The 56,082-nt window shown below is 72.0% G+C and carries 51 protein-coding genes (2 of these 51 running past the window's edge); 19 read left to right on the forward strand and 32 right to left on the reverse strand.

Annotated elements, in window-relative coordinates:
• The 3 genes in view from sdhA to sdhC are tightly spaced (each overlapping or abutting the next) and all read right to left on the reverse strand, a layout consistent with a single transcriptional unit that may run on beyond the window.
• Positions 1-502, reverse strand: partial view of a succinate dehydrogenase flavoprotein subunit gene (sdhA, locus tag K7957_RS08060; RefSeq protein WP_223011460.1) — the 5' portion only. It extends 1,301 nt beyond the left edge of the window; only the first 502 of its 1,803 coding nucleotides appear in the window; its start codon is at positions 500-502; its stop codon lies beyond the left edge, outside the window.
• Positions 502-879, reverse strand: a complete 378-nt coding sequence (gene sdhD / locus K7957_RS08065) for a succinate dehydrogenase, hydrophobic membrane anchor protein (RefSeq protein ID WP_223011461.1) — start codon at positions 877-879, stop codon at positions 502-504. The genes sdhA and sdhD overlap by 1 nt, the downstream gene beginning before the upstream one ends.
• Positions 880-1,308: a succinate dehydrogenase, cytochrome b556 subunit gene (sdhC, locus tag K7957_RS08070; protein WP_223011462.1), complete on the reverse strand. Its 429-nt coding sequence runs from the start codon at positions 1,306-1,308 to the stop codon at positions 880-882.
• A gap of 182 nt (positions 1,309-1,490) precedes the next feature.
• Here sdhC and K7957_RS08075 point away from each other — a divergent pair, with 182 nt between their 5' ends.
• From K7957_RS08075 to K7957_RS08090, 4 genes are all read left to right on the forward strand, one after another.
• Positions 1,491-2,846: a methyl-accepting chemotaxis protein gene (locus tag K7957_RS08075; protein ID WP_246616836.1), complete on the forward strand. Its 1,356-nt coding sequence runs from the start codon at positions 1,491-1,493 to the stop codon at positions 2,844-2,846.
• Positions 2,847-2,880: 34 nt separating this feature from the next.
• Entirely contained in the window at positions 2,881-4,224 is a 1,344-nt protein-coding gene (locus K7957_RS08080; RefSeq protein ID WP_246616837.1) for a methyl-accepting chemotaxis protein, read from the forward strand.
• A 251-nt stretch (positions 4,225-4,475) separates the two neighbouring features.
• Positions 4,476-5,171, forward strand: coding sequence for an SDR family NAD(P)-dependent oxidoreductase (locus tag K7957_RS08085; RefSeq protein ID WP_223011464.1), 696 nt, complete (start codon positions 4,476-4,478; stop codon positions 5,169-5,171).
• Positions 5,161-6,108 carry a 50S ribosomal protein L11 methyltransferase gene (locus K7957_RS08090; RefSeq protein WP_223011465.1) on the forward strand — a complete coding sequence of 316 codons (948 nt, stop codon included), beginning with the start codon at positions 5,161-5,163 and terminating at the stop codon, positions 6,106-6,108. The genes K7957_RS08085 and K7957_RS08090 overlap by 11 nt, the downstream gene beginning before the upstream one ends.
• 196 nt (positions 6,109-6,304) lie before the next feature.
• On the opposite strand, the gene K7957_RS08095 is transcribed toward K7957_RS08090, so the two are convergent.
• A complete protein-coding gene (locus K7957_RS08095) occupies positions 6,305-6,667 on the reverse strand; it encodes a response regulator (protein ID WP_183945882.1) in 363 nt (120 codons plus the stop codon).
• 32 nt (positions 6,668-6,699) lie between these two features.
• Between K7957_RS08095 and K7957_RS08100 the strand changes: the two genes are divergently transcribed.
• From K7957_RS08100 to K7957_RS08115, 4 genes are all read left to right on the forward strand, one after another.
• Positions 6,700-6,981 carry a DUF3572 family protein gene (locus K7957_RS08100; protein ID WP_223011466.1) on the forward strand — a complete coding sequence of 94 codons (282 nt, stop codon included), beginning with the start codon at positions 6,700-6,702 and terminating at the stop codon, positions 6,979-6,981.
• Entirely contained in the window at positions 6,978-7,628 is a 651-nt protein-coding gene (locus tag K7957_RS08105; protein WP_223011467.1) for an HAD family hydrolase, read from the forward strand. Before K7957_RS08100 ends, K7957_RS08105 begins: the two co-directional genes overlap by 4 nt.
• Positions 7,629-7,659: 31 nt before the next feature.
• Positions 7,660-8,130, forward strand: a complete 471-nt coding sequence (locus tag K7957_RS08110; RefSeq protein WP_223011468.1) for a RidA family protein — start codon at positions 7,660-7,662, stop codon at positions 8,128-8,130.
• 238 nt (positions 8,131-8,368) lie between these two features.
• Positions 8,369-9,499: a GNAT family N-acetyltransferase gene (locus K7957_RS08115; protein ID WP_223011469.1), complete on the forward strand. Its 1,131-nt coding sequence runs from the start codon at positions 8,369-8,371 to the stop codon at positions 9,497-9,499.
• Positions 9,500-9,636: 137 nt separating this feature from the next.
• On the opposite strand, the gene K7957_RS08120 is transcribed toward K7957_RS08115, so the two are convergent.
• The 5 genes from K7957_RS08120 to K7957_RS08140 form a co-directional block, all read right to left on the reverse strand.
• Positions 9,637-9,864 (reverse strand): BrnA antitoxin family protein, encoded by a 228-nt coding sequence (locus K7957_RS08120; protein WP_223011470.1) that lies wholly within the window; start codon positions 9,862-9,864, stop codon positions 9,637-9,639.
• On the reverse strand, positions 9,851-10,126 hold the full coding sequence (locus K7957_RS08125) for a BrnT family toxin (RefSeq protein WP_223011471.1): 276 nt from the start codon (positions 10,124-10,126) through the stop codon (positions 9,851-9,853). The genes K7957_RS08120 and K7957_RS08125 overlap by 14 nt, the downstream gene beginning before the upstream one ends.
• Positions 10,127-10,235: 109 nt before the next feature.
• Positions 10,236-11,954, reverse strand: a complete 1,719-nt coding sequence (locus K7957_RS08130) for a hypothetical protein (RefSeq protein WP_246616839.1) — start codon at positions 11,952-11,954, stop codon at positions 10,236-10,238.
• Positions 11,955-11,964: 10 nt separating this feature from the next.
• Positions 11,965-14,001, reverse strand: a complete 2,037-nt coding sequence (locus tag K7957_RS08135; protein WP_223011472.1) for a hypothetical protein — start codon at positions 13,999-14,001, stop codon at positions 11,965-11,967.
• A 4-nt stretch (positions 14,002-14,005) separates the two neighbouring features.
• Positions 14,006-15,550 carry an NAD(P)/FAD-dependent oxidoreductase gene (locus tag K7957_RS08140; protein WP_223011785.1) on the reverse strand — a complete coding sequence of 515 codons (1,545 nt, stop codon included), beginning with the start codon at positions 15,548-15,550 and terminating at the stop codon, positions 14,006-14,008.
• A gap of 182 nt (positions 15,551-15,732) precedes the next feature.
• On the opposite strand from K7957_RS08140, the gene K7957_RS08145 reads away from it, so the two are divergent.
• Positions 15,733-16,353 (forward strand): hypothetical protein, encoded by a 621-nt coding sequence (locus K7957_RS08145; protein WP_223011473.1) that lies wholly within the window; start codon positions 15,733-15,735, stop codon positions 16,351-16,353.
• Between the two features lie 106 nt (positions 16,354-16,459).
• On the opposite strand, the gene K7957_RS08150 is transcribed toward K7957_RS08145, so the two are convergent.
• Both K7957_RS08150 and K7957_RS08155 read right to left on the reverse strand, forming a co-directional pair.
• The gene (locus tag K7957_RS08150; protein ID WP_223011474.1) at positions 16,460-17,203 is read right to left on the reverse strand and encodes a hypothetical protein; all 744 of its coding nucleotides are present in this window, start codon (positions 17,201-17,203) and stop codon (positions 16,460-16,462) included.
• Between the two features lie 28 nt (positions 17,204-17,231).
• Positions 17,232-17,666: a hypothetical protein gene (locus K7957_RS08155; protein WP_223011475.1), complete on the reverse strand. Its 435-nt coding sequence runs from the start codon at positions 17,664-17,666 to the stop codon at positions 17,232-17,234.
• Between the two features lie 469 nt (positions 17,667-18,135).
• On the opposite strand from K7957_RS08155, the gene K7957_RS08160 reads away from it, so the two are divergent.
• On the forward strand, positions 18,136-20,547 hold the full coding sequence (locus tag K7957_RS08160; RefSeq protein WP_246616840.1) for a hypothetical protein: 2,412 nt from the start codon (positions 18,136-18,138) through the stop codon (positions 20,545-20,547).
• Positions 20,548-20,715: 168 nt separating this feature from the next.
• Here K7957_RS08160 and K7957_RS08165 read toward each other — a convergent pair whose 3' ends face one another.
• Entirely contained in the window at positions 20,716-21,828 is a 1,113-nt protein-coding gene (locus K7957_RS08165; RefSeq protein ID WP_223011476.1) for an acyltransferase family protein, read from the reverse strand.
• A 275-nt stretch (positions 21,829-22,103) separates the two neighbouring features.
• On the opposite strand from K7957_RS08165, the gene K7957_RS08170 reads away from it, so the two are divergent.
• Complete coding sequence (locus K7957_RS08170; RefSeq protein ID WP_223011477.1) at positions 22,104-22,925, forward strand: SGNH/GDSL hydrolase family protein; 822 nt, start codon at positions 22,104-22,106, stop codon at positions 22,923-22,925.
• Position 22,926: 1 nt separating this feature from the next.
• On the opposite strand, the gene K7957_RS08175 is transcribed toward K7957_RS08170, so the two are convergent.
• From K7957_RS08175 to K7957_RS08190, 4 genes are all read right to left on the reverse strand, one after another.
• Positions 22,927-24,219, reverse strand: coding sequence for an ABC transporter ATP-binding protein (locus K7957_RS08175; protein ID WP_223011478.1), 1,293 nt, complete (start codon positions 24,217-24,219; stop codon positions 22,927-22,929).
• An 11-nt stretch (positions 24,220-24,230) separates the two neighbouring features.
• On the reverse strand, positions 24,231-25,988 hold the full coding sequence (locus K7957_RS08180; RefSeq protein WP_223011479.1) for an ABC transporter permease: 1,758 nt from the start codon (positions 25,986-25,988) through the stop codon (positions 24,231-24,233).
• Positions 25,989-26,000: 12 nt separating this feature from the next.
• Entirely contained in the window at positions 26,001-26,303 is a 303-nt protein-coding gene (locus K7957_RS08185; protein WP_223011480.1) for a hypothetical protein, read from the reverse strand.
• 310 nt (positions 26,304-26,613) lie between these two features.
• A complete protein-coding gene (locus K7957_RS08190) occupies positions 26,614-29,082 on the reverse strand; it encodes a PAS domain S-box protein (protein ID WP_223011481.1) in 2,469 nt (822 codons plus the stop codon).
• Positions 29,083-29,282: 200 nt separating this feature from the next.
• Between K7957_RS08190 and K7957_RS08195 the strand changes: the two genes are divergently transcribed.
• The 3 genes from K7957_RS08195 (at position 29,283) to K7957_RS20535 (ending at position 31,956) form a co-directional block, all read left to right on the forward strand.
• Entirely contained in the window at positions 29,283-30,179 is an 897-nt protein-coding gene (locus K7957_RS08195; protein ID WP_223011482.1) for an NAD(P)-dependent oxidoreductase, read from the forward strand.
• A 445-nt stretch (positions 30,180-30,624) separates the two neighbouring features.
• Positions 30,625-31,779 carry a Na+/H+ antiporter NhaA gene (gene nhaA, locus K7957_RS08200; RefSeq protein WP_425517193.1) on the forward strand — a complete coding sequence of 385 codons (1,155 nt, stop codon included), beginning with the start codon at positions 30,625-30,627 and terminating at the stop codon, positions 31,777-31,779.
• 45 nt (positions 31,780-31,824) lie between these two features.
• A complete protein-coding gene (locus K7957_RS20535) occupies positions 31,825-31,956 on the forward strand; it encodes a hypothetical protein (protein ID WP_277980622.1) in 132 nt (43 codons plus the stop codon).
• A 220-nt stretch (positions 31,957-32,176) separates the two neighbouring features.
• Here K7957_RS20535 and K7957_RS08205 read toward each other — a convergent pair whose 3' ends face one another.
• Genes K7957_RS08205 through K7957_RS08225 form a run of 5 tightly spaced genes read right to left on the reverse strand, consistent with a single transcriptional unit; the run spans position 32,177 to position 36,315 of the window.
• Positions 32,177-32,995 carry a MetQ/NlpA family ABC transporter substrate-binding protein gene (locus K7957_RS08205; protein ID WP_223011484.1) on the reverse strand — a complete coding sequence of 273 codons (819 nt, stop codon included), beginning with the start codon at positions 32,993-32,995 and terminating at the stop codon, positions 32,177-32,179.
• A gap of 8 nt (positions 32,996-33,003) precedes the next feature.
• Positions 33,004-33,669 (reverse strand): methionine ABC transporter permease, encoded by a 666-nt coding sequence (locus K7957_RS08210; RefSeq protein ID WP_223011485.1) that lies wholly within the window; start codon positions 33,667-33,669, stop codon positions 33,004-33,006.
• Positions 33,666-34,394, reverse strand: a complete 729-nt coding sequence (locus K7957_RS08215) for a methionine ABC transporter ATP-binding protein (protein ID WP_223011486.1) — start codon at positions 34,392-34,394, stop codon at positions 33,666-33,668. Before K7957_RS08215 ends, K7957_RS08210 begins: the two co-directional genes overlap by 4 nt.
• On the reverse strand, positions 34,391-35,407 hold the full coding sequence (locus tag K7957_RS08220; RefSeq protein ID WP_223011487.1) for an LLM class flavin-dependent oxidoreductase: 1,017 nt from the start codon (positions 35,405-35,407) through the stop codon (positions 34,391-34,393). The genes K7957_RS08215 and K7957_RS08220 overlap by 4 nt, the downstream gene beginning before the upstream one ends.
• The gene (locus K7957_RS08225) at positions 35,404-36,315 is read right to left on the reverse strand and encodes an ATP-grasp domain-containing protein (RefSeq protein WP_223011488.1); all 912 of its coding nucleotides are present in this window, start codon (positions 36,313-36,315) and stop codon (positions 35,404-35,406) included. Before K7957_RS08225 ends, K7957_RS08220 begins: the two co-directional genes overlap by 4 nt.
• Positions 36,316-36,679: 364 nt before the next feature.
• Here K7957_RS08225 and K7957_RS08230 point away from each other — a divergent pair, with 364 nt between their 5' ends.
• A complete protein-coding gene (locus K7957_RS08230) occupies positions 36,680-37,294 on the forward strand; it encodes a hypothetical protein (RefSeq protein WP_223011489.1) in 615 nt (204 codons plus the stop codon).
• 159 nt (positions 37,295-37,453) lie between these two features.
• On the opposite strand, the gene K7957_RS08235 is transcribed toward K7957_RS08230, so the two are convergent.
• On the reverse strand, positions 37,454-39,064 hold the full coding sequence (locus K7957_RS08235) for an FAD-dependent oxidoreductase (RefSeq protein ID WP_223011490.1): 1,611 nt from the start codon (positions 39,062-39,064) through the stop codon (positions 37,454-37,456).
• 154 nt (positions 39,065-39,218) lie between these two features.
• Here K7957_RS08235 and K7957_RS08240 point away from each other — a divergent pair, with 154 nt between their 5' ends.
• On the forward strand, positions 39,219-39,452 hold the full coding sequence (locus K7957_RS08240; protein WP_223011491.1) for a hypothetical protein: 234 nt from the start codon (positions 39,219-39,221) through the stop codon (positions 39,450-39,452).
• 10 nt (positions 39,453-39,462) lie between these two features.
• Here K7957_RS08240 and K7957_RS08245 read toward each other — a convergent pair whose 3' ends face one another.
• The gene (locus tag K7957_RS08245) at positions 39,463-42,504 is read right to left on the reverse strand and encodes a TonB-dependent receptor domain-containing protein (protein ID WP_246616841.1); all 3,042 of its coding nucleotides are present in this window, start codon (positions 42,502-42,504) and stop codon (positions 39,463-39,465) included.
• A gap of 311 nt (positions 42,505-42,815) precedes the next feature.
• On the opposite strand from K7957_RS08245, the gene K7957_RS08250 reads away from it, so the two are divergent.
• The gene (locus K7957_RS08250; protein WP_223011492.1) at positions 42,816-43,202 is read left to right on the forward strand and encodes a hypothetical protein; all 387 of its coding nucleotides are present in this window, start codon (positions 42,816-42,818) and stop codon (positions 43,200-43,202) included.
• Positions 43,132-45,117, forward strand: coding sequence for a putative bifunctional diguanylate cyclase/phosphodiesterase (locus K7957_RS08255; protein ID WP_223011493.1), 1,986 nt, complete (start codon positions 43,132-43,134; stop codon positions 45,115-45,117). The genes K7957_RS08250 and K7957_RS08255 overlap by 71 nt, the downstream gene beginning before the upstream one ends.
• 155 nt (positions 45,118-45,272) lie before the next feature.
• Here K7957_RS08255 and K7957_RS08260 read toward each other — a convergent pair whose 3' ends face one another.
• Positions 45,273-46,685 (reverse strand): purple acid phosphatase family protein, encoded by a 1,413-nt coding sequence (locus K7957_RS08260; RefSeq protein ID WP_223011494.1) that lies wholly within the window; start codon positions 46,683-46,685, stop codon positions 45,273-45,275.
• Positions 46,685-49,501 carry a TonB-dependent receptor gene (locus K7957_RS08265; RefSeq protein ID WP_223011495.1) on the reverse strand — a complete coding sequence of 939 codons (2,817 nt, stop codon included), beginning with the start codon at positions 49,499-49,501 and terminating at the stop codon, positions 46,685-46,687. Before K7957_RS08265 ends, K7957_RS08260 begins: the two co-directional genes overlap by 1 nt.
• Positions 49,502-49,741: 240 nt before the next feature.
• Here K7957_RS08265 and K7957_RS08270 point away from each other — a divergent pair, with 240 nt between their 5' ends.
• On the forward strand, positions 49,742-50,011 hold the full coding sequence (locus K7957_RS08270; protein ID WP_223011496.1) for a hypothetical protein: 270 nt from the start codon (positions 49,742-49,744) through the stop codon (positions 50,009-50,011).
• Between the two features lie 244 nt (positions 50,012-50,255).
• Here K7957_RS08270 and K7957_RS08275 read toward each other — a convergent pair whose 3' ends face one another.
• The 7 genes from K7957_RS08275 to K7957_RS08305 form a co-directional block, all read right to left on the reverse strand.
• Positions 50,256-51,440, reverse strand: coding sequence for a glycosyltransferase (locus tag K7957_RS08275; RefSeq protein WP_223011497.1), 1,185 nt, complete (start codon positions 51,438-51,440; stop codon positions 50,256-50,258).
• Positions 51,441-51,452: 12 nt separating this feature from the next.
• Positions 51,453-51,986, reverse strand: coding sequence for a DUF2141 domain-containing protein (locus K7957_RS08280; protein ID WP_223011498.1), 534 nt, complete (start codon positions 51,984-51,986; stop codon positions 51,453-51,455).
• On the reverse strand, positions 51,962-52,939 hold the full coding sequence (locus K7957_RS08285; protein ID WP_246616842.1) for a hypothetical protein: 978 nt from the start codon (positions 52,937-52,939) through the stop codon (positions 51,962-51,964). The genes K7957_RS08280 and K7957_RS08285 overlap by 25 nt, the downstream gene beginning before the upstream one ends.
• A 121-nt stretch (positions 52,940-53,060) precedes the next feature.
• Positions 53,061-54,164, reverse strand: coding sequence for an AI-2E family transporter (locus K7957_RS08290; RefSeq protein WP_425517182.1), 1,104 nt, complete (start codon positions 54,162-54,164; stop codon positions 53,061-53,063).
• The gene (gene lepB, locus K7957_RS08295; RefSeq protein WP_223011499.1) at positions 54,161-55,099 is read right to left on the reverse strand and encodes a signal peptidase I; all 939 of its coding nucleotides are present in this window, start codon (positions 55,097-55,099) and stop codon (positions 54,161-54,163) included. The genes K7957_RS08290 and lepB overlap by 4 nt, the downstream gene beginning before the upstream one ends.
• Before the next feature lie 4 nt (positions 55,100-55,103).
• On the reverse strand, positions 55,104-55,523 hold the full coding sequence (gene acpS / locus K7957_RS08300; RefSeq protein WP_223011500.1) for a holo-ACP synthase: 420 nt from the start codon (positions 55,521-55,523) through the stop codon (positions 55,104-55,106).
• 13 nt (positions 55,524-55,536) lie between these two features.
• Positions 55,537-56,082, reverse strand: partial view of a pyridoxine 5'-phosphate synthase gene (locus K7957_RS08305; protein ID WP_223011501.1) — the 3' portion only. 195 nt of this gene lie beyond the right edge of the window; the window shows 546 of its 741 coding nt (coding positions 196-741); its start codon lies off the right edge, out of view — the gene reads right to left on this strand; the stop codon is at positions 55,537-55,539.

Raw genomic sequence — 56,082 nt, forward strand, 5'->3', positions numbered from 1 at the left:
CGACGTAGAAGTCGGCGTCATACTTCAGGCTCTGCTGGTAGAGCGCGTGGAGCATGGCGTGGCCGGTGCGGTCCGCCGCGGCGCAGGTGCGCTGCACCGGCGGGCCCTCGCCCATGTTCTGCATGTGACCGCCGAACGGGCGCTGGTAGATCGTGCCGTTGTCGTTGCGGCTGAACGGCACGCCGGCGTGCTCCAGCTCGTAGACCGCGGCGGGCGCCTCGCGGACCATATATTCGATCGCGTCCTGGTCGCCGAGCCAGTCGGAACCCTTGACGGTGTCGAACATGTGCCACGACCAATGGTCGGGCGAGTTGTTGCCGAGCGAGGCGGCGATGCCGCCCTGCGCCGCGACGGTGTGGCTGCGCGTCGGGAACACCTTGGTGATGCAGGCGGTCTTCAGCCCGCTCTCGGCGATCCCCATCGTCGCGCGCAGCCCCGAGCCGCCCGCGCCGACGACGACCGCGTCGTAGGTGTGGTCGATGATCTTATAGGCGTCGGACATCAGGCGGCGGCTCCGAAGGCGACCTTGAGGATCGAGAAGATGGCGGTGCCCGCGGTCGCGGCGGTGAACACGTTGAGCAGGATCGTCAGCACGAAGCGGTTCTCTTTGTGCGAGTAATCCTCGATCACCGTCTGCAGCCCGAGGCGGAAATGGTAGAAGACCGAGGCGATCAGGAGCGCCATCGGCACCGCCGCCCAGGCCGAGGAGAGCCACAGCCGCACCGTGGTGTGGTCATAGGACGGCAGCATCGCGATCGACGCCAGGAACCACACCAGCAGCAGGAAATTGGTGCCGGCGGTGAGCTTGTGGTGCCACCAGTGATGCGCGCCGGCGTGCGCGCTGCCCAGCCCGCGGACGCGGCCGATCTCGGTCGTCATTTACTTGATCCCCACGAGGAGAAACCAGAAGCCCGCGGTGAGCAGCACCGACATCACGAAGGTGAGCACCGCCAGCGCGCGGTTGACCTTCAGCTCGAACGCCGCGCCGGTGTCGAGGATGAGGTGGCGGATGCCGCTCATCATGTGCTGGAACAGCGACCAGGTCAGCCCGACGCCGACGATCCAGCCGAGCGGGTTGAGCGCGCCGCTCGCGGTGGTGAACACGTCGAGGAACACGCCATAGGCCTGCGGTCCCGCGGCGATCGCGGCGAGCCACCAGACCAGCAGCAGCGTCCCCACGGTCGCCATGCCGTCGCCGGTGACACGGTGGAAGATCGAGGCGGTCATCGCCGGCGACCAGCGATAGTGCAGCTGCAGCGGGCCGCTGAACAGGTGCGGGCTGCGCGGGCGGGCGGGTTTGGAGGCCAAGCGCTGGGTTCCTCAGGTCACGAAAACGGCGGATCGATTTGGCGCGGTCTATGCGTCCGGCGGCGCCGCGATGCAAGCTTGGTGCCGGGTCGGCCGCGGGAATCCCCGCCCGTTACCTAACCCACTGTTAACCCGGCAGCGCTAGCTAGGGTCACGACTCTGACCCCAGCGGGAGCTCCTCCTTGTCCCACGACCTGCCGCCGATCGGATCGGTCGCCGCCACCTTCGACCTCCCCGCCCGCTTCCGCGTGTTCGACGTCGACGGCCGGCTGACCCAGGCGTCGAGCGACGTGTGGGTGGCGCTGGCGCCGCGCATCCGCGAGATCGCCCAGGCCTATTGGGAGCAGTGGCAGCTCTGCTTCGCCGACCGCCGCTCCTGGGCGACGCAGGAGACCGAGCGGATGATCGATCTCGGCTGCACCTTCCTCGAGAACCGCTTCCTGCGCACCCGCGAGCGCGCCTGGATCGAGTCGATCGAGCGCTCGGTCGCGGGCGCCTATGCCGCCGAGGTCACGCCGATGGCGCTGCTGTCGATGATCAGCGCGAGCGACCGCGCCGCGCTCGACGTGCTGATGGCCAACGTGGCGCGCGATGATCCGCGCCTGCCCGAGCTGGTCGACACGCTGATGCGGCTCTCCGCGCTGGAGGGCGAGATCACGGTGGAGATGTACGCTTCCTACCGCGAGCACCGCGCGCAGGTCGCGCGCGACCGGCTCGCCGCCGAGTTCCGCGACGGCATCGCGGTGACGGTGGAGGACACCACGCGCGAGGGCGACCATCTCCGCGCCCAGGCGTCGCACGCCTCGTCCGCGGCGCGCGGCATGCTCGGCAAGACCAGCGAGGTCGCCGCCGCGGCGGAACAGTCGGCGGTCGCGATGCGCGACGCCGCCTCCACCGCCGCCGGGCTGATCCGCGCGATCGAGGACGCGCGCGCCGAGGTCGAGGTCGCCGCCGACATCGCGACTCGCGCCGCCGGACAGGCGGGCGACGCGGTCAACGTCTCGGGCGCGCTGAGCGACCATGCCAAGTCGATCGAGTCGATCCTCGGCCTGATCCGCGACATCGCCGGGCAGACCAACCTGCTCGCGCTCAACGCCACGATCGAGGCGGCGCGCGCGGGCGACGCCGGGCGCGGCTTCGCGGTGGTGGCGCAGGAGGTGAAGAGCCTCGCCAGCCAGACCGCGCGCGCCACCGACGACATCGCCGCCAAGATCGCCGCGATCCAGGCCGCTACCCGCGTGACGGTCGACACCTCGGCCTCGATCCGCACCACCGTGGCGGAAGTGCAGGATTCGGCGACGCGGATCCGCCACGCGATGGAGTCGCAGGCGCAGACCGTCACCGCGATCACCGCCGCGGTGGACGAGACCGCGCTGGCCGCCGACTCGATGTCGCACACGATCGCGGCGATCCGCGAGGACACCGAGACGGTGGCGACCGAGATCGACCGGCTCGGCATCGGCTTCGACTCGCTCGCGGGCCGGCTCGGCGCGCTCGACGGCCATGCCGGCGAGTTCGCCAGCAAGGTCGCGGCCTGATCCCTCCCCTTCGGTCCGAGTGAGCGTCATGCGCATGTTCCACCACGACGAGCGCGGCCTGGCCGATCGCGTCGGCGACTTCGACTGGGACCGCGGCATCCTGCCGGCGTGCCGCGAGATCGCCGCGCTGCTCGACGCCGCCGACGGCTGGCGACAGGTCGCGCGCACCTTCTGGGACCATCTGCTGGCGCTGCCCACGCTGCCCGCGGCGATGCGCGACGTCACCGGCGCGCGGCTCGACGAGCAGCTCGGCCGCGCGACCCATTACATGCGGCTACGCTACACCGAGCCCTTCAGCGAGCGCTGGCACGCGATGGTGGTCGGCCAAGTCGACGTCTCGCAGGCGAACGGCGTGCCGCTCACGCTGCTGCTTGCCGCGCTGACCCGCGCGCACGGCCAGACGCTGGCGCTGCTCGGCGCCGGTTGTGCCGGTGATGCGGCGCGCCTGGAGCGGCTCAGCAATGTCGTGCTGCGGCTGGCGATGATGGAATCGGATCTGATGGCGTCGCGGCTGGGCGAGCTCTCGCTCGAGGCGGTGCGCTCCGCCCGGGCGGAGCGCTCGGCGGCGTTCCGCTCGAGCGTCAGCGACGGCATCGGCGCGATCGCCGCGCGCGGCCATATCGTCCGCGAGAAGGCGCGCGCCGCGGCCGGCTCGACCCGCGGCATGCTCGACAAGACCAGCGAGGTCGCCACGGCGGCGGAACAGTCGGCGCTGGCGATGCGCGACGCCGCCGCGACCGCGGCCGGGCTGATCCGCGCGATCGACTCGGTGCAGAGCGACATGCGCGCCTGCACCACCACGCTGGAAGACGCCAGCGCGCAGGCCGAGGACGCGGTGAGCGCCAGCGCGGCGCTGAGCGATCACGCCAAGTCGATCGAGTCGATCCTCGGCCTGATCCGCGACATCGCCGGGCAGACCAACCTGCTCGCGCTCAACGCCACGATCGAGGCGGCGCGCGCGGGCGACGCCGGGCGCGGCTTCGCGGTGGTGGCGCAGGAGGTGAAGAGCCTCGCCAGCCAGACCGCGCGCGCCACCGACGACATCGCCGCCAAGATCGCCGCGATCCAGGCCGCCACCCGCGTGACGGTCGACACCTCGGCCTCGATCAAGGACACGGTGGGCAAGGTGCGGCGCTCGGCGGTGCAGGTGACCGCGGCGATGCAGCTCCAGGCGCAGACCGTCACCGCGATCACCGCCGCGGTGGACGAGACCGCGCTGGCCGCCGACTCGATGTCGCACACGATCGCGGCGATCCGCGAGGACACCAACGAGGTGACCGGCGAGATCGTGTCGCTCGGCCACGCCTTCGAGCAGATCGGCGACCGCTTCGACACGCTGCGCGCCTCGGCGGACAGCTTCTCCGCGAGCGAGGGGTAAGGGCGGGGGGCGGCAGCGCGGCGAGACGAGGCTTCGAGGAGCTCAGCCTCTCCTCGGCGCGAACGGGGGAGAACACGCCACCGTTCGTGCCGAGGAGCCGCTGAGCCTGTCGAAGCGGCGTCTCGAAGCATCGTCCCGCTCTCGGCGAGAGCGCGTCGAGACGAGGCATCGACGAGCTCAGCCTCTCTTCAGCACGCCCGTCCGCGCAACCCTCTGGCCCCGCCCCCCGCTTCCGTCCTATCGCGACGCGCATGGTCAACATCCTCCTCACCGGGGCGAGCCGTGGCATCGGCGCCGCCATCGCCGCCACGCTCGACGCCGCCCCCGACGTCGCGCTCGCGCGCCACGCCACCGCGAGCGGCCTCGCCGCCGATTTCGCCGATCCCGCCGCCCCCGCGCGCCTGTGGGACGCCGCGCTCGACCGGCTCGGCGGCCGCGTCGACGTGCTGATCAACAACGCCGGCGTGTTCGAGGCCAACCCGCTCGACTCGGACGACTGGGTCGCCGGCTGGGAGCGCACGCTGCGGATCAACCTCACCGCCGCGGCCGAGCTCAGCCGGCTGGCGGTGCGCCACTGGCAGGCGGACGCGCGCGGCGGCCGACTGGTCAACGTCGCCAGCCGCGCCGCCTATCGCGGCGACAGCCCGGCGCACTGGCATTATGCCGCCGCCAAGGCGGGGATGGTGGCGATGACCAAGACGATCGCGCGCGGCTATGCCCGCGACGAGATCCTCGCCTTCGCGATCTGCCCCGGCTTCACCATGACCGGCATGGCGGAGGATTATATCGCCAGCCGCGGCGGCGACAGGCTCCTCGCCGACATCCCGCTCGGCCGCGTCGCCGAGCCGGAGGAAGTCGCGGCGGTGGCGCGTTTCCTCGCGCTCGAGGCGCCGCCGTCGATGACCGGCGCGGTGCTCGACGTCAACGGCGCCAGCTATGTCCGCTGAGGCGATCGACAGCTGGCGCGTCACGCTGCCGTGCACGCGCGCCGAGGCCGAGGCGATCGACGCCGCCGACGATCTCGCGATCGACGCGGTGCTGATGACCAGCGAGGAGGTCGAGGACGACCGCGAGCATTGGCGGCTCGACGCCTATATGGAGCACGAGCCCGACGCCGCGATGCTCGCGGCGCTGCGCGCTCTGGTGCCGAGCGCGGTGGCGACCGAGCCCGCGGTGACGCCGCTCACCGCGCAGGACTGGGTGACGCTGAGCCAGGCCGGGCTCGAGCCGATCAGCGAGGGGCGGTTCGTCGTCCATACCAGCGCGCACCCGGTCGCAGCGCCGCCGGGCGGCCGCGCCTTCCTGATCGACGCCGGCCAGGCGTTCGGCACGGGGCACCACGCCACCACCTCGGGCTGCCTGGCGATGCTCGACTCGCTCGCCGGCCGCACGGTGACCAACGCGATCGACCTCGGCACCGGCACCGGGCTGCTCGCCTTCGCCGCGCGGCATCTCTGGCCCGACGCGCAGGTCACCGCGACCGACATCGACCCCGCCGCGATCGCGGTGACGCGCGAGAACATGGCGGCCAACGACGTCGACGGCATCGCGCTGGTGGTCGCCGACGGCGCGCTGTCAGAGGCGATCACGGCGCGCGCGCCCTACGATTTGGTGATCGCCAACATCCTCGCCGGCCCGCTGATCTCGATGGCGCCCGAGGTGGCGGCGATCGCCGCGCCGCAGGCCGCGATCGTGCTCGCGGGGCTGCTCGAGACGCAGCGCGCCGAGGTGGTGGCGGCGTTCGCGCGCTGCGGCTGCGCGCCGGAGGCGGTCGACCGCCGCGGCGACTGGACGATCCTGCGGCTGGCCGCGGGCGCGACCCGCTACGTGCCGGAGCGCGCCCCCGACCCGCGCGGGCGCGACGGCTGGGCGCTCGATCTATAGGGTGGAAACAGTCGCGGGCGGGCGCGGAACTCGACCTTCCCCAACAAGCCTGTTCCCCGGCGAGAGCCGGGGACCAGGTGGGAAGGCGGCAGTGGGTCTCACCAGCGTCCCCCGACCGGGCCCCGGCTTCCGCCGGGGTACAAGCCAGAGAGAGGAAAGATCGCTCAGCCGCGAGACAGCGGCACCGCGCCGCTGCTCACACCAGCGACCCCACCGCGGTGATGAAGCGCGCCAGCGTGATCGGCTTGGAGATATAGGCGTCCGCCCCTGCCGCGCGGATGCGCTCCTCGTCCTCGCGCCCGGCGTAGGCGGTCACCGCCATCACCGGGATGTGGCGCAGCGCGTCGTCGGCCTTGAGCTCGAGGATCAGCTCATAGCCGGTGACGTGCGGCATCTGGATGTCCATCACGATCAGGTCGGGCATGAAGGCGCGGGTCCGCTCCACCGCCTCGCGCCCGTCGCGCACCGGCTCGACCGCGAAGTCGTGCGCCCGCAACAGGTCACAGAACAGCTTGAGATTGAGTTCATTGTCCTCGACAACGAGCACTCGCTTGGCCACGCGCCGCTTTCTCCTCTGACACCAGATAGATAATGGTCCGAACCGATCCAAACCAGCCCGACGCGACCACGATCGCGCTCGACGCTCTCGCCTGGACGCTTAACGAACCGTTGCGCGCCGAACGACTGATCGGCGTGACGGGGCTCGCGCCCGACGACCTGCGCGCGCGGCTGCGCGATCCTGCCGTCCTGGCCGCGTGCCTCGCCTTCCTCGAGGCGCACGAACCCGATCTGCTCGCCTGCGCCGCGGCGACCGGCACCACCCCGGCCGCGCTGGTCGCGGCTCGTGCTCGACTGGAGGAAGCGCCACGATGACCCGACCGCTGCTGATCAGCGACTGCGACGAGGTCTTACTCCACATGGTGCGCCACTTCGCCACCTGGCTCGACGAAGCGCACGACATCGAGTTCCGCTATGACAGCTGGGAATTGGCCAAGAACATGCGCCGGCGCGGCGGCGTGCCGCTGACGCAGGAGGAGATGTTCGGCTATCTCGGCGGCTTCTTCCCCGCCGAGATGGCGCGCCAGACGCTCGTCCCGCACGCCGGCGCGGCGCTGGCGCGGCTGGCCGAGCGCGCCGACATCGTCATCCTCACCAATCTCGAGGACCAGTGCCGCACCCACCGCATCGAACAGCTCGAGCGCTTCGGGATCGCGCACCGGGTCGAGTGCAACCAGGGCGGCAAGGGCGCGCCGGTGGCGCGGCTCGTGGCGGAGCACGGTGACCCGGTGACGGTCTTCGTCGACGACCTGCCGCACCACCATGAGTCGGTGGCCAAGCACGCGCCCGGCGTGTGGCGGCTCCACATGATCGCCGAGCCCGCGCTCGCCGCGGGTGTGCCGGCAGCGCCACAGGCGCACGCGCGGATCGACGACTGGCGCGCGGCCGAGGCGTGGATCGACGCGCGCTTCGCCGCGGGTGCGCCCGCGCCTCTCCCCGAGGACGCGTCGGCCCCGACTTGACCGGCGGGCACGCACGCCGCAGGGACGGCGCATGACCGATCGTATCGACCGCGCGCTCGCCGAGCTCGGCCTGACGCTGCCCCAGGCCGCCGCCCCGGTGGCCGCCTATGTCCCCGTCGTCGCGGCGGGCGGGTTCCTCCACGTCTCGGGCCAGCTGCCCTTCCGGGACGGCGCGGTGGTCACCGGGCGGCTCGGCGACGACGTCTCGCTCGAGCAGGGGCAGGACGCGGCGCAGCGCTGCGCGCTGATGCTGGTGGCGCAGCTCAAGGCGCATCTCGGCACGCTGGAGCAGGTCACGCGGATCGTGAAGCTCGGCGTGTTCGTGAACTCCACCGCCGACTTCACCGATCAGCCCAAGGTCGCCAACGGTGCCAGCGAGCTGATGGTCAAGCTGTTCGGCGACGCGGGGCGCCACGCGCGCTCGGCGGTGGGCGTGGCGGCGCTGCCGCTCGGCGCCGCGGTCGAGGTCGACGCGATCGTCGAGGTCGCCGCCTCGCTCTGAGCGCGGGGCGCGGGTCGCTCGCGCGACTTCTGGAGAAGCGTCATCCCGGACTTGACCTGGGATCGATGATGCCGCGCACGCCTCGGCCGTTCCTCTCGCGGCGGCATGGATCCCGGCGCAAGGCCGGGATGACGGTGACGGTCGGATACGCGCGACGACACCGCACCGCCGGAAGAAACCACACGCCCCGCGTCTCCGTCCTTTAACCCCCGCCCGCGCGCGCCTAACTTAGGCGGTGATGACCTCGCTGACCGCGCGAATCGCCGAGGGGGTCGGCGCCCTCCCCGCTGACCAGTGGGACGCCTGCGCCGGCACCGCCAACCCCTTCCTCGGCCACGCCTTCCTCGCCGCTCTCGAGGAATCGGGCAGCGTCGGCGGGCGCAGCGGCTGGCAGCCGATCCCCGTCGTCGTCGACGGCGCGGACGGCGCGCCCGCCGCGATCGCGCCGGCCTATGCCAAGAGCCACAGCCAGGGCGAATATGTCTTCGACCATGGCTGGGCGGACGCGTGGGAGCGCGCCGGCGGCGCTTATTACCCCAAGCTCCAGGTCGCGGTTCCCTTCACCCCGGTACCGGGGGCGCGGCTGCTGCTGCGCGACGCAGAGGCCGCGCCCGCGCTGATCGCCGCGCTGGAGGCGGTGACCGACCGCCACGACCTCTCCTCCGCGCACGCCACCTTCGTCGCGCCCGACCAGATCGCGCAGTTCGAGCGCGCCGGCTGGCTGATCCGCGAGGGCACGCAATATCACTGGCAGAACCAAGGCTATGCCAGCTTCGACGACTTCCTCGGCGCGCTCGCCAGCCGCAAGCGCAAGGCGATCCGCAAGGAGCGCGCCGCGGCGGTGGAGGGGCTGACGATCCGCCATCTCAGCGGCGCCGCGATCGGGCGGCGCGAGTGGGACGCCTTCTGGCGCTTCTACCAGGATACCGGCAGCCGCAAATGGGGACGCCCCTATCTCACCCGCGCCTTCTTCCCGCTGCTGGGGGCGGCGCTGGGCGAGCGCGTACTGCTGATCCTGGCCGAGCGCGACGGCGTGCCGATCGCGGGCGCGCTCAACCTGATCGGTGACGACGCTCTGTATGGCCGCTACTGGGGCTGCACCGAGGAGGTGCCGTTCCTCCACTTCGAGCTGTGCTATTACCAGGCGATCGACGCCGCGATCGCGCGCGGGCTCAAGACGGTGGAGGCGGGCGCGCAGGGCGAGCACAAACTCGCGCGCGGCTATGTCCCGGTGCCGACCTGGTCCGCGCACTACATCCCCGATCCCTCGTTCCGTCGCGCGGTGGCGGACTTCCTGGTGCGCGAGCGCGCCGCGGTGGCGCAGGAGCAGGAGTTCCTGGGAGAGATGACGCCGTTCCGGCGGGGGTGAGGCGTTACCGCTGATCGATCGCGCTCAGCTGCCGGCCGCCGTGCTCCTGCGCTGGCGGGAGCCCAGAGCCACGCACGGCTTCCTTGTGACCCTGGGCTCCGGCCTGCGCCGGAGCACGACCGAACGTCGGTGAGACGCTAGATCTCTCCGGCGGACACCAGGCGGCCGAGCACCGCGTTGACCCGGGTCTGCCAGCCGGGGCCGCTCGCGCGCAGGTGCGCGACCGTCGCGGCGTCCAGGCGTATTTTCACCTCCACCTTCGGCGCCTCCGATCGCGGTCGGCCGCGTCGCGACCGCGTCATGCCCGCCATGAAGGCCTCATCCAGCGGCGGGTTGTCGTCGCGCTCGGGGTCAGAGGTTGTCATGATAGAATCTCACCTCATGCTTCTCGGCCCGGCGCAGGCTGATCGCGCGGACTGCATGGTCATGAGATCCCTCGGCGAACACCAGCACATGCGGCCGATCCGCGATGAGCCCGAGCGCCACGAAGCGGACTTCACCATAGTCGAAGCGATCGTCCCCGCGCTCGAGCGCCGTGTCCCAGTCGAACGCCGCGGCGGACCCTAGCGACAGACCGTGCCGCTCCCGATTGGCGCGATCCTTGGCCGGGTCGAACTCGATCTCCATGGATGTCGTACATCCGCTCACACGCCGTGGCAACTAATTATCGTGCACCCATCAATTCACGGGCGCGTTCCTCACCTTCATATAGGCGATCCGTCGCCCGAGCGACCTCCTACCGCTCCTGCTCGACCCGCAGCCGCTCGAGCCGCTCCTGCTCGCGCTCCTGCCGCTCGCGCAGCCGCTCGAGCCGCTCGCGGCGGCGCTGCATCCGCTCGATCAGCCACTTGGGCACGCCCAGCTCCTCGTCCGTCGCCTCGATCGCGGGCGCGTCATGGTCGACGCGGAACAGCACCGAGTTGCTCGACGGCGAGCGCCACACCGGCACCAGCCCGGCGGTGAAGCGCGGGTTGTACGCCGGCGGGCGGATCAGCCAGACATAATCGAAGGCGTCGCGCGGGAAGCGCGCCAGCGCGTAATTGGCCGGACGCCACCATTCGTACGGACATTTGACCGAGGTGACGATCTGGGTCGGATCGTGCGCGTAGGGGCCGGCGTCGCGATAGTGAACCGTGAGCAGCTGCGCCCCCGCCATCGACCATTGGTCGTCCGTATAGGCCAGCCGCCGCTCCAGCGCGATCGCGGGCAGATGCTCCAGCCGCGACATGCGCCACGCGTTGGAGCAATTGTGCCCGACGAAGCTGATCAGCCGCGCCCCGATCGGCACGTGCGGCAGCGCCGCGAGTTCGGCGTCGTAGTCGGCGTCGAAGCTTGCGAAGCTGATGGTCGTCGCGCCGAGGCGCACCGCGTAGAAGCTCAGCCCCGCCGCGGCGAGCAGAGCGGCATGACGCAGGTCGGCGCCGGGCTTGGGCCGGATCGCGATCACCGCCACCGCGATCATGAAGGGCGCCATCCGCATGTCGGCATAGGCTGAGCCGAAGACGATCCGCGGCAGCAGGATGTACACCAGCAGCATCAGCAGCGCCGAGAGCCCGAGGTGGCGCGAATAGCCCATCCGCGGGTCGCGCACCGCCTTGAACAGCACGAGGTAGATCACGGCCACGCTGGCGACGTCGAACCACAGCCAGCGGTCGCGCAGCGCCATCACGATCCAGGCGATCTTGGTGCGCCAGTAGAAGAAGTCGGCGGTCTGCCCGGTGACGTCCGCGCCCGAGCGCCACGCCACCATCAGCACCATCGGCAGCGCCAGCGGCACGCAGCCCAGCCCGGCGCGGACCCAGCTCTCCAGCCAGTGGCCGCCGGCCCGCTGCTGACCTGGCCGATCCTTGCGGAGGTCGTGCTGACGGACCAGCTCGCTCGAGAAGGCGAGCACGCCCAGCACGCCCCAGCCGAAGGTGTGGCACACCCACAGCAGGCACGACAGCGGCACGAACAGCACCGCGCGCAGCGTGAAGCGCCCCAGCCGCGCCAGCCGCAGCCACAGTCCGAACAGGCACAGCGCCCAGGCCATCGACAGCGCGAAGTTCACGAAGCCGAAGTGGAACGGATAGCCATAGGCCAGCGGCAGCGCGAACAGAGCGGTCGGCGGGATGCGCCCGTGCACCTCGCGCGCGATCCACAGGAGCCCGCCGACGGTGAGCGCGGGGATGCTGAGGATGATCAGCTTGACCGCCGGCTCCAGCCCGATCAGCGGCGCGAGCGGCTCGATCAGCAGGTCGACGCCCAGGTTGCCGATCAGCGACCAGCGGAACTGGTACCAGTCGGTCAGCCAGGGGTGCGCGCCGCGGTCGAGCTGGACGCGGTAGCGCCCCATGTGACCGGGCAGGTCGACGATCGGAGGGATGTCGGGCCAGAGCAGCGGCACGCACGCCGCCACCATCGCGGCGAGCACGAACCACCGCGTCTGCCACCAATGGAGCCGGTCTGCCTGCATCGCGAGCGCCTTAAGGGCGCGCGGGCCCCGCGGGCAAGGGGTCGCGCGCGACGCGCCACGCCAGCACCGGCCCGCGCACCGCGATCGGCACCAGCCAGGTGACCCGCTCACCGCGCTCCAGCCGCGCCCACAGGCCGTCCGGCGCGGCGGCGCGATACTGCGCCAGCTCGGTCAGGCCGGGGCAGGCGATCAGATAGTCGGCGCCGCTCGCCGCCACGATCGCGCGGGCGCGCGCGGGCGGCAGCGTATAACCGAGCAGCACCTGCTCCATCGCGCGCGCGCCGCGGTGATAGCCGCCCGCGATCGCGCGGTGGCGCGTGCTCACCAGCAGCTCGGGGGTGACGTCGAGCGGCGCGAAGACGATGCCCGGCGGCAGCGCGGCGAGCGCGCGCACGTCGGTCGCGGCGGCGCAGCTCGGCCGACGCGCCTCGTCGCGCGCGCGCTCGACCGGCCCGGGCACGAGCAGCAGCGCGGCGGCGGCGACCTGGCCGGGCGAGGCGAGCAGGAGCGCGCCGAGCGTGGCGAGCGTGCGCGGCAGCGGCGCGGCGAGACCGCGCGCGCGCGCCAGCAAGGTCGCCAGCAGCACCGCGGCGCCGGGCACCGCGAGCGCGTTGGCGGTGGCGGCGGCGCGGCTCACCCAGATGGCGATCGCGGTCGCGGCGAGCAGCAGCAGCAGGTAGAGCCACCAGCGCTCGCGCGCGGCCTCGGTCAGCGCGCGCGGCGGCAGGCGGCGCAGCGCCAGCGCGGTGCCGGCGAGCCCGGCGAGCGGCAGGCCGATCGCCGCGGCGGCGAGCGCGGGCGGCTGGTCCCACAAGGGTCGGCCCTCGAGTACGCTGAGATACCACCAGCGATAGACGATCGGCGGCAGCGTCGCGAACGGCCCGGCGAGACAGTCGGGGGCGAGCAGCAGCCATGTCGCGGCGGCGGCCGCGCCGGCGAGCGCGAGGAGGACGAGACGGAGCGCGAGCTGGGTGGGTGTTCCTGCGAACGCAGGAACCCAGGACGGTGAGCGATGCGCGTGGCGGCTCTGGGCTCCTGCGTGCGCAGGAGCACGGGACGGGAGCGGCGTTGGCTCTCCTTCGCCGCGGATCTCGCCGTCACCGCGGACTTGCTCCGGGGCCCACCCTCCCGCGTATTCCTTGGCCGAAGAGGACGCGGCACGGTGGATCCCGGACCACGTCCGGGATGACGGGAGGTGTGAGGTGACCGTGCCGCCCCCCGACACCCGCCCCAGCCCTACCGCCACCGTCAGTCCGATCGCGACGACCCACAGCACCGCCAGCCACGCGGGCGCGATCGCGTCGCACGCCGGCTGTGCCCAGAGCGGCCCGCGCGTGGCGAGATGGAGCGCGCTCGCCGCACCCGCCAGCGTCCAGCCGAGCGTCACCACCATGGCCGCGCGCGCCGGTCGCCACGCCCAGCCGAGCGCGGCGATCGCCGCGGTGGCGGCGGCGATCGGCAGCCCCTCGAGCGAGATCGTCAGCAGCACCGCCAGCGCCGCGCCCGCCAGTGCGCCGCTGCGCCGCGTCGGCGGCGCGAGCAGCGCGGCGGCGGCGGCGAGCGCGGCGGCGACCTGCCAGCCGTGATGGTCGATCCGCAGCGGGCGCAGCTGGGACAGGAGCGGCGAGGCCAGCGCCACCAGCAGCACCGCGTAGGGCACGCGCGCGCGCCCGGCCAGCCGCCGCGCCAGCAGCGCCGCCAGCGCGGTCACCGCCAGCAGCGTCAGCAGCGGCACCAGCACCAGCGCGACGCGCTCGGCGCCGCCCGCGCCCAGCAGCGGGCGCAGCGCCAGCATCGCGCCCGCCAGCGGCAGATCGACCAATCGCGACCAATGCATCGGGAAGTCGCCGCGGTGGAGCCGGTGCTGCGCGACGTCGAACCAGCCCTGGCCGCCGAGCCAGTCGCGTACCTCGAGCAGCCGCATCGCGTCGTCGGCGTCGAGGAACAGCCGCGCGCGGATCGCGTCCCAGCTCGCCGCCACCAGCAGCAGCGACGTCAGCAGCCAGCCGGCGAGCACCGGCGCGGCGGGGTGCCGCCGCAGGGTCATCGCGTCACGCCGCCTGGCGCACGTCCGCGCCGACCCGCCCGGGCACCTGGCGCAGGCTGGAGAGCGCCGCGGCCTCGCCCTCGCGCCCGCTCTCGTGATATTCCGCGTCCTCGTTGACCGCCCAGGTGTCGTACACGCGCGCGCCGGCCTGGATGTTGCGGACCGTCAGCATCGCGGTCATCATCGCGTGGTCCTGGTTGTTGTAGCGGTGCATGCCGTTGCGGCCGACGCAGTGGAGTGTCGGGTAGCGGCCCTCCAGCTCGCGCCGCAGCATGTCGACGTTCTGCGCGTAATCCTCGTCGTAGACGGGATAGGCCTTCTCCTGCCGCACCACCGTGCCGCCGACGACGTGCGACGGGTCGCACAGCCCCAGCGCCGCCATCTCGCGCGTCGCCAGCGCGACCAGTTGCTCGTCGCTCGAGGTCCACAGCCCGTCGCCCTCGAAGCAGAAATACTCCAGGCCGACGCAGGCGATCGCGGGATCGGGCACCATCTCGGGCGACCAGGAGCGGAAGTTCTGGATGCGGCCGACCTTCACCTTGGGATCGTGGATGTAGATCCAATTGTCCGGGAACAACTCGGGCGAGCGGATCATCAGCGCGACGGTGAGGAAGTCGCGATATTTCAGGTTGGCCGCCTCGGGCAGCGCCGCGGGCAGCGGGTGGAGCCGGCTGGCGAGTTCGCGCATCGGCGCCGAGGAGATCACGTGCGCGGCGTCGAGCGCGGTGATGCCGGCGGCGGTGTCGGCGGACACGGTCCAGCGCCCGCTCGCCGCGTGGTGGTGGAGCTGGCGCAGCGAATGGCCCATCCGCACAGTGCCGCCGCGCTCGACGACGCGGTCGCGCGCCGCTTCCCACATCATCCCCGGCCCGAGCCGCGGGTAGCGGAAATTCTCGAGCAGCGTCTTGGTCTGCATCCCGTCGTTGGGGCGCTTGTTGAGCCCGAGCGAGCGCTTGACCCCGTCGATCACCGCCTTGCCGAGCGACAGGCCCTTGATCCGCTGCGCCGCCCAGTCGGCGCTCATCTCGTCGCACGGCATGCCCCATACCTTCTCGGTATAGGTCTTGAAGAAGATCGAGTAGAGCTTGTGGCCGAAAGCGTTGACGGTCCAGTCCTCGAAGCTGCGCACGCGACGCCGCGGCAGCAGCCGCGCCTTGGCGAAACTGACCATGCAGAGGGTCGAGCGGACGATGCCGAGATGCCCCAGCGCCTCGAACGCGCGCAGGGGATAGCTGTAGAACTTGCCCTCGTAATAGATGCGGCTCATCCGCGGGCGCTCGATGAAGTCGTGCGGCAGGATCTCGTTCCAGAGATCGACCACGTCCTTCGACTTGGAGAAGAAGCGGTGGCCGCCGATGTCGAAGCGGAAGCCCTGGTGCTCGACGGTGCGGCTGATCCCGCCGACGTAGCGCTCGTCCTTCTCCAGCACCGCGACGCTGTAGCCCGCCTGGGTGAGCAGATAGGCGGCGGTGAGCCCTGCCGGGCCGGCGCCGATGATCGCGACGTCGACCGCCTCGCCCGCCTGTGCCGCAGAAGTCGCGCCGATCATCGCCATCACCCTCGCCCGATCCTGTGACCCGTGATGGCGAGGGGATGACGGAATTTGGTTGAGGGGTGGTTAACGTTGAAGCTCGCGCGCCCGTCCAGCGCGGGTCAGCGGCGGCTTGACCGCGCGGCGCGGGTCGGGTGCGATCGAGCCGTCCGCGCATCGGCGCGGGCGAGGGCCAGCGGATGCGAACCTATCACCTGCTGATCGCCGCGACGTCGACGGCAGTGCTCGCGCTCGCGGCCTGGCTCGGCGCGGGATCGTCCCGCGGGCCGCGCGCGGAGACCACGCCGATCCGCGTCGTGCAGGGCACCGGCTCGTCGGTACCGCTCCCCGTCGCCGCGGCGCCGGCGCCCGCGCCGTCTTCCGCGCCGGTCGCGCCGCCCTCCGCTGCGGCGACGGGCGACGCCCTGCTCGCCGATCTGCTCGCCGAGGACGAGGTGCTGCCGCCCGCGGCGAGCACCGGCACCTTCCACCGCCGGCTCGCGGCCGAGCCGCGCGACGCGCCCTGGGCGACGGAAAATGAGCGCGCGATCATCGCGGCGACGCGTGCCATCCCCTATCTCGATCCGCAGGTGCCCGCGCAGGTGCGGTGCGGCGCTACGCTGTGCGAGCTGGTCGCCGCGGTCGCGCCCGAGGCCAGCGCGAGCAACCGCCGGATCGCGGAGGAGGCGCTCCAGCGCGCAGACCTGCTCGACCCCGCGCACCGCTCGGCGCTGGCGGTGGCGCAGACGCAGGTCGCGAGCGCCACGCCGCACCACCCCGACGGCGGGGTGCTCGTCCGCTATTTCACGCGGGTACGCTGAGGCCGCGGCGGGCGATCGTCGCCGCCCGTGCGATCGGCCGAGGCGCCGGCGTCCATCTTGCTTGCCGAACCGCCGCGACGGGCACGCGCCCGCCGCGGCGAGCGGCTCAGTGCTTCGACGCGGCGCTGCTCGACTTCTCGGCGGGTGCCGCGCCCTTCCTCGCGAAGGTGGCCGGCGTGTAGAACAACGGCGACCAGTCGAAGTTGAAGCTGTCCCCCTTGTTGAGGAAGTCGATCCCCAACGGACGACCGGTGGAACGCGTGCCGAGCACGAGCTGCGCCACCGACTGACGGTCGATCGGACCGAAGTCTCTCGTATCGCGGGTAAGCATCTCGTTGTTCGAGACCATCATCGCCTCGTCCCAGCCGAGCGCCTCACGCACTTCAGAAGTCATACTATTGTACAGCATGTTGATCGCAAGTGCCTGACCGCGGCGGTCGAAGCGGTGCATAACGTCATTGCTGAATGGCTCCAGCGCCACACGAGTGCGCTCGGTGAATTCACCGCTCGCCCAGCCGGCCTCCGTCTCGGTGAACTGGTGATTACGGTTCAACGCGATGGCGGCGAGTTCCTGATCGGAGAATGACGAGTAATCGGCGCGGATGCCCTGCTCCGACATGTCATACTTGATCCGCGTGCCGGCCTTGCGTGCCTCGGCATATTTGGCGTCGAGCAGCTGGCGCGCGCGGTTGCCCGTGTCGGCGAAGCTTTCCTGGTCGGTCGGCGTTGCCGAAGCCTGAGTCGCGGATGCTCCACTTGTCGTCTTCACGCCATCGTGACGAACCGAACCAAGCGCCGGCGACGCCGGTATCGCGCTTGCCGTGCTGCTGTGTGTCGCTAAGATTTGCATTGTTGCCTCCGTTCGCTGATGGACGCTGTTACTTCATCGAAAAGACGGCGCCGAAATCGCCAGTTGTCGCCGTGGTAGACGTGTCCCTCGACTCCACCTTGCAGGTTGGCGACCCCGAGTTCGCGGTTGCGTTTGCCGTGCCGGTCCAGTAGCCGGCCGCGCCCGTGATCGAGTTGGGATTTGTGTAGATCGTGCTGATCACGAAGCGACAGGTATCCACGCCATTCTTGTAATCGACATAGGCGGACGAGACCGTACTTCCGCAATCAGTGCTCGACACCTCCGATGTTCCCCCTGGATTGATCGACTTAGGCGTGGGAGAAAGCGTGCCGCAGAAACTAGTCTTAGCTACAGATATTTCCTTGTTACCCAAGTTCTTGAACGTCATCGAGACCTTCGCCGCGGACGCGGGTACGCTCGCGATCGAGGCCGCCACCAAGACGCACAGGCCGAACTTCCGCATTGATCAATCCTCCTATCACCGGCATAGACGCCGGCGTTTCAGCAGTTATCTTATGTATTGCACGCAGGTCCAACGAACTATAGCAAGTGTTTGATTATAAGTAGAGCCGCTATAACTATCCCGTAATCAACGTTGTGGCCGCCAACTTTCACCACGACTATCACGTCTCGTTGCCTCAATACGGCGAGACGCGGGCGCGCCGCTACCGCGCGCTCGCCCGCTGTCCTACGTCGCCCGCCCCCGGCTAAGATAGCGCCGTGCCGTTCCCGCCGCCCCCGCCCCGACCCATGCGCGACCGCGCCAGCGGCTCAACATTCGCAACATTCGCTCCAACATCACTCAACGTTCGCGCCCGCCCGCGCCCGCCCGCCCCACCATCCCCACCGCGCCGCCGCATCCTCGCCCAGATCGCGCGCCACCCACGGCGGCGGTGGCGCGGGCGCGCGCGGCTGGGCTATAGCGAGGGGTGATGCGGCTTCTTCTCCAACGATTGCCGGCGCTGCTGGCGCTCGCCTCGCTCCTCCTGTCGCCTGGGGCGGCGAGCGCGCAGGGCAACAGCTTCGATCTCGCCGGCCCGGCGCTGACCATGTCGATCACGCGCGCGAAGGTGACGCTGCCGATCGGCCAGGTGCCCTCCTTACGCGTCGGCGACCAGCTCGAGCTCAAGGCGGACCTGCCGGCCGACCAGGCGGCGCGCTACCTGCTCGTCCTCGTCTTCCTGCGCGGCGCGACCAACCCGCCGCCCAAGAACTGGTTCTACGAGGCCGAGACCTGGAACCCCAAGAAAGCGACGCTCAGCGTCAAGGTGCCCGAGGGCGCGCAGCAGGCGATCGCGCTGATGGCGCCCGAGACCGGTGGCGGCTACAACGCGCTGGTCAAGGCGGTGCGCGGGCGCCCCGGCGTGTTCGTCCGCGCCGCGCAGGACCTCTACCAGGCCTCGCTCGACCGCGCCCGGCTCGAGACCTTCGTCAACGGCGTCGCGCGCGTCGAGGAGAGCGCGCCCGAGCGGCTCGTCCCCGTCTCCACCGCGCTCGCCGGCTCGCTCGGGATCAAGCTCAACGCCGACTGCCTCGCGCGCAGCCGCGCGCTCCAGGCCTCGTGCCTGACGCAGAACCGCGACGGCATGGTGCTCCAGACCGGGGGCGGCGCGGCCTCGCTGATCGACGTGATCGGGGGCACCACCACCCAGTTCGCCTACAGCCTCGCCGCCACCAAGGAGGGCGGCGCGGGCGAGTTCAGCCCGTATATCTCGCTGGCGCGCGACTTCGCGCGGCTGTTCGGCGTGTTCCGCAGCGCCGACTATCAATATTCGCCCGCGCTGGCGGTGGGGCAGAACGAGCGGCTGCGGCTCCAGCTCAACACGCCGCCCTCGTTCCAGAATCCCAAGTCGGTGCTGGTCGCGCCGCTGCCCCCGATCGGCGCCGCCGCACCGCCGCCGCTGCGCGCCGCGCTCAAGGACGCGGTGTGCCTCGCCAAGCCCGGGCTGGTGCTGCCGCTCGAGGACGCGCCGTTGGTGTTCGCGACCGACTATGCACGCGCGCTGACGCTGCGCCTCGCCCTGGCGGACGGCAGGACGGTCGAGCTGCCGGTGACCGCCGACGCGGAGCGCGGCGGCCTCGTGGTCGGGCCCGACGCGCAGAAGCTCGGCGCCAGCACGATCGGCGAGGCGGTGCTGACCGGCCGCTGGGGCTTCGACAGCTTCACCGGCCCGCGCTTCCCGCTCCAGAACGGCGCGCCGGCGGCGTGGCAGCCGCGCCCCGACGACACGGTGGTGGTCGGCCGCGACGCGCCGCTGACGCTGCGCGGCGGCGCCGCCGCCTGCGTCGAGCAGGTCGCGCTGCGCGATCGCTCGGGCACGATCAGGCCGGTCGAGTGGAAGGCCAGCGCCCCCGACGAGATCGGCGCGACGCTGCCGCTCCAGCGCGCGCGCCCGGGTGACCTGACCGTGCTGGTGTCGCATTACGGCGCCAGCGCGCCGGCACAGCTGACGCTCAAGGGCCAGAGCGAGGCGAGCCGGCTGGAGGGCTTCACGCTCTACACCGGCGACAAGGAGGGACGGCTGGTCGGCGCGCGGCTCGACCAGGTCGCCTCGCTCGAGGTGGCGGGCCTGACCTTCACCGCTGGCGCGCTGTCGCGCGACATGAGCGGCGGCGACCGGCTCGCGCTCACCACCGAGGCCAGTACCGAGACGGTGCCGACGGGGACGAGCGACGCCAAGGTGACGCTCAAGGACGGGCGCACCACCGCGGTGCGCGCCACGATCACGCCGCCGCGGCCGCGGCTCGAGCTGGTCAGCCGCAGCGTCGCCGCGCCCGCGGCGCCCGACCGGCTCGCGCTCGAGCTGCCCGACTTCGCGCTCGCGCCCGAGGCGACGCTCACTTTCTCGGCGCGCGCGGTCAACACGCGGCTGAGCGCGGGCGACCTGATCGAGGTGGCGACCGCCGACGACGGCGCCAGCGCCAGGCTCAGCGTGGCGAGTGGCAAGCTCCAGCTGATCGGCAGCGACGTCGCGGTCGCCAGCCTCACCCCGCGCGAGGCGCTCGGCGCGGCGGCGACGGGGCCGCTCAAGATGCGGCTGGTGCAGGGCGATCTGGTCGGCGACTGGCAGCCGCTGGCGCGCGTGGTGCGACTGCCCGAGCTGACCGAGGTGCGCTGCGACGGCGCCACCTGCACGCTGCGCGGCCGGGAGCTGTTCCTGATCGCGCAGGTGGCGGACGAGGCCGGCTTCCAGAAGTCCCAGACCGTGCCGCTCGGCTTCGTCGGCGGCGAGCTGGCGGTGCCCCATCCGGTCGGCGGCGCGCTCTACCTCAAGCTCCACGACGCGCCCGACGACGTCGTCAGGCTGGTGGTGCCCGCGGCGTCGGCGAAGAAGGCGAAGTGAGCGGGGGCGGTGCGCCACGCTCCCTGCGCCCCACTCCGTCATCCTGACCTTGTTTCAGGATCCACCGTTCCTCAGGACCCGCGACCGCTGGGGTGCGCGGCACCGTGGATCCTGAAACGAGTTCAGGACGACGTCACGGATTGGACGGTGTTCCTCACCCATCGCCCCTCACACCGCCACGGCGCGGGCCGCCGTCGGCCGCAGCCGATAGCCGCCGCGGTGCAGCGCGCGGCGCACCTGCGCCAGCGGCTGGTCGACCCAGCGATACATCGCCGCGGCGTAGACGAAGGCGAGCGGATAGGCGACCAGCGCCGCGGCGCCGCGGCCCATCCCACTCAGCGCCATCACCAGCGTCAGCAGCAGCAGGTGCGACAGGTAAAGGCTGTACGAATAGTCGCCCACCCGCTTCAGCGGCGCCGAGGAGAGCCAGCGCGCGACGCGGCCGCGCGACTGCAGCACCGCCGCGAACAGCACGAAGAAGGCGAGCGACTGGAGCGAGTAGCGCAGCGTCTGCCGGAACAGCTCGTCGCGGATCGCCAGCGTGGCGAGCAGCAGCGCCGCCGCCAGCACGGTCTCACGCCGGCGCGGCCGCCACGCGGCGGCGCCGTCGAGCACCGGGTTGCGGTGGAGCGCCAGGCACGAGCCCGCGAGGATGCTGTCGATCCGCGTGTGCGACCAATAATAGAGCGAGTCGAGCGGGTCGCCGGCGAGCGCGTGGGCGCCGCGCACCAGCAGCACCAGCACGCAGAGCGCCAGGCACAGCTGCGCCGCGCGCGCGTTCGGCAGCCGCCGCAGCACCGCGACGTACAGCACCGGGAAGGCGAGGTAATAATGCTCCTCCACCGCGAGCGACCAGACCGGCATGCCCGGCACCGCGCCGCTCAGCCCGAAGCTGTCGGTGTAATTGTTGAGGAACAGGAACTGCGCCGCCAGCGCGCGCGGATCCAGCCCCGCCCCGCCGCTCGCGGGGAGCACGCCGGCGAGCACCAGCAGGAGGCCGAGCCCGAGCGTGATCCACATCGGCGGCACGATCCGCAGCACGCGGCGCGCGTAGAAGCCGCGCAGGCTCACCGCCATGGTGCGCGTCTGCTCGACCCGCATCAGCGTGGTGATGAGATAGCCCGACAGGAAGAAGAAGGCGGAGACGCCGAGCCCGCCGGGCACGATCCGCTCGAGCCCGGCGTGCGACAGCATCACGATCGCCACCGCGCAGGCGCGGATGCCGTCGAGTGGCGCGATATGTCCCACCGGCGCGGCGGCCGCGCCGTCTCCGTTCGCCAAGTTGTCGCCCCCACTTCTTACAATCGCCCGCGCGGCCGATGGGATCACGGGAGAGTCCATCGAACGGCGGATCGATTCGTATCACCGTGCCGGCTGTCGCACGAAGCGGCTTACATTTGCTTTAATGTACAATCTGCTCCAGTTTCGGACAGATATGTGGCGCCTCACCCCGGCGATATCGAGCCGTGTTCGGCGCGAGCTATTTACCTCTCGTCAACCACGAACCGATAACCCTTCGTCTTATGGCCGCGGCGCGGCGCAGGAGAGAGCTTCCGATGACGATCGCGTCGACCCCGCTGGCCAGGGCCAACCGCCCGTTTCCTCGCGTCGCCGCGCTGATCGCCTTCGCCTCGCTCTCGGCGTGCGGGGGTGGTGGGAGCAGTGCCGCGGCCGCCTCCCTCGCCGCGCCCGTCGCGGTGGTCGCGGCGGCTGCCCCGGTCGCAGCGACCGCCCCCGCCGCGAGCTCGGCGCCGGTCGCCGAGCCCACGCCCGCGCCGAGCACCGCCCCCGCGGCGAGCGGCAGCGGCGTGCTGTCCGAGGGCGATTCGATCTCGGTCTTCTGGGGCGGCAGCCACACCGGCCTCTACGCCGCGTCCCACCCCAAAGTGACCTTCCACGGCAAGGCGGTCGGCGGCTCGGGCGTCAACGACCTCGCGGCGCGCGCCGACGCCGACATCGCGCTCCACCCGCGCCTGCTCACCGTGCTGATCGGCGCCAACGACCTCCAGGGCGCCAGCGGCGCGCGCGCCTGGCTCGAGCAATTGTTCCGCTACACCGCGCGCTTCAAGGCGGCGGGGGTGACGGTCGCGGTGGGCACGCTGCTGCCGGTCAACATGCCCGACCAGCCGCACTATACCAGCATCCACAACGAGCGGCGCCAGATCGTCAACGCCGAGCTCCGCGCCGCGGTGGGCCATGAGATCGACGCGGTGATCGATTTCGCCGCCGATCCGGTCATGGGGCCGGACACCGCGCCGCTCGACAAGGCGCTCTACAAGGACGGCCTCCACCCCACCGACGGCGCGCCCGGCGGCGTCGGCGGCCAGGGCAAGCTCGCGCTGATCTACGCCAAGGCGGTCGACGCGCTGCTGAAGTGACTCAGCCCGGGTCGTCGAGTGTGAACAGGTCGCCGGCCTCGTCATAGGCGAACAGCTCGGCGTAGCGGCCCCATTCCGTCACCGCGCGCAGCGTGTCGTCGGCGAAGTCGGGCGACAGCGCCTCTTCCAGCTCCTCGCGGAACAGCCGCGCCGGCGCCTGGTGGCCCGCGCGGGTGTCGAGCGCGGCGCGGATCGCGCCCGCCAGCGGGACGTGCGCCAGCAGCGCCGCGCGGAACATCGCCTTGCGCTGGTCCACGTCCTCCTGCGCGAAGGCCGCGCCCGCGGCGGTGAGCGTCACCTCGCCCTCCGCCAGCGCGACGAAGCCGAGCTGCTGCAGCGTCTCGACGATCGGGAACAGCTCGTCGACCTCGAGCTGGAGCGTGTCGCCCAGGTCCGCCAGCGGGGCGCGGCCGTCGAACGGCGCCGCCTCCACCTCCTCGATCAGCCCGGCGAGCGCGGTGACCGACACCGGCGCGAGCGGCCGGCCGAGCGCCGGCGCGGGCGCGTGCGCCTCCTCCGGCGCGGGCGCGGCGCGCTGGGTCATGCGCGCGTAGATCCGCTCGACCAGATCGCGGAACGCGGGATCGAGCCGGTCGCGCGGCTGCGGCAGGTCGATGCGGAACTCGGCGACGATGCGCCCCGGATTGGAGGAGAGCACCAGCACGCGGTCGCTCATCAGCACCGCCTCCTCGATATTGTGCGTGACGATCAGCACCGCGGCGATGCCCAGCCGCCCGTCGCCCCACCATTCGATCAGGTCGCTGCGCAGCGTCTCGGCGGTGAGCACGTCGAGCGCGGAGAAGGGCTCGTCCATCAGCAGCAGCGACGGCTCCACCACCAGGGCGCGCGCGAGCCCGACGCGCTGGCGCATGCCCCCCGACAGCTCGCGCGGGAAGGCGTTCTCGAAGCCGTCGAGCCCGATCAGGTCGATCGCGGCGAGCGCGCGTCGACGCCGCTCGGCCGCGGGTACCTTCTTGGCCTCGAGCCCGAGCTCGACGTTCTGCAGCACGGTCAGCCACGGCATCAGCGCGAACGACTGGAACACCATCGCCACCGAGCGCGCGCGCCCGTCCGCGGCCGGCATGAAGCGCAACGTCCCGGAGTCGGGTGTCACCAGCCCAGCGATCGAGCGCAGCAGCGTCGACTTGCCCGAGCCGGAGCGGCCGAGCAGCGCCACCACCTCGCGCTCGTGCACCGTGAGCGCCACGTCGTCGAGGATCGGCGGCCCCTCGCTGCCGCCGTAGCGGTGGCTCAATGCCTCGACGATGACGAGCGGTGGGTTGTGCTGCGCCATGCGCGCCTCCTTCACGACAGCCGCAGCCGGCGCTCGGCCAGCCGATAGAGCGGGCGGAACAGCGCCCGGTTGATCGCGATCACCAGCGCCGACATCACCAGGATGCCGAGCAGCACGCGCGCCTCGTCGCCCGCCGCGGTGGCCTCGGCGATATAGCTGCCCAGCCCCGCCGCGGTCAGCCGCGTGTGGCCCCAGCTCACCGCCTCGGCGACGATGCTGGCGTTCCACGAGCCGCCGCTCGCGGTCAGCGCGCCGGTCACGTAGGAGGGGAAGATCGCGGGCAGGATCAGCCGCCGCCACCATGCCCAGCCCCTGAGCCCGAACAGCCGCCCCGCCTCGCGCAGGTCGCTCGGGATCGCGCTCGCGCCCGCGATCACGTTGAACAGGATGTACCATTGCGTGCCGAGCCCGATCAGCGGGGTCAGCCAGATATCCGGGTCGGCGTGCCAGTGCACGATCAGCACCACCGCGACGGGGAACAGCACGTTGGCGGGGAAGGCCGCGAGGAACTGCGCCACCGGCTGCGCGCGGGCGGTCCAGCGCGGGTGGAGCCCGATCCACACGCCCACCGGCACCCAGACCAGGCTCGCCGCGACGATCAGCACCGCCACGCGCACCAGCGTGTAGAGCGCGAGCCGCACCACCAGCAGCGCGTCGGCGAGGCTCAGCCGCGCCGCCAGATAGCGCACCGCCAGCAGCGCCGCACCCGCCGCGGCGAGCGCCACCGCGACCTGCCAGACTCGCTGCGACCGTGCCGCGCGCCGTTCGGCGGCGTCGCGCGCGTCGAACGCCCGGTGCTGGGGAGCGCCGCGCGGCGCCGGATCGAGCAGCAGCACCGCGGCCGTCAGCGCACGCCACGGCGCCACCAGCGCGGGGAGCAGCCGCGCGCGCCGCAGCACATCGAACAGCCAGGAACGCGGCGGCGCGACGCTCGCGGTCTGCTCGACGCGGAAGCGATCGGCCCAGGCGATCGCGGGGCGGAACACGAGCTGGTCGTAGAGCAGGATCACCGCCGCCATGGTCGCCACCGCCAGCGCGACCGCGCCGAGATCGCGCCGCTCGATCGCCACTCCCAGCCAGGAGCCGATGCCGGGCAGCATCACCTGAGTCCGCCCGACGCTGATCGCCTCCGACGCGACGACGAAGAACCAGCCGCCCGACATCGACAGCATCGCGTTCCACACCAGCCCCGGCGCGGCGAACGGCAGCTCGACGCGCAGCAGCCGGCGCAGCGGCGACAGGCCGAAGCCGCGCGCCACCTCGGCCAGGTCGTCGGGCACCTGGCGCAGCGACTGGTAGAGGCTCAGCGCGATGTTCCACGCCTGGCTGGTGAAGATCGCGAAGATCGCGGCGCACTCCACCCCGAGTCGGCTGCCCGGGAACAGCCCCATGAAGGCGGTGACGGTGAAGGTAAGAAAGCCCAGCACCGGCACCGACTGGAGGATGTCGAGCGCGGGGACGATCACCAGCTCGGCGCGGCGGCTCTTGGCGGCAGCGGTGGCGACCACCACGCTGAACACCAGCGACGCCGCCAGCGCGGCGAACAGCCGCAGCGTGGTGAGCAGCGCGTAATAGGGCAGCGCGCGTGGATCGAGCGTGATCGGCTCGAGCTGGAGGCGGCGCAGCGGCTCCACGGCGTCGTGCGCGCCCGCCGCCACCGCGGCGCCGAGCCCGGCGAGCAGCGCGAAGAGCGCGAGATCGGGCCAACCGAGCGCGACGCGGCGGGTCCCCGGCGGCGTCGCGGCGCGGCCGAGCGGGCGGGAGAGCATCGGGCGGTCGCGTCAGGCGGCGCGGCGGTGCGCCGCCACCATCGCGCGCAGCAGGCGCGCGCGATGGAGCGGCACGGCGGCGAGCGCGGCGCGGATCGCGCGCCCGCGCGCCGCGGCGCGCTGCGCGAGCAGGCGCTGGCCCTTGCCGTGGTCGTGGTAGGCGGGCGCGATCCCGGCGGTGCCGTGCTCCGGCGAACGCCGGCGATCACGCTCGTGGCCCTGGGTTCCTGCGTGCGCAGGAACACGATGCTCATCGCAGCAAGGGACATCGAACTCGGGCGAGCGCACCACGGCGCGCGGGTCATATCGGGTCATGGCGACCTCCATCGGGGTTCCGGTGACGGGACCCGGCGGCGGTCGGCTCAGGTCAGCGCGTGCCGACCTCGCGAGCCACCGACGGACCCGTGCGCTGACGTGCGGTGACGGCGAAGCGGGTGCTTCGACTGTCTCCGTCGTCGGACAAGGGACTAGATCGGGGCATCGGTGCGCGTTTCTCCGAGTCGCGCGGGAGCGCGCGAATGGCGTGGCCCTTACGCCTGTCGCGCCGCGGATCAACCCCCGCGCGCGCCGGCTTCCTACCCGATATGAGCGTGCGGGCCGCGCCTCGCCGCCCGCACGCCCGCGCTCAGCCCGTCGCCCCCAGCATCTCCGCCACCCTGGTGGTGAGCGCGTGCATCGTGAAGGGCTTGGTCAGCAGCTCCATGCCCGGCTCGAGATGCCCCCCGCCGACCGCGACATTCTCGGCGTAGCCCGTCACGAACAATACCTTGAGCCCTGGGCGCAGCGCGCGCGCGGCGTCCGCGACCTGACGGCCGTTGAGACCGCCGGGCAGACCGACATCGGTGATCAGCAGGTCGATCGGCGCGTCCGAGCCGAGCACCTTCAGCCCCGCCGCCCCGTCGGCCGCGCCGATCACGGTATAGCCCTGCTCCTCCAGCACCTCGTCGATCAGGTGGCGGATCGTGGTCTCGTCGTCGACCACCAGCACGGTCGCGCCGCGCACCGCCGCGGCGGTGTCGCCGACGCCCTCCTCCTCGCCGCCGAGCGCCGCGCCGGCGTGGCGCGGCAGGTAGATGGTGATCGTGGTGCCCGCGCCCGGCGCCGAGTCGATCCGCACCTGCCCGCCCGACTGGCGCGCGAAGCCGTAGATCATCGACAGACCCAGCCCGGTGCCCTGGCCGATCGGCTTGGTGGTGAAGAAGGGCTCGAAGGCGCGCTCCACCGTCTCGGGCGCCATGCCGGTGCCGGTGTCGCTCACCGCGACGCTGAGGTAGGCGCCGGGCTCCAGCTCGAGCGCGCGCGCGTCCGACTCGTCGATCCAGCGGTTGGCGGTCGCGATCGTCACGCGGCCGCCCTCGGCCATGGCGTCGCGCGCGTTGATCGCGAGGTTGAGGATCGCGCTCTCCAGCTGGGTGGCGTCGATCATCGCGGTCCACAGCCCGGGCGCGGCGACCACCTCGATCGCGCTGGTCGGGCCGATCGAGCGCTGTAGCAGCTCCGCCATCCCCCCGATCAGCCGGTTGACGTCGGTCGGCCGCGGATCGAGCGTCTGGCGGCGCGAGAAGGCCAGCAGCCGTTGGGTCAGCGACGCGGCGCGGCGGCTGGCACCCTGCGCGGCGAGGACGAACCGCTCGAGGTCGTCGTGCCGCCCGCGCGCCAGCCGCGCCTGCATCAGCTCCAGGTTGCCCATCACGCCGGTGAGCAGATTGTTGAAGTCATGCGCCAGCCCGCCGGTGAGCTGGCCCACCGCCTCCATCTTCTGGGCCTGGCGCAGCTGCCCTTCGGCGGCCGCGAGCGCTGCCGTCCGCGCTTTCTCCTCGGTGGCGTCGCGACCGACCGCGATGATCTTGCCGTCGCCCGGTCCTGCCGCCCAGACGATGTCGCGGTAGCTGCCGTCGCGGTGGCGGTAACGGTTGTGGAAGCGCGCGAACGCCTGGCCGGCACCGATTCCCGACGCGGCGACGTGCGTGTCGTCGAGGTCGTCGGGATGAACGAAGGCGAAGATCGGGCGGCCGACCAGCTCATAGTCGGCCCAGCCGAGCACGCGCGTCCACGCCGGGTTGACCGCCTCGATCGTGCCGTCGAAGCCCGCCACGAGCATGATGTCCGACGACAATTGCCACAGCCGGTTGCGATCGGCGGTGCGCGCCGCGACCTCCTGCTCGAGCGTGGCGTTGAGCCGCTCCAGCTCCTGCTGCGCCTGCCAGCGCGCGGTCTCGTCGCGCGCGATCTTGATGAAGCCGCGCTCCTGTCCCTGCGCGTCGACGGGCAGGGGGTGGATCGAGCCGTTCAGGAACACGCGCGTGCCGTCGCGGCGCAGGTGCCAGCGCTCGTCGGCGGCGCAGCCATCGCGTGCGGCGCCGGCGATCTCGCGCACGTCGGCGCCGGCGGCGCGGTCTTCGAGCGTGAAGATCATCGCGGCGGAGCGGCCGATCGCCTCCTCGGGCGGCCAGCCCAGCACCGCCTCCGCGCCCGCCGACCAGCTGGTGATCACGCCGCCCGCGTCGGTGGTGAAGATCACATGGTCGCGCGCGCCCTCGATCACCAGCCGCAGCCGCTCCTCGCTCTGGCGCAGCGCGGCGTCGCCGAGGACGCGCGCGGTGGTCTCGTTGGTGAAGATGAAGAGGCCGGCGACCCCTCCCTCTGAGTCGAGGATGCGCGAGTAGGAGAAGGTGAACCAGGTGTCCGCCGGCCCACGATCGGTGTCGAGCTTCCACGGCAGATCGGTGAAGCGCTGGCTGCGCCCGGCGAAGGCGTCGTCGATGATCGGCTTGGCCTGCGCCCAGGCGTCGGCCCAGACGGTGCGGAACGGCGCCCCCATCGCCCAGGCCAGCCGCGGCCCGAGCAACGGGAAATAGGTCTCGTTGAAGAAGAAGCTGAGCTCCTCCGCGCCCCAGCACAGAATCATCGACTCGGGCGAGTTGAGCACGATGCTCAGCGTCGCCTTGAGCGCCTCGGGCCAGTCGGCGGGTCCGCCGAGCGGGTGGTCGGTCCAGTCGCGCGCGAGGATCAGCTCGGTCGCGCGACCGCCCCCGGCGAGGAAGCGCAGCGGCGCGGGCAGCTCGGCCGGATCACGGTAGAGGGCGGAGATCATGGGCCTATCGCGTTAGCGCGGGAGCGGCGGCAAAGATACTGCCCGGCACGTGCTGGCTGTCCTGCGTTCCGCTCGGACGGCCAGCGTGCTCCTGCGCACGCAGGAGCCCAGAGCCACGGACGCGTCGCTCTGGCACCCGGGGGTTCCCGCGTGCGCACGAACACGGTGCCACCGGGGGCAATCCCGTCTATCGCCGACGCATGGCCAGACCCGACCTCTTCCTCGCCCAGCCCCAGTCCGCCACGCTCGAGGCCGCGCTGGCCGAGCGCTTCACGCTCCACCGCGGCACCGCGCCGGCGACGACCCGCGCCGTGGTGGGCGGCGGCTCGCTGCGCTGGCGGGCGGCCGACTGCGAGCGGCTGCCCGCGCTCGAGATCGTCGCGATCCACGGCGTCGGCCACGACGGGATCGACCTCGACGCGGCGCGCGCACGCGGCGTACGCGTGACGATCACGCCCGAGGTGCTGACCGACGACGTCGCCGATCTCGCGCTCGCTCTGTGGCTGGCGGTCGAGCGCGCGGTGGTGGCGAACGACCGCGCGGTGCGCGACGGCGGCTGGGGCGTGCCGCTGGCACGGCGCGCGACGGGGCGGCGCGTCGGCATCTTCGGCCTGGGGCAGATCGGCCGCGCGATCGCGGCGCGCGCCGCGCCCTTCGCCGGCTGGATCGGCTATTGCGCGCGCTCCGCCAAGCCGGTGCCCTATGAGCGGCTGCCCGACATCGCGGCGCTGGCGGCGGCGAGCGACGTGCTGATCCTCGCCGCGCCGGGCGGCGCCGCGACCGAGCGCGCGGTCGACGCGGCGGTGCTGGGCGCGCTCGGCGCGGGCGGCGTGCTGGTCAACGTGGCGCGCGGCAGCCTGGTCGACGAGGCGGCGCTGGTGCGCGCGCTGGAGCGCGGCGTGATCGCGGGCGCGGGGCTCGACGTCTTCGCCGACGAGCCGCGCGTGCCCGCGGCGCTGCGCGCGCTGCCGCAGGTGGTGCTGGCGCCGCACCAGGGCAGCGCCACGCGCGAGGCGCGCGCGGCGATGGAGGCGCTGGTGCTGGCCAACCTCGACGCCTGGCTGGCGGGAAAGCCGCCGGTCTCCGCGATCGCCTGAGCGGAGGCGTCATAGGGTCGGAAGACAGAGGCAAGCGGACACGTCGGCGAACACTGGCTCGACGGTACCCTTTCGCTGCCGTCATCCTGAGCTTGTCTCAGGATCCACCGTCCCGCGAGCATCCCGGCCGGAGAGCGCGCGGCCCGGTGGATCCCGGACCACGTCCGGGATGACGGAAGAAGGGTGCTGCGCCCAGTGACGCTAGGACGTCCTCGTCGACGCCACTGGCGTGCTCTTGCGCACGCGAGAGCCCAGGGCCACGACGATCCCCCTCGACCTGGACCCCGGCGTCCGCCGGAGCACCGCCCGGCCTTGCCCCCGAACACACCCGATGCGATACCGTCCGCCGGGTGTCCGCGCCGCCACGGCGCGCGGGCAGGTTCTCGCGCTGGTCGGGCCGCCAGCGCGTCGACGCCTGCCCGGAGTTCGCGCCATCACCCAGCCGATCCACTTGCCCCGTGCGCGCGCCAGCGCGCTGCGCCGCTTCCTCACCGGCCAGGCCGCCGGCGGCGCGGTGCTGATCGCCGCCGCCCTGCTCGCGCTGCTGCTCGCCAACTCGCCGCTCGGCTCCGGCTATGCCTCGCTCCTCCACGCCCGGCTCGGCCCGCTCGCGCTGGAGAAGTGGATCAACGACGCGCTGATGGCGGTGTTCTTCCTGCTCGTCGGCCTGGAGATCAAGCGCGAGACGCTGCACGGCCAGCTCGCCTCCTGGTCGCGCCGGCTGCTGCCCGGCATCGCCGCGGCGGGCGGGATGGCGGCGCCCGCGCTGCTCTACCTCGCGATCAACCGCGGCGGCGCCACCCAGGGCTGGGCGATCCCGGCGGCGACCGACATCGCCTTCGCGCTCGGCGTCATCGCGCTGCTCGGCGAGCGCGTCCCCGCCTCGCTGCGAGTCTTCCTCGCCGCGCTGGCGATCATCGACGACCTCGGCGCGGTGGTGATCATCGCGCTGTTCTACACCGGCGCGCTGGCGTGGGCCTATCTCGCGGGCGCGGGCGCGGTGCTGGTCGTGCTGGCGCTGCTCAACCGCGCGGGCGTGACCCGGCTGACGCCCTATCTGCTGCTCGGCGTGCTGCTGTGGTGGCTGGTGCTGCGCTCGGGCGTCCACGCCACGCTCGCGGGGGTGATGCTGGCCTTCACCATCCCCGCGCAGGACGGGCGCGAGGGCAGCCCGTTGTGCCGGCTCGAGCATCGGCTGCACGCGCCGGTCGCCTTCCTGATCCTGCCGCTGTTCGCGCTCGCCAACGCCGCGGTGCCGGTGCTGGGCCTGCCGCCGGGCGCGCTCGCCGCGCCGGTGACGTTGGGGGTGGCGGCGGGGCTGCTGCTCGGCAAGGTGGCGGGCGTGTTCGGCTTCGCCGCCGCGGCGGTGCGGCTGCGGCTGGCCGAGCTGCCCGTGCACGCCGGCTGGACGCAGCTGCTCGGCGTCGCTCTGCTGTGCGGGATCGGCTTCACGATGAGCATCTTCATCACCTTGCTCGCCTTCGCCGACGCGCCGCTGCTCCAGGCCGAGGCCAAGCTGGGCGTGCTGGCGGGCTCGCTGCTCTCGGGCGCGGGCGGCTTTCTGCTGCTGCGGCTCGCCGCTCCCCGGACGGATCGTTAGCGCTTACAGCGAGTTACGAAGCCGATCCGGCGCGGGAGGGCGACCATGCGGCACGACGACCACGGTGACCAGACATTCGGCAAATCGGGCGTGAAGATCCGCGGCGGGCTGATCTATCTCGCCTTCCTGCTGGTCGCGAGCATCGGCATCCTGTTCTACGCCGGCGACGTTATCTGAGGCGAACCGCCGGGCGGAGCCGCTCGGTCGAGGACGAGTAGCTCAGTCGACGGAGGGGACGCCTCCCTGCCCCTCCGTCATCCCCGCGTAGGCGTGGATCCGGACGCGCTGGCGCGCATGAGCCGCATTGTCCGTGCAACCGGATTCCCGCCCGCGCGGGAATGACGTCCAAGGTGAGTGTCGCGGTAAGCGATCAGCGCTGCGGCGCCGCCTCACCCACTCAGAACGCGGGCAGCACCGCGCCCTTGTACGTCGTCTCGATGAACGCCCGCGTCGCCGGGCTGCGCAGCGCCGCCACCAGCTTGCGCACGCGCGGGTCGTCGGCGCTGCCGGGGCGGCCGACGAGATAGTTGACGTAGGGCGAGTCCTTGTCCTCGATCGCGAGCGCGTCGCGCACCGGGTTGAGCTTGGCGTCGAGCGCGTAATTGGTGTTGATCAGCGCCAGATCCACCTCGCCCAGCACGCGCGGCAGCGTCGCCGCCTCCAGCTCGCGGAACTGCAGCGCCTTGGGGTTGCTCGCGACGTCGCGGATCGTGGCGAGCGGGTCGGCCGGATTCCTGAGCCGGATCAGCCCCGCCTTCTGGAGCAGCTGGAGCGCGCGCCCGCCGTTGCTCGGCTCGTTGGGGATCGCGACGCTCGCGCCCTGTGGCAGCTGCGCCAGCGTCTTCCATCGGCGCGAATAGGCGCCGAGCGGCTCGACGTGGACGCCCGCGATCGGCACCAGCTTGGTCCCGCGCTCGCGGTTGAACTGGTCGAGATACGGCTTGGTCTCGAAGTAATTGACGTCGATCTGGCCCTGGTCGACCTGGAGGTTGGGCTGGACATAGTCGTTGAACACCCGCACCTCTAGGGTGACGCCTTCCTTCGCCAGCAGCGGCTTCACCTGCGCGAGGATCTCGGCGTGCGGCACCGCGGTGGCAGCGACGGTGAGCGTCGCGCCGTCGCTCTTGCCGGCGCTCCCGCCCCCGCCGCAGGCGGCGAGGAGCAGCGCGGGGAGCGTGACGAGCAGCAGGCGGCGGTCGAGCAGGAGGGGGATCATGTCGGGCCTCAGCGGTGGTCGAGCCGGCGCGCCAGCGCGTCGCCGCCCCATTGGAGAAGCTGCACCAGCGCCACCAGCAAGGCGACGGTGACGAGCATCACGTCGGTCTGGAAACGCTGATAGCCGTAGCGGATCGCGAGGTCGCCGAGCCCGCCCGCGCCGACCACCCCCGCCATCGCGGTGAAGGAGACCAGCGCCACCGCGGTGACGGTCGCGCCCGAGACCAGCCCAGGGAGCGCCTCGGGCAGCAAAGCGCGCGTGACGATCTGCCAGCGAGTCGCCCCCATCGCCTGCGCGGCCTCGATCGTGGCGCGCGGGATCTCGCGCAGCGCCTGCTCGACCAGCCGCGCGTAGAAGGGCGCCGCGCCGACCACCAGCGGCGGGATCGCGCCCGCGACGCCGAGGGAGGTGCCGACCAGCAGCAGCGTCAGCGGGATCATCACGATCAGCAGGATGACGAACGGGATCGAGCGCAGCACGTTGACCACCACCCCCGCCGCGCGGTTGAGCCAGCGCCGCTCGGCCAGCCGGCCGCGATCGGTGAGGAACAGCAGCACGCCGAGCGGCACGCCCAGCACGATCGTCAGCGCGAGCGAGGCGCCGAGCATCACCAGCGTGTCGCGCGTCGCGACCGCGATGTCGCCCCACACCAAGTTGCCGAACCAGCCGCTCACGCCGCCTCGCCCAGCAGCGCCAGCGTGGCGGCGTGGCGCGCGTCGCCGAGCACCGCGTCGGTCGCGCCGCTCTCCACCACGCGCCCGCGGTCGATCACCGCCACCTCGTCGCAGATCGCGCGCACCACCGTGAGCTCGTGCGTGATCAGCACGATCGTCAGCCCCAGCTCGCGGTTGAGCTCGCCCAGCAGCGCGAGCACCGATCGCGTCGTCTCGGGATCGAGCGCGCTGGTCGCCTCGTCGCACAGCAGGATGTCGGGCCGGGTGGCGAGCGCGCGCGCGATGCCGACGCGCTGGCGCTGCCCGCCCGAGAGCCGCGCCGGGTACGCGCCGGCCTTGTCCGCCAGCCCGACACGCGCGAGCAGCGCGGCCACGCGCGCGTCGCGCTCGGCGCGGGGGACATCGGCGAGCTCGAGCGGCAGCGCGACATTGCCCGCGACGGTGCGGTTGGCGAGCAGCCCGAACGACTGGAAGATCATGCCGACGCGCCGCCGGAGCGCGCGCAGCCCGGCGGCGTCGAGCGCCGACAAAGCCGCGCCGTCGACGCGCACCTCGCCCGCGCTCGCGCGCTCCAGCCCGTTGAGCAGCCGCAGCAGCGTCGACTTGCCCGCGCCAGAGCGACCGATCACCCCGAACACCGCGCCGCGCGGCACCTCCAGCGTCACCTCGTCGAGCGCGAGCGTGCCGTCGGGGAAGGTCTTGGACACGCGCTCGAGCGCGATCATGCGGTACCCATGACCTGCGCGGCGAAGCGCTCCATCTCCTCCGCTTGGGGGCTCATCTGGAGCAGCAGCAGGTCGAGCCCGGCCGCCTCATATTCCGCGATCCGCTCCCTGAGCTGCTCGGGCGTGCCGACCAGATTGGGGCGCAGCCCGCGGTTGGAGACCGCATATTCCTGCAGCTTGAGCTCACGTTCCAGCTGCGTGCCCGACAGCCACTGGTCGAAATTGGCGTAGCCCGCGGGCAGCTCGGCGACGGTGGTGATCCGCTCCAGCTCGCGCTTCGCCTCGGCCTCGCTGTCGCGCACGATCGCATAGGCCGCCATGCCGTACTGCATCGGCGCGCCGCCCGCGGCCGCGCGGCGCGCGCGCATGTCCGCGATCTTGGGCGCGATCGCGGCGGCGGGGTCGCCGTGCATCACGTACGCGTCGCACTGCGCCGCGATCATCGCCTTGGCCTTCTCGCTCTCGCCGCCGGCATAGACGGTCGGGCGCTTGGCCGGCTTGGGCGCGCAGATCGCCGCCTCGGTCTGGTAGAAGTCGCCCGCGAAGCTGAAGCGCTCCTCGGTCCACAGCCCGTCGACGACCCGCAGCCACTCGCTGGTGCGCGCGTAGCGGTCGTCGTGCTGGTCGAACTGGAGGCCGTACTGCCGCGCCTCGTCTGCCCACCAGCTCGACACGACGTTGAGCGCGAGCCGCCCGCCCGCGATCCGGTCGATGTTCGCCGCCGCCTTGGCGAACAGCGCGGGGTGGTGGAAATTGGGGCGCACCGCGACCATCAGCTCGATCGTCTCGGTCACCGCGGCGAGCGCGGCGGCGGTCGACCAGGCGTCGAGCGCGGGCTGGTCGATCCCCTTGATGTCGTTGAGGTTGAGCTCGGCGATCAGGGTGAGGTCATAGCCCCAGCGCTCGGCGTTCCGCGTGAGATCGCGCGTATATTCCCAGGTCGCGGCCATGCCCTCGTCGGGGACGTTGCGCAGCCAGCCGCCGAAGACGGGGGTCCAATAGCCGTATCTCACGCGCGCGCCTCCAGCAGCCGCTCGGCCAGCCAGTCGACCAGCCGCTCGTGCGGGTCCCAGCCCAGCACATTGAGCGGGTCGGCGACGAAGTTGGACAGCGCGTTGATGTCGTAGAAGCGGGCCACGCCGTCGCGGTCGTCGACCAGCAGCTCGACCCCGCCGACGTCGATCCCCGCCGTCCGCACGATCGCCTCGACCGCCGCGATCGCGGCGGCGTCGGGCTCGACGCGCGTCATCGTCACGCTCGGGCGGCCCGGGACGGCGCAGGCGTCGGCGGGGCACAGGTCGAAGCTGCCGCCGCCGTCGACCGCGATGGCATAGAGGTAGCGCCCGCCGAGCGTCTCGACGCGCGTGATCGTGCCGCCGCGCGTCGGCGCATATTCCTGCGCGAGCAGCACGCGGTCGATGCTGTCGGGCACGCTGCCCTCCGCCACCGCGGCGGCGAGCGCGGCGGCGTCGTCGTAGCGCGCGATCCCCGCGCCCGAGCCGCCGATGTTCGCCTTGACCACGATCGGGTAGCGCAGCGCCGCCGCGGCGGCGGGCAGGTCCGCCGCACGGTGAACGACTCGCGTGGCGGGAATGGCGAGCCCGAGCCCGGCGATCAGCGAGAGCTGGCGTGCCTTGGACGAATCAATCGCCAGCGCGGCGGCGCCGTTGAGCACGCGCGCGCCGCGTGACTCCCAGTGGGCCAGCGCCGCGGCGGCGTGGAAGATCGGGTGCTCGGCCGCGCGCAGGAAGCTCGACATCGCGATACGGTTGAACACCAGAGGCGAGGGCGCCGCCCCGGCGGGGTCGAAGGCGAGGCCGTCAGCGTGCGCGGCGTCATAGCCGATGCCGCGGCGGTCGAGCGCGGCGAACAGCGGGCGGAACCACTGCGGGTGCTCGTAGAGGATGGTGAGATCGGTCATACGGTCCTGGTCACACGAGCGGCGTGGGCTAGCGCGCGGGGCGAGCGCTGGCGGCATAGATCGGCTTGCCGGCGCGGTAGCTCGGCTTGGGCGCGGGCGCCGGAGCGAGCATCAACGGCCGAGACCAGCCTGCATCATCACGCTGACGCCACGATGTGGAATCGAAGGTTGGCTGCCAGGACGGGAACATCGCCTCGGGCTGTCCCCGCGACCAACACGTCGCCGTGATCGGACTACCGCCAGTCGACCGCCCCGACCGCGCTCGCCCTTCCGCTGTGGGGCGAGCGGTACAAGGGCTATCGCGCGCGCCGCGGCCGAGCGCGCCCGGCTTGCCAGCGCGGCGCGCGCGCGCGATGGTGACGCGATGGCACGCGACAACGACGGGCGCACCGCGCCGACGACCGGGCTGGTGCGACGCACCACGATCGAGCTGGGGCCGCTGCGCATCACGCGCGAGGTGGCGCTGACGACGCTGCCAGGGACGCTCGCGCCGACGCTGCCCGCGCTGCGCCGGCGGCCGCGGATCTGGCCCGCACTGCTCGCCGCGGCGGCCGCGACCAGCCTCGGCGGTCTCGCGGTCGCGGCCACCAAGCTGCCGCCGCGCCCGAGCTATTCGGTGAGCGTGCCGGTGCCCGAGCGCGTCGCGGTCGCGGCGCCGCGCGCGACCCCGGCGCGGACGCCGCGCCTGACGCACCGCACCGAACGTGCCGCGACGCCGATCGCCACTTCCGCGGACGAGGCAGCGGCGGAACTGCCCGGCGCGACCTCGCGCGCGGCGGCGGTCGCGGCGGCCCTGTGCAGCGGCGAGATGACCGAGTGGCAGCAGCCCGGCGGCGCGCACGGCTTCGTCGTCGCGGGCGCGGCCGAGGCGGACGGCACGCGCACCTGCCGCGCGCTCTCGGTGCTCACGCGGAGCGGCGGCGGCGACCGCGTCGAGCAGCTCCGCGCCTGCCTGCCGGGAGACGGCGCCGCGGGGTGAGCGGGGCGGTGGGGTGAGTGGGCGCCCCCACACAGCGTCCACCCCGGCGAACGCCGGGGCCCAGTCGGGGGACGCTGCTGGATCTCACGACGGCCTTCCCACCTGGGCCCCGGCGTGCGCCGGGGCGGCATGAGAGAGACGCGCTCCGCTCCTCCGTCCTCACTCGCTCAAATACGACCAGAGCTGCGAGATCACCACCGACCCCTCGCCCACCGACGAGGCCACGCGCTTGACCGACCCCGCGCGAACGTCCCCCACCGCGTAGACGCCGGGACAGGAGGTGGCGTAGGAGCTCGCGCCGCCGGCCGCGCGCCCGGTCAGCACGAAGCCCTTGTCGTCGAGCGCGATCAAACCCTCGAGCCAGCCGGTGTTGGGCGCCGCGCCCACCATCACGAAGGCGGCGCAGGTGTCGACCACGCGCTCTTCGCCGTCCTGCCGGATCGTCACCGCCTCGAGCGTCTCGCCGCCGTGCACCGCCACCATCTCGGCGCCATAGTCGATCGAGATCGCGGGATCGGCCTCGAGCCGGCTGGCGAGGTAATGCGACATCGACGTCGCGAGCGAGCCGCCGCGCACCAGCAGCCGCACGTGCCGGGCCACCCGGCTCAGGTACATCGCCGCCTGCCCCGCCGAATTGCCGCCGCCGATCACGATCGTCTCGGCCGCGCGGCAGAAGCGCGCCTCGTTCTCGGTCGCGGCGTAATAGATGCCGTTGCCCTCGAAGTCGCCGAGTCGCTCGATCGGCGGCCGGCGGTACTGCACCCCCGTCGCCACCACCACCGCGCGCGCGCGGACGCGCTGGCCGTTGTCGAAGGTGGCGCAGAACTGGCCGTCGTCGAGCCGGTCGAGCGCGGCGACGCGCAGCGGCATGGCGAAGCGCGTGCCGAACTTCATCGCCTGCACCTCGCCGCGCCACACCAGGTCCGCGCCCGAGATGCCGGTGGGGAACCCCATGTAATTCTCGATCCGGCTCGACGTCCCCGCCTGGCCGCCGATCGCGGTGTCCTCCACCACCAGCGCGCCCAGCCCCTCCGCGCCGGCATAGACCCCCGCCGCGGTGCCCGCCGGGCCGGCGCCGACCACCAGCACGTCGACCGCCTCGTCGTCGACGAACTCGCGGCTGAGCCCGAGCAGCTTGGCGACCTTCTCGGGCGTCGGGTCCGCCACCACGCGGTCGCGCCCGAAGATCACCGCGGGCCGGTCGGCGTCGACCGCGCAGCTCGTCGCCACCGTCGCCGCGTCGGCGGTGCCGAGCGCGTGGCTGGTATAGGGGATACGGTTGCGCGCGGCGAACTCGGCGACGCGGCGCACGCCGCGGTCCTGCTCCTCGCCGAGCAGCACCAGCGAGCTGTCGTGCGACTCGAGCTGCCGGCGGCGCCGCGCCGCCAGCACGGTGATGATGATGTCCGACATCTCGGGCACCTGCGCCATCAGCTCGAGCATGCGCGCGCGCGGCACCTCCACCACGCGCGTGTCGCGCGCGGCGCGCATCGCCATCGACCAGCTGCCGCCGCTGAGGAAGGCGATCTCGGCCATGAACTGGGTCGGCCCGAGGGTGGAGGGCAGGTGGCGCTCGCCGGTGAAGCTGTTGACCACCTCGATCTCGCCGTCCTCGACGTAGACGAAGCTGCTCACCGGCTCGCCGGGCCGGACCAGATAGGCGCCGGCGGGGTAGCGACGCTCGGTGCCCGCGGCGCGGATCGCGGCGACGTGCTCGGGGTGGAGCGGCACCCGCTGCATCTCGCGTAGGTCGCGCCCGATCGTCTCCATCGCCCTCGCTCCCGCCGCGCCGCTGTCGCCCGCATGCGCAAGATGGCGGTCGGGCAGGATCGCCGCAACGGGTCGGCTGCGACAATCGCGCGACAAAGCTGCAACAAAGCGCCATCCGCGCGCATCATCCGCGTGGGAGAGAGGGGGCTCCCCGATGCGAGACCCCGACGTGCCTGCCCTTGCTCACCCCCTCCCCGCGCGTGACGCGCTCGCGGCCGGCGCGCTGCTCGACCGCGAGCTGCGCCGCGTCCGCCGCGTCGCGACGATGCTGCACGACCGCCGCTCGGTCGCCGAGCTCGCGGCCTATGAGCGCGAGCTGGAGGCGCAGCTGGCGCGCGCGCGGCGCGGCGTCGACCTGCTCGACGCGACGCTGCGCGCGCTGGGCTGAGCGCGCGCGGTCACAGCTTCATCGACACGCTCGCCGCCAGTTGCCGGCCGAGCAGGTCGTAGCGGAACAAGGTATTGCCGCGCAGCAGGCCCAAGGTGCTGCGCGAGTCGGGCAGCAACGGCGGGTCGCGGTCCAGCAGGTTGTTGACCGAGAAGCGCAGCGTATAGACTTTGCCGATCTCGAAGCTGCTCGACAGGTCGACATAATCATAGGTCGGCACGCCGGTGTAGAAGTGGCGGAACTGCGCCTCGTCGGCGGGAATGCCGGTCCGCTCGGGCGCGTTATAGGCGATCGCCATCGCGCCGATGTGGCGCCAGTTCGTCCCGAGATGGATCGCGCCGCCGGGCGACGCCCAGGTCGCGCCGGCGCCGTGGCTCCAGCGCGGCATGCTCTCGCCGCAGCTGCCGCCGTAATAGCCGACGCAGTTGCGCGGGCGCGAGTCGGGTGAATCATGCACCCCGACGCGGGTCACCAGCGAGCCGTTGAGCGATAGGTCCAGCCGCCCCGCGCCGCCCAGCCCTAGGCCAAATTGCGCCTGCACGTCCCAGCCCGACGACTGCGAGCGATAGCCGTTGCCGGTGCCGCGGACCAGATAGCCCGAGGTCGGCTTGGTGCCGGGCGCGCTGTCGAGCCGGTAGGTGTCGGGCGCGCGCCGCACGCCGCGGCAGTAATAATCCAGCCCCGTCGTCAGGCATCCGCTGAGGAAATCCGCCACCGCGAAATAATTGATCGAGTCGGTGAGGTGGATGACGAAGCGGTCGACCGACAGCGTCAACCCCTTGAGCGCGCGCGGCCGCAGGATCACGCCGAAGGTCTTGGTATAAGCGGTCTCGGGCTTGAGGTCGAAGCCCCCGCTGCGCACCGTGCAGGCCTCGTTGAGGCAGCTGAGCGAGGCGCTGCCGTACAGCCGGTCGGGCAGGCCGGTGCGGCGGCACTGTGTCAGCGAGGCGGTCGGGGCGAGCCGCGCGTTCGGATCGGACGTGTTCGGATCGGGGGTGGAGGCGCACGGGTCGTTCGGGCCGATGGTGTCATAGTAGATGTTGCTGGCCTGGTCGGCCTCGATCACCGTGGGCGCGCGCTGCGCCTTGTTGATCGAGCCGCGCAGGCCGATGTCGGCGATCGGCTGCCACACGCCCTCGCCCTTCCACGTCGTGAAGCGGCCGCGCAGCCGGTCGTAGCGCGACACGCGATAGCCGCCGTTGAGCTGGAGCAGGTCGGTGAAGCGCTGGTGCTCGATCACGGGCACCTGCGCCTCGGCGTTGACCTCGTAGATGCGCTGCGTGAAATGCTGGTCCCTGCCGCCGTTGGTCTGGCGGAACTGCCGGTCGGCGCGCGTGCCGAAATGCTCCGCGCGCGCCTCCGCGCCGAGCGCGAGCGCCACACCCTGCTCGGCCAGCGGCGAGGTGATCCCGTAACGGCCGAGGTCGCCGTTGAGCACCGCCAGCCCCTGCCACAGCCGGCCCAGGTCACCCTCGGTGCCGTCGGTGCGGGTGAACAGATAGGCGGGCACGCGCGCGTCGCTGTTATACGGCGCGAAGGCGTTGAAGGGGACGCAGCGTTTGTCGGTGCCGTCGAGCGCGGCGGCGCAGGTCGGCACGCCGTTGACCGCGACGACGTTGAGCGCGCGATTGACCCTCTTTTCGTCGGGTTGCGCCGGGTAGATCGCGCGCGCCTTCAGCAGCGAGTAGACGCCCGACAGGTCGTAGCCCCAGGCACCGTCGAGCACGCGGCCGCGCAGCCCGCCGGTGACGCGCACGCCCTGGTCCTCGAACCGCAGCCGCGTCGGCGGCAGCCCGTCGAAGCGATAGCGCACGTCGAGCGGCACCAGCCCGCTGGTCGCCGCGCCGCACAAAGCGATCCGCTGCGGCGTCGACAGGAAGGGGTTGTCGCAGTTGGTGTGATACGGCTCCTTGCCATAGGCCGAGTAGCTGTACACGCGCGTCGGCACCGTATTGTACGACTGGTCGCGATAGAACAGCGCGGTGGCGTAGAGCTCGACCTCGTCCGACATGTCGGCGCTGACGAACACGCCGGTGTTGATGCGGTCGAAGTGGCGCTGGAACGGCAGCTCGTCGAACGGGTTGGCAGCGGTGCCGCGGCCCGAGGCGAAGGGCACGAAGGTGCCCGCGCCGAGCGGGTCGTTGACCAGCGTCCTGCCCTGGCCGATGCCGCCCGGCACGACCGTGCCCGTCGCGGTATAGGTGCTGCGCGTGCAGGTCAGCCGCCCGGTGCTCAGCTTCTGCGACACCTCGCAGGCCGAGAGCGAGCGGTCCATCAGCGACACCTGGTCGGAGTGGCGATAGCCGGCGAAGGCGGAGAGGCGCAGCGCACCGTCGAGCCACTGGTGCCCGGCGGCGAGGCTCACATTGGCGCGGCCGCCGTCCGCGGTGCGTCCGTGCGGCCAGGGAAAATCCGCGCGGGCCGCCGCCTCGGTCACGGCATTGGCGCGGTTGACGTGATCGAAGAAGCTGTAGCCGCCCTCCAGCCGGATGCCGTCGAAGTCCTTCTTCAGGATGAAATTGACCACGCCCGAGACGGCGTCCGAGCCGTATACCGAGGAGGCGCCACCGCTCAGCACGTCGATCCGGTCGATCAGCGCGTTGGGGATGATGCCGACGTCCATGCCGTTCTGCAGCCCGAGCCGCAGCCCGTCGACCAGCGTGAGCGTGCGCTCGAAGCCAAGGCTGCGCAGCTTGATCCGCTGCCGCCCCTCCGATTCGCCGTAGTTCTGCTCGGCGTTGGCCTGCACCTGGGGCAGGCGGTTGAGCACTTCCTCGATCGTGGTGGCGCCCTGCGCGGCGATGTCGGTGCTGGTGACGGTGGTGACCGGCGCGGCCGAGTGGTTGTTGGGACGCGTGATGCGCGTGCCGGTGACGATGATGTCGCGCTCGGGCGCGGGCGCGGCGGCATCGTCGGGGCGCGGGGGCGCCGGCTCGCCCGGCGCGCTCGTCGGCGCGGAAGGCGTCGGCTCGGTCTGCGCCGTGGCGGGCATCGCCGCGATCAGCGCCGCCAGGCCGCACGACGCGGCCAGATGATTCCTCCAAGTCAGCATAGAACCCCCTTCGTCGCCGGGGTGGTGCCGCGAGCGGGCATCGCCGCGGTGCCTCCCCGGTGGCGTGAAGCTGGGGTCAACAATATTACCGGTTTGATACCAATCGCCGGGGTGGGTCACCCGTGATGGCGCCCTGCTTCGGCGGACGAGAGGGCGCATGCGCGCCATCGAAGCCCAACCCGGCCTGACCTGGTTGGGACCAAGTGCTTGCGCGTTTATTAAACCAGATGAGTAGCTTACATCGGCGGTCCCGCGCAGAGTTAACGCTTTCGCGACCCTCCTCGCCTAGTGCCGGTGCGAGGAGTTGCGCATTGACGTCCCGCGATCGCCCCACGTCCGCACGCTTCGGCCCGCGCTTCATCGCCGCGGTGGTCGCGCCCGTGCTGCTGCTCGCGCTGGGTCTGACCGTGTTCGCGGTCTCGGCGCTGCGCTCGGCCGCCGAGCAGGCCGATCGAGTCTCGGTCGAGCGTCAGGCGCGCGAGGTGCGGCTCGCGGTCGACGCCGCGCTCGACGAGCTGGCGCAGAGCCAGGCCGGGGTCGCGATCTGGACGCCATTGGCGCTCGAGCTGCGCAAGCCTGCACCCGACTGGACCTGGGTCGACGAGAATGTCGGCGTGTGGCTCAACTATGTCTTCTCGCACGACGCCGACGCGATCCTCGGCGGCGACGGTCGGCCGGCCGGCCTATCTCATGCGTGACGGCCAGCGGCGGTCGCCGGCGGACTATGCCGCGCTCGCCGCAGCGGCGCTGCCGCTGATCCGCGCCGCGCGCGGCAAGACCTCGGCCGCGCCCAACCCGCACGAGCGTCTGCCACGACACCGCCTCCCCGCCGGCTCGACCGTGCGCACCTCGCCGCGCGCGATCCACGCCACCGACCTGGTCGCGCTCGGCGGCCGGCCGGCGATCGTGAGCGTGATGCGGATCATCACCGAGGACCCGAACGCGCCGGCACGGCGCGGGGGCGAGCCGCTGCTGGTGAGCGCGCGCTATCTCGACACCGGCTTCGTCCAGCGGCTCGCGCGGATCCAGCTCGTCGCGGGTGCGCGGCTGAGCGCGTCGCCGCGGCACGCGCCGCGCGAGCAGGCGCTGGCGCTCGTGTCGAGCCGCGGCCGGCGCGTCGGCTATCTGCTGTGGCGCCCCGACCGCCCCGGCGCGGCGGTGTGGCGCACCATGGCGCCGACCGCGCTCGCCGCGCTGGTCGCGCTGCTGGCCACGCTCGCGGCGCTGATCGCCAGCGTCTTCACGCTGGTGCGCAGCGACGCGCGCTCGCTGGCGCGGCTCAACGCGGCGCATCTCGCGCTCCAGGCGAAGGAGGCGCAGGCGCACCACCTCGCCTATCACGACACGCTGACCGGCCTGCCCAACCGCGCCGCCTTTCACCAGGCGGGCCACCAGCTGCTCGCGCCCGCGCCGCCCGACGAGGTACGCGCGGTGCTGCTGATCGATCTCGACCGCTTCAAGCAGGTCAATGACACGCTCGGCCATCTCGGCGGCGACCAGCTGATCCAGCTCGTCGCGGCGCGCCTCCAGGCGCTGGTCGGCGCGGGCGACGTCGTCGCGCGGCTCGGCGGCGACGAGTTCGCGGTCCTGGTCGGCGCGCGCGCCGACGAGGCCGCGGTGGGCGCGCTCGCCGGCGCGATGGTGGCGGCACTGCGCGAGCCGTTCACGGTGCTGGGGACGCACGTCTTCATCGGCGCCAGCATCGGCATCGCCTGCCACCCGCGCTGCAGCGGCGACCGCGCCGAACTGATGCGCATGGCCGATATCGCGATGTACCGCGCCAAGGCGGAGGGGCGCGACGGCCACCGCTTCTTCACCGAGGACATGGACGAGAGCGTCAAGACGCGGCGCGCCCTCGAGCAGGACCTACGCCGCGCGATCGCCGGCCAGCACGAGCTGCAGGTCCACTACCAGCCGCGCATGAACGCCACCGGCGCGCGGGTGATCGGGCTGGAGGCGCTGGTGCGCTGGCACCATCCCGAGCGCGGGCTGCTCGCGCCCGACGCCTTCATCCCGATCGCGGAGGAGACCGGGCTGATCCGCGAGCTCGGCGCCTGCGTGCTGCGCGACGCCTGCGCGGTGGCGCGCGCCTGGCCGGCGCTGTCGATCGCGGTCAATCTCTCGCCGGTGCAGTTCCGCGCGCGCGGCATGGCGGCCGAGCTGATCGACATCGTGCGCCGCGCCGGCGCGCGCCCGCAGCAGATCGAGCTGGAAGTGACGGAGAGCATCCTGCTCGACGACGACGAGGCGGTGCGCGACTCGCTGGCGGCGCTGCGCCGCGCCGGCTTCCGCATCGCGCTCGACGATTTCGGCACGGGCTATTCCAGCCTCGGCTATCTCAGCAAGTTCGAGGTCGACAAGATCAAGATCGACCAGAGCTTCACGCGCCGGCTCGGCGAGAGCGCCGACGCCGCCGCGATCATCCAGGCGGTTGTGCGGCTCGGTCAGGCGATGGGGCTCGCGGTCAGCGCCGAGGGGGTCGAGACGCGCGAGCAGCGCGCCTTCCTCGAGCATGCCGGATGCAACGAGCTGCAGGGCTTCCTCTTCTCCGCCGCGGTGCCGGCGGGTGCGCTGGCGGCGCTGCTCGGCGGGCGAGTCGAGGCGGCGGCGTAGGGGACAGTAATATCCTCCCCGCATGGCGGGGAGGGGACTATGCGTAGCATGGTGGAGGGGGGCCTCCACAGGCGCTGCGCTACGGGGAGAGCCCCCTCCACCGCCGGCTCTACGGCCGGCGGTCCCCCTCCCCGTGCCGGGGAGGATCTACGCCGTCACTTCCCCCGCGACACGCACGCCCCGCCGTCCGGCCCGACCTCGCCGCGGCACACGCGCTCCGCCGGCAACGCGGCGTCCAGCTCGCGCAGCCGGTTGCGCCCGTCCGCGCCACGCTCCAGGTCGAAGCCGTCGTAGAGCGTCCCGCTCGCGGTATAGGTGCGGAAGCTCAGCCGCTTCTCCGCCACGTCGACGATCTGGAACAGCTCGGTCGCCTCGGCGACCCGGTCGGGCTGGCGCCGCGCGCGGTCGTTGAGCCCGTACATCTTCGATCCCGTCACCGAGACGAGATACACCGGCCCCTGCACCGCGCCCGCCGCATGCGCCGCGCGCGCCGCGTCGCGCCCCGCCTCGGCGGTGAGCCGGCTGTAGCAATGGTCGTGCCCCTGCAGCACCAGGTCGACCCGGCGCGCCTCGAAGATCGGCTTCCACGCCGCCTTGAGCACCGCGGTGTCCTGGGGTCGCGCGCAGGTGAAGATCGGCTGGTGGAAGAGAACGACGTTCCACTTGGCGGTGCTCGCCGCCAGCGTCGTGTCGAGCCACTGTGTCTGCGCGTCGAGCGCGCCCAGGTCGAGCGCGGCGGTGCCGTCGAGCACGACGAAGCGAACGCCCTGATAGTCGACGAAGTAGCTCGTCGCTTTCACCGGCGCGGCGCCGTTGCCGGGCAGCGCGAACTGGAGCGGCCAATAGGGGCCGAGCGTCCGGGTCTCGCGCCCGTCGGGCAATGTGGTGTCGACATATTCGTGGTTGCCGGTCGCGGGCAGCTGCGGGGTCGAGGCGTAATTGTAGCCGCCGGCCTGATTCCACTCGCCCCATTCGTCGTCGTGGTCGAGGTCGTCGCGCTGCGCGGCGAGGTCGCCGGCGTGGACCGTCAGCGCCACCTGTCCCGCCTTGAAGCCCTGCCGGATCACGCGCGCGGCATAGGTGAGGATGCCGTTCTGCGTGTCGCCGAGATAGAGGAAACGGAAGGGGCGGAAGCCGGTAGCGGCGGTGCGGAACTGGAACCACTCGCTCCACCCCGCCGCGCCCTGGACGCGATAGGCGTAGACGCGGTCGGGCTCGAGCCCGGTGAAGCGCACCTGGTGGTAATTGGCGCTGCCGTTGGCGCTGTCGATCGCGCGGGTCGTGCCAGTGACGGTGCGCGCCGCGCGCTCGAGCGTCGGCCCGTCGACCGCCGGCACGATCTGCGCCGCCGCGCGCGCCTGTGCGCGGTCGGTGCGGAAGGCGACCGCCATCTCGCGCGACGGGTCGGCGCCCGCGGTCAGTACGATCCGGTCGGGGATCGAGCGCGGCGCATAGGGCGTGCCCGGCGTGCGCGGGAGCGGCGGCGCGGCGGCAGGCGCGGCCGCGGGGGCCTGGGCGAGCGCCGGGGCGGCGGCGAGCGCGGCGGCGGCGAGGAGCAGCGCGCGCATCAGAAGTTGGCCCGCACGCCGAACTTCAGCGTGTAGCCATATTCCTCATATTGCAGCAGGCGACGCGTCACCGGCGCGTTCTGATAGGCGACATACTTGGCGTCGTTGATGTTCACCCACTCGCCGAAGAGCTGCAGGTTGGGCGTGATGCGGTAGCGCGCGCTGGCGTCGAGCTGGAAATGCTGGCGCACGTAGCGGTCCTCATCCGCCACCGCCTGCACCTCGTCGAGGTATCTGTCGCGGTAGGTGCCCGCGAGGCGGACGCTGACCGGCCCCTTCTCGTAGCCGAGCACCGCGTTGAAGGTGTGGCGCGACGAAGCCGGCAGCGGGATCGTGCGCAGCCCCCCGGTGTCGCCGTCGAAGGTCTCACCCTTGGCGTCGGTGAAGGTGTAGTTGAGGTTGGTCAGCAGCCCGTCGACGGGCGCGGGCAGCATCGTGAAGAGCTGCGAGAAGCCGAGCTCGACGCCGCGGATGGTCGCTTTGCCGCTGTTGAGCGGGATGTCGGCCTCGGTGAAGGCGATCCCGCGATACACGCCGTTATAGGGCGCGTCGTCGCCCTCGAACGTCACCGTCGTGATATAATCCTGTATGTCCTTGTAGAAGAAGCCGGCCTGAAGCACGCTCGAGGTGGCGAAATACCATTCGGCGCCGGCGTCGAGGTTCCAGGCGCGATAGGGTTTGAGGCCGGGGTTGCCGAACGCGCCCTCCAGGTCGTCGCCGTCGCGCTCCAGCGCGAAGCGCGGCGCGAGCTGGCCGATGCTCGGGCGCACCAGGCTGCGGAACGCGCCCGCGCGCAGCACCAGCTCGGGGGTCGCCTCGTAGCGCACCACCGCGCTCGGCAGCCAGTTGGTGTAGCTGCGGCGGATGCGGTTGGGGGTGACCAGCAGCTGCTCGCCCTCGTCGCCGTCCTCGTTCAGCGTCACCGTGCTGCCGCGGATGTCGTTGCGCGTATGCTCCATGCGCACGCCGCCGATCAGCCGCACCGGCCCGGCCTGGTAGCGGCCGAGCAGATAGCCCGAGTAGATGTCCTCGCCGACCTCATAGTCCTCGGCGAGCGAGGCGAAGTCGGAGCCGAGCGTGTCGCGCTCGAACGCGCCCGCGTTGGCCTGAAGGAAGCCGCGCTCGCCCTTCTTCGCCACCAGAGCGCCGAGGTCCGCGAGCCGATAGGTCTGGCGGCCGACCACGTCGGCGAGCGTGAAGTCGCCGTCATAGCCGCCGAACGTGTCGACCTGGAGGTCATAGGTCTTCTCGCGCAGCCGCGCCTTGCCGCCGGCCTGGAGCTCGACCGTGCCCTCCGCCAGCGCGAAGCTGCGCGTCACGTCGCCGCGGAAGTTCCACTCGCGGTCGACCGAGCGGCTCAGCGTCGTGCGATCGAAACTGTCGAAGCCGTACTCGGCCGCGTCGTCGAACGCGGCCGCGCTGGCGCCGCCGATCGCGAAGCGCGGGCGCAGGTAATTGCCATAGTCGAGGGCGACGCTGAGGTCGTCGCCGTCCTCGCCGTCGAAGTCGCGGCGGAAGGTGATCGGGTCGATCGAGCCGTTCTCCAGCTCGGAGGCGCGCGACCAGGCGGCGCTATATCGCAGGCGCCACGGCCCGGTCTCGGTCTCGCCGCCGACCGAATAGCTCTGGATCAGCTGTTTCTCGAACCGGTCCTTGAGGTCGCGCTCGACGCGGATGCGGCCGTCGGCGCTGTCGAACGTGGCGCCGGTGCTGGTGGAGCTGGCCGGATCGGCGTCCAGCTCGACGATCAGCCGGCGGCGATCCTCCTGGTCGGAGAAGCGGTTGTAGATGCCGCGCGCGTACAGCCGGGTCGAGGGCGCGGGCTGCCAGTCGAGCGAGAGCGAGCCGCCGGTGCGTAGCCGGCGCACGTCGTAGTCGCGATACTCGACCGAGTCGGCGAAGCCGTTCCCGGCGTCGTCGGTGGCCCAGCCGCCCATCTCGATGTTGTCGGTCTCGAACTTGCGCAGATAATAGGACGCGCCGCCCGAGATGCCGAGATTGTCCGCGAACTTCTTGGAGAAGTTGACGCTGCCTTTGGGCGTCACCTCGCCGGAATAATGGTTGTACGAGCCCTCGATCGAACCGGCGAGCAGGTCCTTCTTGCGGTCGAACGCCGAGGTGGTGTTGATCTCGACCGAGGCGCCGATCGTGTCGCCGTCCATGTCGGGGGTCAGCGACTTCTTGATCTCGATCGACTCGATCAGCTCGGACGCGACCACGTCGAGCGCGACCGAGCGCGTGTCGGCCTCGGGCGCGGGCACGCGCACGCCGTTGATCGAGGCGGCGTTGAGGCTGGGATCGAGCCCGCGCACCGCGACGAAGCGGCCCTCGCCCTGGTCGTTGAGCACGTTGACGCCGGGGGCGCGGCGCACCGACTCCGCGACGTTCTGGTCGGGGAATTGGCCGATCGAGTCGCGCGTCAGCACGCTCTCGACGCCGTCGGCGCCGCGCTGGCGGCTGAGCGAGCTGGCGAGATTGGCGCGCTGGCCGGTGACGAGGATGTCACCCCCGCCGCCGACCGCGACGTCCTGGGTCACCATGCCGGCGGCGTCGACCGTGATCGCCGTGTCGACCGCCTCGGCGCCGATGTAGCGCACGCGCAGCGTGTACTGCCCCGCGGGCACGTCGCTGAAGCGATACTGGCCCGCGCTGTCGGCCTCGACCGAGCGGCCGAGCTCGACGATCGACACCTGCGCCGAGGGCAAGGTCCGCGTGCCGCTCGAGTCCGAGACCGTGCCCGCCACCTGGCCGGAATGTGCCACCGCCGGGAGGCACAATAGCGCCGCCCCCAGCGTGAGGCGCGCGCGCGCCGTCATCGCTCTCATAAGTCCCCCGAAACTCTCGATTGTTCAGGGGTCTGTGCGGGTTAATTGTGACAATAGCCTGAGAGTTGCGTTGCACTTTCATGGCATCGAGCCCGCGCCCTGGCGGAACGTCCGCGGCGGCGCAGAGGGGGTAACGCCCCGCTCGCTGGTATCCGACCGGTGCGACAGTGGAACAAACCGAATCGTCGGCGATTATTTTGCGCGACTTCGGATCGACCAGAGGGGAACGCCATGAAGAAACTCGTTACCGCCGTCGCCGCCTTCGGGCTGGTCTCGCTCGCCGCGTGCAACTCGAGCCCGCGCGAGCAGGCCGCCGACAATATCGAGGCCAACGCCGAGGCGGTCGCGGACAATCTCGAGGAGATGGCCGACAACGCCACCACCGACAACGCCGAGGACGCGCTCGAGAACAAGGCCGACGCGGTGCGCGCCACCGGCGACAACAAGGCCGACGACATGCGCACGCACGACGCCGATACCAACCTGTCGAACGGGATCTGATCCCGCCGTCGGCGTCGCGCCGGCGAACATGGTGGGGGGCGTCCGGGGTGACCCGGGCGCCCCTTTCCTTCGGATGTGTACTGTGCCCGCGGCCGCGACGCCGTGGCTGGGCTACCGCCGCGTCTCCTGTCGAAGCGACCGTACCGCTTTCATATGAGGTGTTCGGGATGAAGCGACGGGGTGCTCCTGCGGACGGCTCCCCGACCGCGCGGCGGGTCTGGCGGGCAGCGGCCGGCCACCCGCCTCAGCCCGTCAGCCGCACGCCGCGCTTGCGCTCGATCACGCCGCGATAATGCTCGACCAGCGCGACCGCATGCTCGCGGTCGCTCAGCACCGTGCGCGACGCCACCTCGGCGGCGCGGCGCACCAGCGGCTGGTCGCGCGAGAACAACGCCACGATCGCCTTGGCGCAGGCGTAGGCGTCGCCGCTGCGATAGGTCTCGGCGAAGGCGGGGCGCGCCACCGCGGAGGAGCCGCCGCGGTCGGGCACGATCATCGGCAGGCCCGACGCCAGCGCCTCGGACGCCACCATCCCGAACGGCTCGCTGTCGCCGCCGTGAATGAAGGCGTCCGCGCTCGCCATGATCGAGGCGAGCTGGCCGCGGTGGTAGATCGGCTGGAACATGCGCACGTGCGGGCTCTCGGCGATATGGCGCTCGAGCGTGCGCGTGTCGGGGCCGAGGCCGAGCAGCATCATCCCGACCGGGATCTTGGTCCCCGCGCGGCGCGCCGCGTCGATCACCATCGGCCAGCGCTTCTCGGCGTGGTGGCGGCCGATCCCGATCAGCAGGTGCGCGTCCTCGGGCAGGTCGCACTGCGCCAGCATCGCCGCGCGCAGCGCCGGGCTGCGCAGCGCGGGCGAGAAATGCTCGCGCTCGATCCCCAGCGTCATCGTCGCGTCGACGCGCAGCCCGCGCGCGCGCAGCCGCTCGGTCAGCACCGGGCCGTTGGTCACCACCGTGTCGAACGGCGCGAGACAGCGCGCCATATAGCGGTCGTACCAGCCGAACGCGCGCTCGATCGCGCCCTCGGAGGCGATCCTGGCGAACCAGCGCTTGGGATAGGCCTCCATATTGTCGTTGTGCATGAACCAGGCGCGGATCGCCGGCCCCTGCCACGAGGTGACGATCGAGGCCGAGCGCCACGGCGAGCAATTCTCGATCACGTCGGGCTGGAGCTGGTCGAGCAGCGCGTGGACCGGCGCCGCGTCCCAGAACAGCCCGTAGTTGGAGTCGAACGGCATGCCCGGCGACTTGACGTAATACAGCAGCGCCCCGCCGGGCCGCTCCTCGACGCGGTCCTCCCTGCCGGGCGCGATCACGATCTGCTGGTGCCCCAGTTCGGACATGATCGCCATCTTGCGGTCGAGGTACGAGCGCACACCGCCGCCGTTGGGCGAGTAGAATTCGTTGACGTCGACGATCCGCATCGCGCGCCTCCCTCAGTCGGCGAAGCCGAAGCCACCGAGCCCGCGCAGATACTGCATCCGGATCGTGGCACGGGTGACGCCGGGGCCGACGTCGATCAGTGAGTCGACCAGCTTGGGCTTGGCGCGACCGATCTTGTGGTTGCTCGGGAAGCCCGCGCCGTCGCTCCAGAAGTTGAACTTGCGCTTGCCGTCGCGGTCGTGGCCGAGGAACAAGGCATAGCGCCCGGGTCGCGGCACGCGGATGCAGATCTCCCCCGCGAGGTGCTCGGGCGGCGCCACGTCGATCCGGCGGAAGGTCTTGCCCGCCTCCAGCAGCTTCTTGTCGCCCGCGAGGAAATCCTCCTCGGTGGCGGGGTAGAGTTCGAGCTTGAGCGTGCCCTTGCGGTCCTTGATCCCCGACACGCTGGCGAGGATCGCGGGGCCGGGGGCGCCGGGCGCGCAGGCGGCGGCGTCCTGGCCGAGCACCTGCGCCGCGGCCGGGGCCGCGGCGAGCGCCGCTCCCAGGGCTGCGGCGGCGAGCGTCACGCCCCGCCGGTATGTCGCCATCGCTGCGTCCTTTCCCACACGTACACGACCCCAAATAGGAGCGTCAGCAGCAGATGCATCACCAAGGTTGACGCGCCCGTGAACGCCATGAGATCCGACAGCGTGCGGTCATGCCCGATCATTAGGATCGCGAAGTTGGCGAAAAGCAGGTCTTTGTTGGGCACGAGCGGCAGGCGCGAGACGAGCTGGCGCCCCGCCACCAGGAACAGCCACATGCCGATCGAGACGCTCGGCATGGCGTAGGACCAGGCCAGCGCGACGGTGAGGCAGGTCAGCGTGATGCGCAGCCAGTCGATGCCGAAGATGAACCACAATTCGCCGCGCGACAGCGAGAAGACGCGGCTTGAGAAGGCGACCACCACCACCGGCACGGCGAGCGCGAGGCCGAGCGACCACAGCATCGTGCGCACCAGTCCGGGGTCGATCAGCTCGTAGCCGAGCGGCAGCGCCACCGCGCCGAGCAGGATCGCGGTGAGGTTGCCGACGATGCCCGAGACGATGCTGACGTCCTTCACCGCGCCGAACGGCGCCGCCACCATCTTCAGCCGCGCGCGCGCCCAGGCGTAGAAATAGGCGTCGCCCGAGTAGCCGATCAGGATGTCGTTCGCGATCCGCTTCTTGTTGAGCGCGAGAAAGGCGCCGGGCGGCACGCCCCACAGCCGGCGGAAGATGACGAAGTCGCACACCGGCAGCGCGAGATAGGAGAGCAGGAAATAGACGTAGAAGCCGGGTGTCTCGGGCACGGTGCGGCGCAGCCCGGCGAGGCCGTGGTCGAGCAGCTCGTGCAGCAGCCCGACCATCATCGCCACCGTCACCGCGGCGCCCAGCAGCGCGGGCCAGCGCCGCCGCAGCGTCTGCACCGGGCGGAGCGCGACCAGCGGGGCATCCGCGGGCGGGCCGGCGTCGGCGGTGCTGGCGGGGGCTCGCTCGGTCAGTGGCTCGTCGGCGCGCAATCTTCCGGTCCTGTCCCGCGCGCTGGCGGGGATCGACGGCATCTAGCAGCGCGCCGCGGGCCGCGCCAGCGAGCGCCGCGCCGCTCCTGTCCCGCGCGCGATCAGCCGCCCGCGGCGCGGCTCAGGCCGAGTCACCGGCCCCGTCACGGTCGTCGTCGAGCCGCTCGGAGCGGCGTTCCATCGCGGTCTTCACCATCGCGGTCATCGGGTCGGCCAGCGCCAGGCCGAGGATGCCGAACAACGCGCTCGCCAGGATCTGCGTGCCCAGCGTCAGCGCGGGCGGCAGATCGACGGTGCGCTTGGCCACCATCGGGATGACGACATAGCCGTCGAAGGTCTGCACCACGACGTAGACGATGATGGCCAACACGCCGACGTGCGCGCCCGCGGAGAAGCCCACCGCCACCATCAGCGCGCCCGAGATGAACGCGCCGATGTTGGGGATGAAGGCCAGCAGCCCGGTGAGGATGCCGAGGATGAGCGCCATCGGCACGCCGACGAGCCACAGCGCGATCGCGGTCAGCACGCCCTCGAACGCCATGCCGAGCAGCCGCCCCGCCAGCAACCGCCGCAGCGTCCGCCCCATGCGGTTGACGGTCAGCGCGAACTCGGGCCGGTCCGCCTCGGGCACCATCCACTGCAGCCCGCGGTCGTAGACGCGCGGGTCCATCGCCACGAACAGCCCGATCACCATGATCATGAAGAGCGTGGTGAGCGCGCCGACGGCGGTGCCGACCCAGCTCGTCACGCGCCCGACCGACGACAGCGCCTGCCGCGAGAGCCCGCTGAGGTCGGAGGCGCCGGGCATCAGCCCCTGCGCGCTGAGCCAGCCGGTGACGCGCATCGCCTGCGTCTCGACGGTGCTGCGCAGCTGGGTCACCTGCTCGCTGATCTGCACGCCGGCGAGGTAGAAGGTGCCGAGCAGGAAGGCGATCGTCACCAGGCAGACGATCAGCAGCCGCCAGCCGCGCCCGATCGGCAGCACGCGCCCGAGCAGCCGCACCCCGCCGTCGAGCAGCGCGGCGAAGACGAGTCCGGCGAAGATGATCAGCAGCGGCTGGACCAGCAGCACCACCAAAGCGATCGCGCAGGCCATGCCGAGCCACACCGCGGCGCGGCGGATCTCGTCGCGCGTCGCGGGGTCGCGCACCTCGTGCGGGCTCGCGCCCGGTGTCACCGTCACCCGCTCGCCGCGGCGTTCGAGCGGCGGCGCGGGGTCGCTCACCGGACCCGCTCGGGGTGGAGCGAGGTGCCCGCGCGGCCGGCGCGCAGCGCGTGCGGCCAGGTCAGCGGGTTCCACGTCGCCTCGCCGTCGACCGAGAAGGTGATGAACTCGGCGCGACCGCCCAGATTCTCATAGGGCACCGGGCCGCCCAGCCCGCGCTCGAACCCACCCAGCGCGAAGCGGCTGTCGGCCGAGCGGTCGCGGTTGTCGCCCATCAGGAAGACGCGGTTGGCGGGGATCCTGACCGGCCCGTAATTGTCGCCGGGGCTGTCGGGCTCGAGGTCGACCGTGTCGTAGCGGCGACCGTTGGGCAGCGTCTCGGTGACGATCGGCAGGCGGCACACGGTCGTGCCGTCGGCGCGGGCGACGCGCGCGCCGGGATATTGCGCCGGGTCGCAGGTGGCGTTGGCGTCGACCGGCAGCTCGCGATAGTGTTTCTCGCCGCGCTGCACCGCCACGCCGTTGAGGAAGACGACGCCGCCGCGCACCGCCAGCGTGTCGCCTGGCAGGCCGATCACGCGCTTGATATAGTCGCTGCTCTGCCCCGGCGGGGTGACGATGACGACGTCGCCGCGCTCGGGCAGCTTGCCCCAGACGCGCCCGTGCAGGAAGGGAAGCTGCACCGACCAGCCGTCGACCGGGCGGTGGAAGACGAGGTCCTCGACGATCGCGACCGGGTTGGGGATGGTCGGCGAGACGAACGACCAGCCATAAGCATATTTGGAGACGACCAGACGGTCCCCGACCATCAGCCCGGGCAGCATCGACTCGCTCGGGATGTAGAAGGGCTTGGCGATGAAGCTGTGGAAGCCGAGCACGGCGAGCACCAGCCCGACCAGCCCCTTCACCTCGCCCCACCAGTCGAAGCGCGCGCGCGGCGCCTCGGCGCGGCGCTCCAGCGGGGGCTCGCCGCTCAAGCTGATCTCATCGGCCATGGCGTCACGCCGCTCCCTTGCTCTCGACCGGCACCGCCTCGATGATCACGAAGGCCTGCGCCCAGGGGTGATCGTCGGTCAGCGTCAGATGGACGCGGGCGACGTGGCCCTCGGGTATCATCGCGTCAAGCCGTTCCTTGGCGCCACCGGTCAGCGCCAGCGTCGGCGCGCCCGAGCGCGCGTTGACCACGCCGATGTCCCTCATGAACACGCCCGCCTGGAAGCCGGTGCCGACCGCCTTGGAGAAGGCCTCCTTGGCGGCGAAGCGCTTGGCATAGGTGCCCGCGCGCGTGAGCGGGCGGCGCGCCGCCTTGGCGCGCTCGACGTCGGTGAACACGCGCGCCTCGAACCGCGCGCCGAAGCGGTCGAGCGAGGCCTGGATGCGCTCGATGTTGCACAGGTCCGAGCCGAGGCCGACGATCATGCGATCCTCCCCCTCACCGCGCACTCTGCATCGCGTCGCGCATGCGGCGGACGCTCGCGTCGAGGCCGACGAAGATCGCCTCGCCGACCAGGAAATGCCCGATGTTGAGCTCGCGCAGCTGCGGGATCGCCGCGATCGCCGCGACATTGTCGTAGGTCAGCCCGTGACCGGCATGGACCTCGATGCCGTTCTTGGTCGCCAACGCCGCCGCGTCCGCCAGTCGGCGCAGCTCGCCCGCGCGCGCCTCGCCCTCCAGCTCGGCGTAGCGACCGGTGTGGAGCTCCACCACCGGCGCGCCGAGCCGGAGCGCGGCCTCGATCTGGCGCGGGTCGGGCTCGATGAACAACGACACGCGCACCCCCGCGTCGCGCAGCGCCGCGACGATCGGCGCCAGCGCCGCGCGCTGCCCCGCGGCGTCCAGCCCGCCCTCGGTGGTGCGCTCCTCGCGCTTCTCGGGGACGATGCAGGCGGCGTGCGGGCGATGGCGCAGCGCGATCGCGAGCATCTCGGGCGTCGCCGCCATCTCGAGGTTGAGCGGGATCGACAGCCCCGCCGCGAG

The sequence above is a fragment of the Sphingomonas yunnanensis genome, assembly GCF_019898765.1.
In the GTDB taxonomy this organism is placed as follows: Bacteria; Pseudomonadota; Alphaproteobacteria; order Sphingomonadales; family Sphingomonadaceae; genus Sphingomonas; species Sphingomonas yunnanensis.

Bases quoted from the DNA above. Each gene is read 5' to 3' on its own strand.
- sdhD (WP_223011461.1), bottom strand. From the start codon at position 879: ATGACGACCGAGATCGGCCGCGTCCGCGGGCTGGGCAGCGCGCACGCC.
- K7957_RS08080 (WP_246616837.1), top strand. From the start codon at position 2,881: ATGTTCCACCACGACGAGCGCGGCCTGGCCGATCGCGTCGGCGACTTC.
- K7957_RS08085 (WP_223011464.1), top strand. From the start codon at position 4,476: ATGGTCAACATCCTCCTCACCGGGGCGAGCCGTGGCATCGGCGCCGCC.
- K7957_RS08090 (WP_223011465.1), top strand. From the start codon at position 5,161: ATGTCCGCTGAGGCGATCGACAGCTGGCGCGTCACGCTGCCGTGCACG.
- K7957_RS08100 (WP_223011466.1), top strand. From the start codon at position 6,700: ATGGTCCGAACCGATCCAAACCAGCCCGACGCGACCACGATCGCGCTC.
- K7957_RS08105 (WP_223011467.1), top strand. From the start codon at position 6,978: ATGACCCGACCGCTGCTGATCAGCGACTGCGACGAGGTCTTACTCCAC.
- K7957_RS08110 (WP_223011468.1), top strand. From the start codon at position 7,660: ATGACCGATCGTATCGACCGCGCGCTCGCCGAGCTCGGCCTGACGCTG.
- K7957_RS08115 (WP_223011469.1), top strand. From the start codon at position 8,369: ATGACCTCGCTGACCGCGCGAATCGCCGAGGGGGTCGGCGCCCTCCCC.
- K7957_RS08120 (WP_223011470.1), bottom strand. From the start codon at position 9,864: ATGACAACCTCTGACCCCGAGCGCGACGACAACCCGCCGCTGGATGAG.
- K7957_RS08125 (WP_223011471.1), bottom strand. From the start codon at position 10,126: ATGGAGATCGAGTTCGACCCGGCCAAGGATCGCGCCAATCGGGAGCGG.
- K7957_RS08130 (WP_246616839.1), bottom strand. From the start codon at position 11,954: ATGCAGGCAGACCGGCTCCATTGGTGGCAGACGCGGTGGTTCGTGCTC.
- K7957_RS08135 (WP_223011472.1), bottom strand. From the start codon at position 14,001: ATGACCCTGCGGCGGCACCCCGCCGCGCCGGTGCTCGCCGGCTGGCTG.
- K7957_RS08140 (WP_223011785.1), bottom strand. From the start codon at position 15,550: ATGATCGGCGCGACTTCTGCGGCACAGGCGGGCGAGGCGGTCGACGTC.
- K7957_RS08145 (WP_223011473.1), top strand. From the start codon at position 15,733: ATGCGAACCTATCACCTGCTGATCGCCGCGACGTCGACGGCAGTGCTC.
- K7957_RS08150 (WP_223011474.1), bottom strand. From the start codon at position 17,203: ATGCAAATCTTAGCGACACACAGCAGCACGGCAAGCGCGATACCGGCG.
- K7957_RS08155 (WP_223011475.1), bottom strand. From the start codon at position 17,666: ATGCGGAAGTTCGGCCTGTGCGTCTTGGTGGCGGCCTCGATCGCGAGC.
- K7957_RS08160 (WP_246616840.1), top strand. From the start codon at position 18,136: ATGCGGCTTCTTCTCCAACGATTGCCGGCGCTGCTGGCGCTCGCCTCG.
- K7957_RS08170 (WP_223011477.1), top strand. From the start codon at position 22,104: ATGACGATCGCGTCGACCCCGCTGGCCAGGGCCAACCGCCCGTTTCCT.
- K7957_RS08175 (WP_223011478.1), bottom strand. From the start codon at position 24,219: ATGGCGCAGCACAACCCACCGCTCGTCATCGTCGAGGCATTGAGCCAC.
- K7957_RS08180 (WP_223011479.1), bottom strand. From the start codon at position 25,988: ATGCTCTCCCGCCCGCTCGGCCGCGCCGCGACGCCGCCGGGGACCCGC.
- K7957_RS08185 (WP_223011480.1), bottom strand. From the start codon at position 26,303: ATGACCCGATATGACCCGCGCGCCGTGGTGCGCTCGCCCGAGTTCGAT.
- K7957_RS08190 (WP_223011481.1), bottom strand. From the start codon at position 29,082: ATGATCTCCGCCCTCTACCGTGATCCGGCCGAGCTGCCCGCGCCGCTG.
- K7957_RS08195 (WP_223011482.1), top strand. From the start codon at position 29,283: ATGGCCAGACCCGACCTCTTCCTCGCCCAGCCCCAGTCCGCCACGCTC.
- K7957_RS20535 (WP_277980622.1), top strand. From the start codon at position 31,825: ATGCGGCACGACGACCACGGTGACCAGACATTCGGCAAATCGGGCGTG.
- K7957_RS08205 (WP_223011484.1), bottom strand. From the start codon at position 32,995: ATGATCCCCCTCCTGCTCGACCGCCGCCTGCTGCTCGTCACGCTCCCC.
- K7957_RS08215 (WP_223011486.1), bottom strand. From the start codon at position 34,394: ATGATCGCGCTCGAGCGCGTGTCCAAGACCTTCCCCGACGGCACGCTC.
- K7957_RS08225 (WP_223011488.1), bottom strand. From the start codon at position 36,315: ATGACCGATCTCACCATCCTCTACGAGCACCCGCAGTGGTTCCGCCCG.
- K7957_RS08230 (WP_223011489.1), top strand. From the start codon at position 36,680: ATGGCACGCGACAACGACGGGCGCACCGCGCCGACGACCGGGCTGGTG.
- K7957_RS08235 (WP_223011490.1), bottom strand. From the start codon at position 39,064: ATGGAGACGATCGGGCGCGACCTACGCGAGATGCAGCGGGTGCCGCTC.
- K7957_RS08240 (WP_223011491.1), top strand. From the start codon at position 39,219: ATGCGAGACCCCGACGTGCCTGCCCTTGCTCACCCCCTCCCCGCGCGT.
- K7957_RS08245 (WP_246616841.1), bottom strand. From the start codon at position 42,504: ATGCTGACTTGGAGGAATCATCTGGCCGCGTCGTGCGGCCTGGCGGCG.
- K7957_RS08255 (WP_223011493.1), top strand. From the start codon at position 43,132: ATGTCTTCTCGCACGACGCCGACGCGATCCTCGGCGGCGACGGTCGGC.
- K7957_RS08260 (WP_223011494.1), bottom strand. From the start codon at position 46,685: ATGCGCGCGCTGCTCCTCGCCGCCGCCGCGCTCGCCGCCGCCCCGGCG.
- K7957_RS08265 (WP_223011495.1), bottom strand. From the start codon at position 49,501: ATGACGGCGCGCGCGCGCCTCACGCTGGGGGCGGCGCTATTGTGCCTC.
- K7957_RS08270 (WP_223011496.1), top strand. From the start codon at position 49,742: ATGAAGAAACTCGTTACCGCCGTCGCCGCCTTCGGGCTGGTCTCGCTC.
- K7957_RS08275 (WP_223011497.1), bottom strand. From the start codon at position 51,440: ATGCGGATCGTCGACGTCAACGAATTCTACTCGCCCAACGGCGGCGGT.
- K7957_RS08280 (WP_223011498.1), bottom strand. From the start codon at position 51,986: ATGGCGACATACCGGCGGGGCGTGACGCTCGCCGCCGCAGCCCTGGGA.
- lepB (WP_223011499.1), bottom strand. From the start codon at position 55,099: ATGGCCGATGAGATCAGCTTGAGCGGCGAGCCCCCGCTGGAGCGCCGC.
- acpS (WP_223011500.1), bottom strand. From the start codon at position 55,523: ATGATCGTCGGCCTCGGCTCGGACCTGTGCAACATCGAGCGCATCCAG.